The following is a 55,306-nucleotide window of genomic DNA, read 5'->3' as shown; positions in this document are numbered from 1 at the left end:
TTTTCCGGGCAGGCACGACAAAATAAGAGGGGGGATGATGAAAGAGCTTCTGCTTTTGCGCCACGCGAAATCGAGCTGGGATGATCCGTCTCTGGCCGATGTCGAGCGTCCGCTCGCACCGCGCGGTCGTCGGGCCGCTCCGCGCATGGGGCGCGAGCTTGCGCGCCGTGGCTGGCTGCCCGATCGGGTTCTGGTTTCTCCGGCCCGGCGCGCGCAGCAGACCTGGCGGCTTGTCGCCGTCGAAATCGGTCGGATGGAGCTTGCGCCCGGCAGCGGGGAGGGGCTCTACATGGCCGCGCCTGAGCAATTGCTTGCCGCCTTGCGGAAGATTCCGGAGAAGGCCGCGCGTGTCCTCCTTGTCGGCCACAATCCGGGCATGGAGGACTTCGCCAGCCGTCTGGCCGGCGATGGGTCCGAGGAGGACGCGCTGGAGCGCATGCGCGAAAAATTCCCCACCGCCGCCGTCGCCCGCTTCGCGTTTGACGGGCGCTGGGATGCGCTCTCCTTCGGCCAGGCCCGGCTGCTCGACTTTCTGAAGCCGAGGGATTTCAACTGATGGAAGGTGCGATCGAGAACCGATAGGTCGTTTCTTCCGGGCCGGAGCTTACCTCGAAGCGCGCTGCGCCGGCGGCGCTGATCGCCTTGGGCCAGAAGGCGAGCGCTCCGCCGTTGCCGGCCATTGCGCTGATCTCCCATGTGCCGGGGTGACGGTGCATGGCGCTCACGGCCATCGCCCGCCCAAGCCCGTTGCGTCGGACTGCCGGTAAAACCGCGAACTCCGCCATGGAAAATATGACGCCGTTCTGCCCAAGCATCCGCACCATTGCAAAGCCGCCGACCGTTTCGCCATCGGAGAAGATGTAGGGCCAGCGCTGGTTCGTTTCCTGCCAATAGAGGTCGAAATAGGGATAGTCGTTATCGATGCTGCCATAGGCTGAGAGTTCTTCGAGGTAGTCTCGAAGCATTCGCCTGATCAGTGCTTTGTCGGTCTCTCCAGCGAGGATCAGTTTCATGGGGTGGCTTGTCCGGTTGTTTGTGGGGAGCACTACATATCAGTGGTGACGCGTTCGCACACGACTCTTCGAAACTTGCTTTTTCCGCTGTCCCGCGCTAGCACCCGGTCAACTGTCTGGAGGTTTTATGTCCCGGTGAAGCGGGGGCGGCTGCGCCCCTGAAATGGATGATGGCTGGTGGCCTACGCGGCCCGCGCATCCGTTTCGCATCCTGAACCGATTTTTCGCAGCGGCGTGCCTTTGCCGGCGCGCGTGATGCTGCGCAACTGGACATGACCAAATGATCAAGACCTATGAACCGGGCGTCGATGACGACGCCATCGTCGCCATCTGGCTCGCCGCCAGCCGGCTCGCCCACGCCTTTCTCGGCGAAGATTTCATCGCCGGCGAGGCGGAGAATATCCGCAGTGTCTATCTGCCCATGGCCGATACCCGCACCGTCTGGGTGGATGGCCGGCTTGTCGGCTTCCTGTCCCTGCTCGGCAATCAGGTCGGCGGCCTGTTTCTCGATCCGCAATTTCATGGCCGCGGTCTGGGGCGGGCGCTGATGGACGATGCCGTGGCCCGCATGGGCACGCTCGAACTCGATGTGTTCGTCAAGAACGATATCGGCCGCCGCTTCTATGAACGCTACGGCTTCACCGTGGTGGACGAGCGCATCGACGAGCCCACGGGCGAGCCGCTTCTGCATCTTCGCTACCGGGCCTGACACAATCGCGCATGATGGTTCCTGACAGCCTTCTGTCAGGAGCCGAGCGGGGTGGTGCATTCCCTGTGCGCCACCCCTTTCCATTTTGTTCCTGCGGTTCCATATTCGCCCCATGGCCAGATCACCCGACAAGAAGAATGGCGGCTTCGCCGAAGCCCCCCAGCCCGCGCTTTCGGGCACACCGCTCTCCGGTTCCATTGCGGACTGGGCGGATGAAATCGCGCAGGAAGCCGAGAAAGCTGCAAAACCGAAAAAGCCCAAAAAGCCTGCCGAACGTTCTGCCTCCGCTTCGAAGACCGCGCGCGGAACCTCCATGGGCGGCGCGGCCTCGGCCAGGGATCGCGCCGCTGCCGGTCTCATGCCGGTCGCCGGGCTCGACGTCACGCTGGAAGAGGCCGAGGGGCTCTCCTCTTCGGGTGTCACCGCCACGGTTGCAGCGCTCTCCAGGCTGATCGAAGGCGGCGATCCGAACCTCCAGTCCAGCTGGACGCCGCACCGCCCGGCGCGGCCGGAAAAGTCCGAGGGCGGCATTCCGCTCAGAATGGCGACGGAGTTCAAACCGTCGGGCGATCAGCCCACGGCCATTGCCGATCTCGTCGCCGGCCTCAGAGGTTCCCCCTCCGTGGCAGGGCAAGCGAGCCTTGCGAGCGCCAGCCCGCGAACGGACGCAGCGCCGGATGGCGGTGCGGAACAGGAGATACAACCCGAAAGAACACAGGTTCTTTTGGGCGTCACAGGTTCCGGCAAGACCTTCACCATGGCCAAGGTGATCGAGGAAACGCAGCGCCCGGCCATCATCCTCGCGCCAAACAAGACGCTGGCCGCCCAGCTCTATGGTGAGTTCAGGTCTTTCTTCCCGGACAATGCGGTCGAGTATTTCGTCTCCTATTACGACTACTACCAGCCGGAAGCCTACGTCCCGCGTTCCGACACCTATATCGAGAAGGAATCCTCCATCAACGAGCAGATCGACCGCATGCGCCACTCTGCCACGCGCGCCCTGCTCGAACGCGATGACGTGATCATCGTCGCCTCGGTCTCCTGCATCTACGGTATCGGCTCCGTCGAGACCTACACGGCCATGACCTTCCAGATGCAGATCGGCGACCGGCTCGACCAGCGCCAGCTTCTGGCTGATCTCGTCGCCCAGCAATACAAGCGTCAGGACATCAATTTCGTCCGCGGTTCCTTCCGCGTGCGCGGCGACACGATCGAAATCTTCCCCGCCCACCTGGAAGACCGCGCCTGGCGCATCTCGCTCTTCGGCGACGAGATCGAGACCATCACCGAGTTCGACCCGCTCACCGGCAAGAAGACGGGCGACCTGCAGTCGGTCAAGATCTACGCCAATTCGCATTATGTCACCCCGCGCCCCACGCTCAACCAGGCCATCAAGGGCATCAATGCCGAATTGAAACAGCGCCTTGCCGAGCTTGAGCGCGCCGGTCGCCTGCTGGAGGCCCAGCGCCTCGAACAGCGCACCCGCTTCGATCTCGAAATGCTGGAAGCCACCGGCTCCTGCGCCGGCATCGAGAACTATTCGCGCTATTTGACCGGCCGCGCGCCCGGCGAGCCGCCGCCCACCCTGTTCGAATATATTCCCGACAATGCACTCGTCTTTGTCGATGAGAGCCACGTCACCATCCCGCAGATCGGCGGCATGTATCGCGGCGACTTCCGCCGCAAGGCGACGCTCGCCGAATACGGATTCCGCCTGCCGTCCTGCATGGACAACCGCCCGCTCCGCTTCGAGGAATGGGACGCCATGCGTCCGTCCACAATCGCCGTCTCCGCCACGCCCGGCAACTGGGAGATGGAGGCTGCCGGCGGCGTTTTCGCCGAGCAGGTCATTCGCCCCACCGGCCTCATCGACCCGCCTGTCGAGGTGCGTCCCGCCAAGACCCAGGTCGACGATGTGCTGGGAGAAATCCGCGAGACCGCCGCCAAGGGCTATCGCACGCTCGTCACCGTGCTCACCAAGCGCATGGCGGAGGACCTCACCGAGTACCTGCACGAGCAGGGCGTGCGCGTGCGCTACATGCACTCCGACATCGACACGCTGGAGCGCATCGAGATCATCCGCGACCTGCGCCTCGGCGCCTTCGACGTGCTCGTCGGCATCAACCTTCTGCGCGAGGGCCTCGACATTCCCGAATGCGGCCTTGTCGCCATTCTCGATGCCGACAAGGAAGGCTTTCTGCGCTCCGAAACCTCGCTCATCCAGACCATCGGTCGCGCCGCGCGCAATGTCGATGGCCGCGTCATGCTCTATGCCGACCGCATCACCGGCTCCATGGAACGCGCCATGGAAGAGACCAACCGCCGCCGCGAAAAGCAGCTTGCCTATAATGAGGAGCACGGCATCACGCCGGCTTCCATCAAGAAGAACATCGCCGACATTCTCGATTCCGTTTATGAGCGCGACCATGTCCGCGCCGACATTGGCGGTGCCGGCGGCAGGGGCGACGACCTCAACAATCTCGTCGGTAACAACCTCGCTGCCCATCTCGAACACCTCGAGAAGTCGATGCGCGACGCCGCCGCCGATCTCGACTTCGAGGAGGCCGCGCGCCTGCGCGACGAGATCAAGCGTCTGAAGGAAACCGAGCTCGCCATCATGGACGACCCGCTCGCCCGCGACGCCGGCGTCGAAAATACGCAAAAATCCCGCCGCGACAGGGCGCGCAGCCGCAAGGGGCCCCTTCGTCAGGATGAGGGTGGCGGTGGACACAAAGCCCCTCATGGTGAGCCCGTCGAACCACGGGGGGCGGGCAGCAAAGCTCCGGCCTCATCACTCTTCCACAAGCCCGATCTGGACGAAATGGGCACCTCCGGCGGTCATTCGGTCCCGGCAGGCAAAACGCTCTTCCGCAAGAACGATCTGGACGAGATGACGGTCGGCCGCACCGAAAAGCCGGTGCGCAAGCCGGTTCAGCAGAAGCCGGAAGACGACACCAGACCGGTCAAACGCCACCGGCCCGGGATCGGCTCCTACGAAGACCCCGCCGAGGAACGCCGCAGCAAACGCCGCCCGGGGAAAACGGGCAGGCCGGGGCGGTAATCCTCCCTCCGTCATCCCGAAAGCCGCGAGGCTATCCGGGACCCATTGGCAGAACGCCCTGGGGCACGGCCCGGTTTTCGCAGGCACGCCCTTAAGCTTCCTCGCCGTTGCGGCGGGATTCTCTCACTCCCGATCCCGCTCAAACCGCGCTGTCACCGGAAACGCGGGCAGCCACTTCTCGCGGCGTGACACCCACAGCTCATAATCCGGCACAAGCTGGTCCGGCGCGTCCAGCGTGCCGAGATGCACTTCGATCTCGTCGCCGGTGCGGGCAAAGACCGAAGAGCCGCAGCGTGGGCAGAAGTGGCGACCTTCAAAGGCGTGAGTCTCGCCGGTGATACGCACCGCCTCCGCCGCAAAGACGGCTGCCGCATAAAACAGCGCGCCATGGTGCTTGCGGCAGTCGAGGCAATGACAGATGCCCACGCGGTCGGGCTCTCCCGAAACCTCGATCCGCACCGCGCCGCACAGGCATCCGCCGCTCAACCGCTTCATTGCCTGTTTCCTTTCCCGTCTTTGCTTTGGCGCACTCTGCCGCCGGAAAGATGCAGCTGCAAGGGACAGGCGCAAGGGGAGGCGGCTTGAAAGAGTTTTGAGAACATCCGTCGCTTCTTCTCCCCGCAAACGCGGAGAAGGAGGCCGTCAATACCCACTGCTTCGTCATCCTCGGACCTGATCCGAGGATCCATGCCGCAACACCGGGGATAAACCGCAGCCCTTCAAGGCGACACGCAATTTTTCTCACTCCTACCCCATCACCAGCGCAACGGCATGGATCCCATGGTCAAGCCATAGGATGACGACGTTGGCGAAATGCGTTCCCTACTCGCTATTCGCTACTCCCTATTCGCTCTTTTCTCCCCCACCCCCAGAACCTCCACTACACTCCCACCCATCGCCCCTGTCGGGAACCGGGTCCGGAGCCGGGGATCAGGAGGGGCGACGGCAGCCTCCCCCTCGGGTTCGGTGACCCGAGGCCTGTGAGGGCCCGCGAAAGGCCGGCGGCCGGCATCATGTCGGTTGCGGAAAAGCCGCTAGGGCACAGATCGCCCGAGTGACCGGTCGGCAGTCGGGACAGCGGCCGGCGGGGCGCGCTTTTCGCGCCACTTAATTCACAACAGAGAGGCACGAAAAACGCGCCCCGTTTCCCGAACGATGCAAACCCCGGCGGCAACCCCGCGCGGCAACGAAGGAGCCTGTCTTGAAATGCCCGCGCCACACCCCTCTGTCCTGCCGGACATCTCCCCCTCAAGGGGGGAGAATGGCTGGCGGGCAGGCTGCACACTCCTCATTCCGGTGGCGATTGGCAGAAACCCATCCACCGCCTGATCTCCCTCCTTGAGGGGGAGATGTCCGGCAGGACAGAGGGGGTAACTGCGCAAACGGTCGAAACCAGCCCCACCCCCTCTGCAGAATGCCCGCCAGCACCAAACGCCCCCTTCTCCCCGCAGGCGGGGAGAAGGTGAGGATGAGGGGCAGGCGCCATCACCTGCAAGGATAACGACAGAGGTGAAGCAGACCGCAAGGCACCGCCTGCCCCTCATCCCCTGCCGGGACCTTCTCCCCGCCCGCGGGGAGAAGGGGGCCGTCATCCCGAAAACCGCGATCCATTGGAAAACGCGCAGGAACGCGGCCGGTCGGCAGGAACCCGCAGTGCCCGCTCGCTGAAGTCATCAACGCAAAAAATCAGGGAGACCCCACATGTCACGCAAAACCAGAAAGCCGCAGGCGCAGACCGAGGCCAACGCGAAACTTTTCGAGATCGTTGGCGGCCTTGCGAGGATCCGCGACACGCTATTGGATGAGAAGGGCATCAAGCCACCTTTTCCCATTAGCCCGCCCGAATGGCCGTGTGAGGAAATGCAGGTGGCGTTTCGGTATCTCGCCGGACAGGCCGACAGGCCGCAGCACTGTTCAAACCGGCGGTGCCGGCGCGCGGGTATGTGTCAGGCAGGGGTGGATGCGCCGCTGGACGCGGACTGTTTTTCGAACTGGAACGATAGCGATGTCTCGCGGCTCCATGCTGCCTGGCTGGGTGTCGTTCTGTGCTGGATGTACGATGCCGAGCGGTATGAGCATTTCATGGCGATGTGGCAGCACAAAACGCAGGAATGCACCTTGCCCGAACTGAAGAAAGCCCTTGAGGAGACCAGGAAAAAACTCGCATGGGTGACAACCTGAGCGCCGTGTTCCCGCGGCGTTTGGTGCCCCTGGAGGGTTTTGCCCCGGGTGGTCCCCCGAGTGCTCCCCTGGGGCGCTCCCCGGGGCGCTCTATTGCCATTTTCGTGTGCCTTAGGCTTCGAGCCGCGCCACGCTGTCCAGCCCGGCCTGAACCAGGTTCAGTGGCAGGCGGCGTCCGCTTGCCCAGGAACGCATCACGTGTCCGGCAACCCGTTCGCGGGACTTGCTGTCGCTCTGTCCTATGCCAAGCTCGGCGCAGACGGCTTCGATGGCGTTTTCCATCGCTGCCATTTCCTCTGCATCGTAGATGCCGGCGCTCTTGTGCGGTACTCCAGACTTGGCCATGGTCCGGCCCTCCTCAGCCGTGCGAAGTTGCAGTCGGCGCGCGTTACCTCCAGTGCCGCCGTCCACTGTCACTCCACCATAAACGGTAACAGGTTTATTTCCCGTGTCTATTATGGCGAATCTATGTTGCGTGTATGCGACGGGCCCGGCGAAAAAAAACGCGGGGGCCGTGAACCTTTCTTTTTCCTCCTGCGACAGACGGGCATCGATCGCAAAGGAGGATGATGAAATGTCCCTGAAACGCACCATCGCAACCGGCCTGATGGCCGTCACCCTTGCCGCCACGGCGCTTTCGGCCGCCAGTGTCGAAAGCCGCGCGGGGAGCCTGTCTCCGGGTGAGGCTGCGGCCATCGCCGGGCTCGGCGGTTTTATTGCAGGCGGCCTGATCGCGGATTCCCGCGCCCGGTATTATGGCCCCGCGCCGGTTTATGGCCGCGCTTCCGCCTGGGACCGGCATGTGGCCCGCTGCTACGCGCGCTACCGCTCCTATGACGAGTACAGCGATACCTTTCTCGGCTATGACGGCTATCGCCATCGCTGCCGGCTCTAGAGCATCGGACCGAAAAGTGGAATCCGGTTTTCGGATTATTCCGATGCTCCATCAATGGTTTGGATCGTCCTTTGTGCGTCCGGATGGACGCACGGCGATCCAGAGCATCGGACCGAAAAGTGGAAACCGGTTTTCGGTTTATTCCGATGCTCGATCTGGTTGTTCACGCAAAGGCCATGCGCGGTTACCCGATTTGACCGCGCCGCCACGGCGTGTCGGGAAAATCCGGGCGGGTCGTGAACGCGGGCCGTTCGGATCTTGTCCGCTTTGCAGCGAGGGCGGCGTGAACCAAAGCCGGTATCGCGCGTTGTTCAGCACGCAACCGCCGGCGAAGCGGGAGATTGCGGCAAAGCTTTGGCGGGAGGCGTGTTTGCGGCGGTCATCCTGTTTGATTTGAGATTGCCGGTGTCTGGCGTCACCTTTTTCCCGTCGGCCTGGTTCCCGGCTCCCCCAAAGCTGTCGACGGGGACTGGGCCGACATGAAAACAGAAAGGGAGTTCTCTCCATGAAGAAAATCCTCGCAGCCCTTGCCACCACCGGCTTCCTCACGCTCTCGGCCTATGCCGCGGACGTGCAGGGAACCGTGCAGTCCGTCGATCCTGCCACCAGAACCATCGCCCTCGACGACGGCACGGTTTACACAGCCGGCGAGGGCGTCGATCTCGCCGGCATATCGGCTGGCGCTTCGGTCACGCTGACCATAGATGACACAACAAACGAGGTGACTTCCGTAGAAGCGCAAATGTAACCCTGCCCGTCCTGTCCTTCCCCTGGGACGGGAAGCCGGTCTCCAAAGGAGGCCGGCTTCTTCGCGTATGTTTGTCCTTTCGGAACAAACTGTCATAAAACAATGTTAAGGGGGCTTTCGAGAAGGGAATCAATCTGTTTTCCCTTGGCTTGATGCATTGATGACCGGAGGCGGAATTTCATGAAGATTGCAGTTCTTGGCGGCGATGGATTCGTCGGCTGGCCGACCTCGCTTCACCTGTCGGCTCGCGGGCACGAGGTCCACATCGTTGACAATCTGTCCCGGCGCTGGATCGACACAGAGCTCGGCGTTCAGTCGCTGACGCCCATGGACTCCATTCAGGAGCGCACCCGCATCTGGCATCAGGAAACGGGCCGGCGCATCCATTTCCACCTGATCGACCTGGCGCGCGATTATGATGTGCTGAAGGCGTGGCTTGCCGAGCACAGGCCCGATGCCATCGTGCATTTTGCCGAGCAGCGCGCTGCGCCCTATTCGATGAAGACCGACCGTCACAAGAACTACACGGTCAACAACAACGTCAACGCCACGCATAATCTGCTCAATGCGATGACGGAGATCGGTCTCGACGCGCATCTGGTCCATCTGGGCACGATGGGCGTTTATGGATATTCCTCCGTCGGTGCGGCAATCCCGGAAGGCTATCTCCCGGTCGGGGTCGAGACGCTCTCGGGCGAGACGGCGTCGCAGGAAATCCTTTACCCTACCAATCCGGGCTCCATCTACCACATGACGAAGTCGCTGGATCAGCTTCTGTTCCAGTTCTATGCCAAAAATGACGGCGTGCGCATCACCGACCTGCATCAGGGCATTGTGTGGGGCACGCACACGGAAGAAACGAAGCTCCACGCGCAGCTCATCAACCGCTTCGACTATGATGGTGACTACGGAACAGTGCTCAACCGCTTCCTGATCCAGGCGGCGATCGGCTACCCGCTGACCGTGCATGGCACGGGCGGCCAGACGCGGGCGTTCATCCACATTCAGGATTCGGTGCGCTGCGTCGAGATCGCATTGAACAATCCACCGAAGCGGGGCGACCGCGTGGAAATCTTCAACCAGATGACCGAAACGCACCGCGTGCGGGACCTGGCGGAACTCATCGCGCGCATGACGGGCGCGAAGGTCGCTTACCTGCCGAACCCGCGCAAGGAAGCGGCGGAAAACGATCTGGTCGTGAGAAACGACAAGTTCCTGTCGCTCGGCCTCAACCCGATCACGCTGGAAGAAGGGCTTCTGGCCGAGGTCGTCGATGTGGCGAAGAAGTTCGATTATCGCGTCGACCGCTCGCGCATTCCGGCCGTGTCCGCCTGGACCAAGGACATTGCGCCGACCATCGAGCGCGATCCGGAAGGCAAGCGGCTCAAGAGCGTGGGCTAAGCGACGGCTTTCATGTCGAAACACGCCTATGTGACGCTTGTCACCAATGAAGATTATGCGATGGGCGCGCTGGCTCTGGTGCGCTCGCTGCGGCTGACGGAAACGGATGCCGATCTTGTGGTGATGCACACCGGTGGAGCTCCCGCCCAGGCGCTGAAGCCGCTGGCTGCGCTCGGCGCACGGCTTGTGCCGGCGGAGCTTCTGCCCACCTCAGATGCCTTCAACGAGCGGCATCAGCGGGCACGGCTTCACGCGGATGCACCCTTCACCAAGGGCAACAAGCCGAGTTTTCACACCCCGCTCGACAATTTCGCCAAGCTCCGGCTGTGGCAGTTGACCGAGTATGAACGGGTCGTGTTCATCGACGCCGACGCGGTGGTGGTGCGCAATATCGACCGGCTGTTCGGTTACCCGGAATTCTCCGCCGCGCCCAATGTCTATGAGAGCCTTGCGGATTTTCACCGGCTGAATTCAGGCGTGTTTGTAGCAACGCCTTCCGAAGCGACATTTGCCGCCATGCTTGCGCGACTGGATCAGCCCGAAGCGTTCTGGCGGCGGACCGACCAGACTTTTCTGCAGGCGTATTTTCCGCACTGGCATGGTTTGCCGGTGTTTTTCAACATGCTGCAATATGTGTGGTTCAACCTGCCGGAGCTCTGGGACTGGACGTCGATTTCAATAGTCCACTATCAGTATGAAAAGCCCTGGGAGCGGGATCACCCCAAAGCAGCCGAATTGCAGCCGTTGATCGACCTCTGGAATGCGTATCACTCGGGTGAGGGCATTCCCGACATCGATGCGCTGGCGAACCCGGTGTCATGAGCACGCCCCACAGCATCGTGTCCGGCGGGACCGGGCTTGTCGGGCGCTTCATTGTCGAGGGGTTGCTGGCAGCGGGGCACCGCGTGACGGTGCTGGGGCGCAACGCGCCGCCGGAAGGCCTTTTTTCAGGGGCGGTCGCATTTGCGCCCATGACGCTTGAGCCGACATCCATCTCGACGGCCCTGTTTGAGGGGGCGGATTTCTTCGTGCATGCGGCCTTCGACCACCTGCCGGGGCGGTACCGGGGCGGGGAAGGCGATGATGCGGCGGGGTTTCGCCGACGCAATCTCGACGGAAGCATTGCCATGTTCCGCGCCGCGCGGGCGGCGGGTGTGGCGCGAACGGTGTTTCTTTCCACGCGCGCAGTGTATGGGCCACGCGCACCGGGGTCGATGCTCGATGAGACCGATGCCTGCCGGCCCGACACACTTTACGGCCAGGTAAAGCTGGCCGGCGAGGAGGCGCTCTCACAGCTTTCCGGCGAGAGGTTTACCGGTGTGAGCCTGCGTGTGACGGGGGTCTATGGAGCGGCGGGCAGCGGACGATCGCACAAATGGGCAGGCCTTTTTGAGGATTACCTTTCCGGCCGTGAGATCGCACCGCGCGTGGCGACTGAAGTGCATGGTGAGGATGTTGGATCGGCTGTGCGCCTGATGCTGACATTGCCGGCGGCAAAGCTTGTGGGCGGTGTCTTCAACGTGTCGGATCTGCTGCTCGATCGTCACGATCTTCTGGCGCTCGTGGCACAGGAAACTGGGTGCAGGAATCCGTTGCCGCGTGCCGCAGACAGAAGCGCGGTCAATGTGATGAAAACGGATCACCTGCGCGCCCTCGGATGGACGCCTGCCGGCATGGCGCTTCTCAGGCGAACGGTGCCCGAATTGTTAGGCAGGCGTTAACCGCTGCGTGGTTTGTGAACCCCGGCAGCAACCGTAAACTTCACGTATCGATTCAAGTACCTGATGTGTCGATTCAGGTTTTTTGCGCGATGATTCATTTTGTCGCGGCAAGCTTCTGAAAATGAATCGGAAATCCGGCCTGCTATTTTGCCGAAATGGGTGCCTGCGTCGCCTGGAGATGCAGCTCGTCACCCTCATAGGGGTGAGCTTCGGCGACACTTTCGTCAAGTTCGACACCAAGCCCCGGTTCTCTCGATGGAATGACAAAACCATCCTCCCAGCGAATTTTCTGTTTCAGCAATCGAGCGTGAAAACCGTCGAAGGTGCGGATCGCTTCCAGGATCAGGAAGTTGGGAAGGGTGACGGCGAGCTGGATGTTCGCGGCAGCGACAATGGGGCCGCAATAGCAGTGCGGCGCGATCTGAACATGATGAGCTTCTGCCATGGCCGCGATCTTCTTCGTTTCAAGAAGGCCTCCTGACCGACCGAGATTGGGCTGGAAGATGCCGGCGGCGCCAAGGCTGAGAAGCTGGGCAAATTCATACTTCGTGGTGAGCCTTTCCCCCGTGGCGATGGGGATCGTGGTTCCACGTGCGACCTGCGCCATGGCTTCGGGACTGTCCGGAGGAACAGGCTCCTCGAACCAGAGCGGATCATAGGGTTCGAGCGCGCGGGCCATGCGGATTGCACCCGACGGTGTGAACTGGCCGTGGGTGCCGAACAGGATGTCGGCGCGCCTGCCGACCGCCTCGCGAACCGCAGCGACCATGCTTATGGAAAGCTCGATATCGCTCTGGCGCGGCTGATGGCCGCCGAAAGCGGTGTATGGGCCCGCCGGATCGAATTTGACCGCGTCAAAACCCTGCGCAAGGCAGGCCAATGCGGCTTCGGCGGCAAGGTCGGGATCGTTGTAGACATTGCGTTCGCTATCGGTCTCGCCCGGTGCGGCGCTGCCCGTGGCAGGGTAGAGATAGGTGTAGCTGCGCAGCCGCTCATGCACCTTTCCGCCGAGCAGCTTGTAGACCGGTTTGCCGGCCTCCTTGCCGATGATGTCCCAGCACGCCATTTCGAGGGCGGACACGCACCCCATCAGTGTTGGATCGGGCCGCTGGCTGAAGCCGGAGGAATAGGCGCGGCGAAAGAAGGTTTCGATGTCGTGCGGGTCGTGACCGATCAGGTGGCGTTCGGCCACGTCTTCGATCATGCGTGCGGTGAGGTGTGGGCCGAAGGCGGCGGAGTAGGCCTCGCCATATCCAGTCACACCGCCATCGGTGACGAGCTTCACGAAGATGAAATAGCGCCCGCCCACATGCGGTGGCGGGTTTGCAGTGACGAAGGTTCTGGCTTCGGCAATCTTCATTCGAAGATCACCACATTGCGCAGGGCCTGTCCGTTCTTCACGGCGGCAATCGCCTCGTTGATCTCCTCGAGCCTGTAACGGGCGGTGATGAGTTCATCGAGTTTCAGCCGGCCCTTCTGATAATGCTCGACTAGGATGGGTATGTCGTGGCGGATCCGCGTTTCGCCCATCTTGGAACCGATGATCTTCTGGTTGAGGGCAGCAAGCTTGCCCGGATCATACGGGATGCGCACGCCATTGGCGGGCATGCCGACAACGATGACAGAACCGTTGCGGGTTATATAGCGCGGGGCGCTGGCAAGCGCTGCCTCGACGCCCACGGTGACGAAGACGAAATCCACGCCACGCCCCTGTGTGAGCGTTTTGATCGCCTTCGCGTGATCGGGATCGGCGGGGCTGAACGCGTGGGTGGCGCCGAACTCGCGGGCTGCTGCCAGCTTGTCGTCGCTGAGATCAAGCGCGATGACCGGGCTCGCGCCGGCGAGTGCCGCACCCTGAATGGCATTGAGTCCGACGCCCCCGCAGCCAATAACAGCCACCGCATGGCCTGCAGACACACGGGCCGTGTTGGTGACCGCGCCGAAGCCGGTGATGACACCACAGGCTAGGAGCGAGGCGACGTCGAACGGCATGTCGGCCGGCACATGGGCGAGCTGGCTTTCATGAACGACCACTTTTTCGGCAAAAGCGCCAGTGCGCAGCCCCTGCTCGCAGGCGCCGCCATCGGCAAAGGCGAGGGGGCCTCGCTGATCGAGCGGGAAAACCTCCTCGCACATGACCAGGCTCTGGCGCGCGCAGTAGTGGCAATGGCCGCAGGAGCGGATGAGCGTGACGACGACATGATCGCCAGGCACAACGCCGGTGACGCCGGGGCCGACTGCGGAAACCACGCCGGCCGCCTCGTGGCCGTAGACAGCGGGGAGATCGCCGCCCCACGCGCCTTCGGCATAAGAGATGTCGGAGTGGCAGATGGCACAGGCTTTGAGGTCGACGAGAACTTCACCCCGCCGTGGCGGAGCAAGCTCGAGCGTTTCGATCGAGAGGGGGCTGCCGAACGCCCGGCATACGGCGGCCTTGATCTGCATGGAAACCTCGCTTGGATGCGTGCAACCCGGATTAAAGCCGCAAGTTTGTCATGGGTGCAACGCAGATACGACACCGAAGTGCAACCATGCGTCAATGGAAGAGGTGCCATGCGCCCGCGTTTGTTGACCCGGAGACCTGTCGGAGCTACGCCGGATGACGTTCAAAAAAAGGGGAATGACAGGTCATGAATGCACCGGAAACGCCCACAGGCGATCTGACGCTTCGCACGCAGGCGATGCCGGGTGATGCCAATGCCGCTGGCGATATTTTCGGCGGCTGGGTCATGGCGCAGATGGACCTTGCGAGCGGCATCCGTGCCGCCGAACGCGCCCATGGCCGCGTGGTGACGGCCGGTGTGAAGGAAATGGCCTTTGCCAAGCCGATGAAGGTTGGCGACACGCTGTGCATCTACACCCATATCGAGGGGGTGGGGCGCACGTCGATCCGGCTCAAGGTCGAAGCGTGGGCACAGCGCTACCTGTCGCCGACCATGGAAATGGTCACCCATGCAGATTTTGTGATGGTGGCGCTCGACGCCAATGGCAGGCCCACCCCTGTGCCACCCGAAGACTGAGGTCTACGCCTCTGCCACCTCGTCGAGTTTCGTTGCAAGCACGCGGTCGATCCGGCGATTGTCCAGATCCATGATCTCGAAACGCCATCCCATCGCGTCGGTGCTTTCGCCGGTCTTCGGCAGATGCGTGAACTCGTTGAGCAGGAAGCCTGCGAGCGTGGTGTAGGTGCGCTCTGCGGGAAGGGGGAAGCCCAGATGGTCGGCCATCTCGTCGGCGGGCATGGAGCCGGGCAGGAGCCAGGAGCCGTCGGCGCGCTCGACGATGTCCATCTCGCCTTCCTCGGCATCGGCACGAAAAAGGCCGGCAATGGCCTCCAGAATGTCGGAGGGCGTCACGATGCCTTCGAAATGGCCGTGCTCGTCGTGCACCAGCGCCATCGGCACTGCCGCTTCGCGCAGGACGGAAAGCACATCGAGCGCGTCGGCCATATCGTGAACGATCGGTGCTGGTAGAACATGCGTCCGGATATCCAGTGCTTCGCCCGATAGCTGGACGGCAAGCAGGTCGCGCAGCTTGACCACACCGGCGATCTCATCGATGGACCCTTCGCCGGCGGGAAGAAGGGAGTGACCGGACTCCCTGACATCATCCGCCAGTGCCGTTTCATCCGCTGTCAAGTCGAGCCAGTCGATCTCGCCGCGCGGCGTCATGATGGCACGGGCCTTGCGGTCGGCAAGGCGCATGACACCTGCAATCATGCGACGCTCGTCGGATGCGATGGTGCCGCTGGTTTCGGCCTCGGCGATGAGTGTGCGGATTTCTTCGTCGGTCACGCGCTGGCTCGATTCCGCGCCCTGGCCGAGCAGTGCCAGGACCAGCCGGCCCGACACATCGAGCAGCCACACGAGCGGCAGGGTGATGCGCGACAGGAGGCCCATGATCGGCGCTACCCTGATGGCGATGCCTTCGGCATTCTTCAGCGCGATCTGCTTTGGAACGAGCTCGCCGACGATCAGCGATACATAGGTGATGAGAGCCACGACCAGGCCGACGCCGAGCGGGTTTGCCACGCCTTCCGAAACGCCCTGCATGACGAGCCAGTCGGACAGGCGTGTGCCGAGCGTTGCGCCGGAGAAGGCGCCGGAGAGCACGCCGACCAGGGTGATGCCGATCTGGACCGTGGAAAGGAAACGGCCGGGATCAGCCGACAGTGCAAGGGCGCGGGCGGCGCCGCGCTGGCCCTGTTCGGCCCGGGACTTCAACCGGGCGGGTCTGGCCGACACAACGGCCAGCTCCGACATGGCCATGAAGCCGTTGAAGAGGATAAGGACGAAGAGAATGACGATTTCGACGATGAGCATGGCTGCTCTTTAGCACTCCGGGGTGAACGGCGCGAGACTGCATTGTGTCCAGAAAGGGCGCTATTTGCAGGCGCGATAGCCGTTGCGGCGGCCTTTCAGGTCGAAGTGGAAGTGATCGCGGTGGTCGTAGTTGTAGCCGGGACCGAGAACCGTCGTGAAATAGTCGCAGCCCTCGGCACGCACCGTGTTGAGCAGTCCGCGCTGGCGGAAGGCGAAGAAGCCCGGCTTGCGCACATCGATCTCGCGGCCATTCTTCAATTGGATGCTCATTACGTCGAGTGCGTTGCCCTTGGAGTGCTCGGAGGCAACACTGGTGCCGGCGATGCGCCGGCAGGAATAACTTGAGCCCTGACGGATCTTGCCGATACCGGTGAGGTAGCGCTTGCGTGCGGCCGGTGCGAGCTCGTTTTTTGTCCAGCGGGCAAAGGTCTCGGCCATCTGACAGTTGAGCGTGGCGGCGGGCGCCATTTCAATGTTGCCGGACAGGCCGCTGACCTTGACGGGCCAGTCGATGCGGCAGGCGCCGCCATCGTTGATGGGTTCGAGGTCCTGATATTTGACCCCAAGCCGCTTGAGGCGGCGGCGACAGGCGACCTCTTCCGGCGGCATGACGCGGGCCGAACTTTCGCTGCGCGGCAGGGTGAAGCGCGGGTAGGAAACCATCATCGGGTTTGAGGGAACGAGCGCCTGCAGGCCTTTCGTGCTGTCGGGCGTGGGTGTGGAAGTGGAGACGGATGGTGTCGCCGCTTCGGGCACCGGCGCAGCGGGAGCCGGGGCGAGACGGGCGACAGGCACTGCAGCGGTCTGCACGCCGATATCCACGGAGGGACGCGGCGACATGACATCGCTGACCGAGCAGGCGGAGAGGGCAACAAGCGTCGCACCGGCCGCCGCGAGCAGCATACGCGCGCGCAGCGGCCCTCCAATCGACTTGCCAATACGAATACCCACCATGAACACGCCCCGCCAGCCTCATACGCTCTTTCACGGAAGCAAGCCTAGCCAGACAAGGTAAAGGAAAGGTCAGCGGGGGTGTTCAGACCTGTGACCCGATTGTGGCGTGTGGGTCACCAGCTACTTGCAGTACAGATAGTCGTTCCGGCGCTTTTGCAGATCCAGATGAAAATGATTGGCGTGGTCGGCGTTGGAACCCGGGCCGAGAACGGTCTTGAAGGGACCGCAGGCGGCGGTGCGGAAGGCCTTGAGAAACCGCGCTCTTCCGCTTTTCGGGCTGGGCTGTCGGGCGACGTCGAGTTGCGTGCCGTCTGCCAGGGTGAAGGCGGCGATGTCGAAGGCGTTGCCGAAGGCATGCTCGGAAAGCTTCTGCAATCCGCGCCGCGACCGGCAGACATAGGCCGAGGCATGGCGAACGGTCGTGACCGGCTGCTTCAGATGACTTCGGGCGAGCGGTGGAACCTCCTCCGTGAAGAAGCGCGCGAGTGCCAGGGCCGTCGCACAGTTGAGCGTGGCCTCCGGTTGCAGCGCGATCTTTCTGGAAAGACGCGTGATGACAAGCGGATGAGGAATGGCGCAGCCGGCTGCCTCGGAGATTGATGGCCGGTCGGAAAACGAGACGCCAAGCTTCGTCAGGGCGCGGCGGCAGGCGGTTTCTTCCGCGGGCATGGGACCGGGTTTGTGAGGTGCTGGTGGTTTTCGAGGGGGCGCTTTCTCCTGAGGGCGGGGAGAGGGAATGGGAACGACCACCGACATCTCTGATCGTCGCACCTCTCCGCGAGCCTGCGGAATGGGGCCTTCTGCCGGCAGGGGCACGGATGCGGCCATCTCAGCGCCATCTGCGCTGCTTGAGGACAGGACGGGAAACAGTGCGCACAGGAGCATGGCCGTCAGCGCACCTCGAACGGCTGAGAGAGCGATCATGCCGGATGTTTGCCCCACGGATGGCTGATCGGGAAATAACGGTGTGAATCGCAGCGTTTACGACACGCCGAGCGCATCCAGGCCGTCGATCAGCCAGTCGCACAGCATCGGCATTCCCAGAAGATAGGTGGCGACGTGCTTTGCACCATGCTGTCTTGCGTCGGCGACGGCATTCGCCCATTCGCTCACGTCGTAGTCACCGCGGCCGATCCATGCCAGCGCGACCAGGTCGGCAAGCTCGTCCACGTTGAGGTCTGCCACGAGCTCGCGGAATTCCTCTTCTGTGAGGTCTTCTTCCTCTTCCTCGATGAGCCCGTCATGCTGGTGTCGGTCGCGTGCATCGCCATCAATCTCGACTTCATGCTCATGCCCGCCATCGTAGTCGGTGTTGAGCGCGGCGCTGATGGTCCGCGCCTTGCCTGCCAGCAAGCGCACGGTTTCCGGGTCTATCGAAAGCTCCCATTCGCGTTCAACCGGTCTCTGCACGGGCCTATCCTCCGGGCAATCAGAGGCATGATAGCGCAGAACGCGTTGAATGCGCGACGTTTTGTTGATGATGCCGCTCAGGCGATGCTGCGCTGCCTGTTGCGCAGGGCCGGCACGATCTCGACTGCGAGGATCGCAGCGAAAATCAGACCGCAGCCCGCCAGACCGAGCGCGGGCAGGCGTTCGCCGAGGAAGACTGCGCCGAAGAGTGCGGCGAAGACGGCTTCTGTGGACAGGAAGATCGCGGCCTGCGGGGCTGTCGTGTAGCGCTGGCCGATGACCTGAAGCGTGAAGGCGATGCCGCCGGAAAAGATGCCTGCATAGAGGATTTCCGGCAGGGCGGTGCGCACCGCGGACAGATCGATGGGCTCGACAAGACCGGCAATGGCGAGCGCGATGACCGCGGTGATGCCGAACTGGCTGACCGACAGTGTGACCGGGCGGCCGGTGTGGCTGGCGCTTCTGCCGATCATGATGACCTGCAGCGCCCAGAAGAGGGCACACATGATGGTCAACCAGTCGCCGGTTGTCAGCGCGACGCTGCCTGCGCCCGAAAGCAGCCAGATGCCGGCAAGCGCGGAAAGGACCGCCGGCCAAACCACGCGGTGCGGCCATTGGCGGAAGAGAAGAACCGTGAGAAACGGCACCATGACCACGTAAAGACCGGTCAGGAAGCCGGAATTGGTGACACTCGTGGTCAAAAGACCAACCTGCTGCGCCGCCATGCCTGCGAACAGAAGCAGGCCGATGACCAGGAAGTTCCGCTTGTCGATGAAGGTTAGCGTTCCCGTGCTGCGCCGGGCTTCCCACATGGCGAAGGGCAGCATGGAAAGACAGGCGATGGCAAAGCGCAGGCCGATGAACAGGAACGGACCAATGGCATCCATAGCGGTCGACTGGGCGACGAAGCCCATGCCCCACATGGCGCCAGCAAGAAGCAACAGAAGATTGGCCTGAACCCGTGTCATGCGCATATCCGGACAGGAGGAAACGCGTTTGTCTTACGGAGCACGTGCGCAGCGCGCAAGGGCCGCGGCCCCTGCCTCCTATGGACCAGATCCGTGCAGGCTATTCCCCGGCGCGGAATATGCGAATGATCTCGCCCCGGCGCTCGTCGGTCAAAAGCCAGAGCGAGCCATCGGGTGCGACATTGACATCGCGTATGCGCCCGAAAGCCCCCTTGAAGAGGCGCTCCTCGCCGGTGATGCCGCCATTTTCGTCCCGATCCAGGCGCGCGACGAGATGGTACTTCAACGCTGCGACGAGGAAGTCTCCCTGCCATTCGGGAAACATTTCACCCTGATAGACCGCTGTGCCCGATGGCGCGATGGACGGGTCCCAGTAATATTCAGGCTGCTCGTAACCGGGTGCGTCGCTGCCCACGCCGATCTTCGTGCCGCTGTAGTTGACGCCGTAGGAGATGACCGGCCAGCCGTAGTTCCTGCCGGCTTCGGGGCGATTGACCTCGTCGCCGCCGCGCGCACCGTGCTCGACCGTCCAGACCGAGCGGGTCACGGGGTCGAAGACGGCACCCTGCGGATTTCGATGGCCCATGGACCAGATTTCCGGTGCGGTGTCCTTGCTGTCGGCGAAGGGATTGTCTTCGGGTACCGTGCCGTCGCGATTGATCCTGAGCACCGAGCCGGCGTGGTCGGCGGGGTCCTGCGCCCGGTCGCCTTCGCCGCGGTCGCCGATGGTGAAGAAGAGCGTGCCGTCGGGGTGCAGCACGATGCGCGAACCGAAATGCTGGCCGGCCGCGCTTTTGCGGTTCATGGAGAAGATGGTGGTGACGTTCTCAAGGCGGGCTGCCCCTCCATTCCTTACCAGTCTGGCGCGGGCGATTGCCGTGCCTGCGCCGCCCTGGCCGGGTTCCGAGAAGGAAAGGAAGATCACTCCCGTTTCGGCGAAGTCGGGCGAGACGGCGACGTCCAGCAATCCACCCTGTCCGACCACGGCAACCTCGGGCACGCCGGGGATCGGCGCCGAGAGGGTGCCATTGGCGAAGAGGCGCAACTGGCCGGAACGTTCGGTAACGAGCGCGCTTCCATCAGGCAGGAAGTCAAGACCCCAGGGATTTGAGAGACCGCGGGCAAGTGTTTCTGCCTCCACGGTGACCGCCTGTGTGACGAAGGTTTTGGCAGCGGCCGCTCCTGGTAACGCCAGGAGGCCGGCAGCGAGGGCGGTGCGGAGGAACTGATCCTGCATCAAGGTGTCTCCCATTTCCGGTTTTATCAAGAGATAGGTTTTGAGCGCCGCCGGACAAGGCAACGCACATGTGCGCAATCGGCTGCTGGAAGGCGGTTACGCAAAAATTTGCGTGAAAATCGTCTTGAGCTTGTTATATTGGGAAAGGTCATACGAAACGGTTCCGTAGGCAGACGCTTTCGGACCGTTTCTTTTTATGTCTGCACCGGCGGCAGGACGGCACTTCGCGTGATGCGTGTGGGGTCTTCCTGCCTTCATGTCTGGAAGGTGAATGAAATGAACAAGGTCCCAATGACGCTTGCCGGAGCTGCGGCGTTGAAGGAAGAGCTGCGCTGGCGCCAGCAGGAAGAGCGGCCACGCATCATTGAGGCGATCGCCGAGGCGCGCGCCCATGGCGACCTTTCGGAGAATGCGGAATACCACGCCGCCAAGGAGGCACAGAGCCTCAACGAGGGCCGCATCGGAGAACTGGAAGACTTTATCGCACGTGCCGAAGTCATCGACGTGACAAAGCTTTCCGGCGACACGATCAAGTTCGGCGCCACGGTGATGCTCGTCGACGAGGACACTGAAGAGGAAAAGACCTATCAGATCGTCGGCGACCAGGAAGCCGATGTGAAGTCGGGCCGCATTTCCATCTCCTCGCCTATCGCGCGGGCGCTGATCGGCAAGGCGGTGGGCGATTCCATCGAGGTGAATGCTCCGGGCGGTGCGCGGGGCTATGAGGTGGTGGAAGTCCGCTACGGCTGACCATGTCCGGCAAGATGCCCGCAAGCGGCCATCGGGTCCGCGTCCGTGACGTGGATGTGGTGGCCCCCAATTTCAAGAAGCGGCTTTCGGGCGTGACCAGCACGATCGTGCAGCTTGTGCCGGAGCAGGCAAAATCACTCTCGATTGCCACTCTGGGGCCGGGGCTTCCCGATACGCTGCCCAGACTGCGCTGGTGGCAGGTGCCGGGCCTGTTGCGCAGGCCCGCGAACAGGCCGTTTCGCATCTGGCATGCGCGGCGCAATCCGGAAATGCTGGCCGGTGTGGTTTTGCGGGATATCTTTCGTGCACCGGTGAAACTTGTTTTCACATCCGCCTCGCAGCGCGAACACACGGGCTGGACCCGGTTTTTGATCCGCCGCATGGACCGGGTGGTGGCCACAAGCCGCAAGACGGCGGGTTATCTTCAGGTTTCCAGCCGCGTGGTGATGCATGGCATCGACACTGGCCGTTTTTCGCCGCCTTCGAACCCCGGCGAGGGGGCCGTAGCGGTGGGGATGGCGAGCGATCAGCGCTATGTCGGCTGTTTTGGCCGCGTGCGGCGCCAGAAGGGCACGGATCTTTTCGTCGATGCGATGATTGCACTCCTGCCGGAACGCCCCGGCTGGTCGGCGATCATTGCCGGCCAGGCGACCGGACCGCACGCCGATTTCGAGGCGGAACTGAAAGAGCGCGTGCGGGCAGCGGGGCTCGCCGAGCGCATTCTATTCGTCGGTACGCGTTCGGATATTCCAGACTGGTATCGAGCGCTTTCGCTTTTTATCGCGCCGCAGCGCTGGGAGGGGTTCGGACTGACGCCACTTGAGGCGATGGCGACGGGCGTTCCCGTTGTCGCAACGGATGTGGGGGCTTTTTCCGAGCAGCTTGAGGGCAGTGGTGCGGGGACGCTTGTGCCGGTTGACGACCCGGATGCGATGATTGCTGCCGCAGGGCGCTATATGGATGACGAGGCGCTGCGGAGCACCGCGGCGCGCGCAGCACTTGCGCATGCGCGCGGGCATTTTCCCCTTGAGGGGGAAGCGCAGGCGCTGAATGCGCTTTATGAGGAATTGTGGCGAGAGGCCTCCAGATGAAGATCGAAGGTTTCATCGTTCATTTGAGGCGTGCGACGGCGCGTCGCCCGCAGGTGGAGCATCTGCTCGCGACCCTGCCTGTCGAAACCCATGTTGTGGACGCTGTGGACGGTCAGGCGCTTGGCGATGACGAGATCGGCCGGCACTATGTGAAGGGGCTGCACCAGCCGGCCTATCCATTTGCGTTGCGGCCATCTGAAGTCGCCTGTTTTCTCTCACACCGGAAGGTGTGGCGGATGATCGTGGAACGGGGGCTTGATGCGGGGCTGATCGTTGAGGACGATGTGGCGCTCGACATGCCGCTTTTCGGGCGCTGTCTGGAGGTGGCAAAGCAGGCCTGTGTGGGGAAAGCGTATGTGCAGTTTCGCATAAGCCCGGTTCGCGGCAGGGTGCGGGAAATGGCGCGAGACGGTGATATTCGGCTTTTGGCTCCGCAGGTTTCGCAGCTTGGCACGGTGGCGCAGCTTGTGACGCGCGAAGCGGCACAGCATCTTCTCGCCCTGACGGAGCGCTTCGACCGGCCGGTCGATACGTTTCTGCAAATGCGCTGGGTGACGGGCATCGCGCCTTTCTGCGTCGTGCCATCAGGCATTGGCGACCAGTCGGCCGAGATCGGCGGCAGTACGGTCAGCGCGTCAGGGAAGGCGCGACGCAGCCCTGGCGAGCGCCTTTGGCGAGAGTGGAGCCGTTTCGTTTATCGGCGCCGGGTGCAGAAATACTCGCGAGGCTGGTTCGAGACAGAGGTGGAGCGGCGATGAAGACGCTTGTCATCAATCTGGAACGGGAGACGGCGCGCCTGGCGCATATGCGCCGGGTCTTCGGCGAGCAGGGGCTCGACTTCGAGGTGGTGAAGGCGGTGGATGCAAGACTGCTTTCGCCAGAGCAACTCAAGGCGGGACGTACGGGGAAACCGCGTTTTTACGAATTGGGAGCGGGTGAGATCGCCTGTTTTCTTTCGCACCGCAAATGCTGGGAAATCGCGGCGCAGAGCGAGGACGCTTATACGATCGTCTGTGAGGACGATATTTTCCTCGGCGAGAATGCAGCGGCGATTTTCGGCGACGATGGGTGGATTCCCGAGGGCGCCGGCGTTGTGAGGCTGGAGGCGTGCAAGCCCAAGACGCTGATTGGAAAGACTGCGGTCTCTACGGTTGCCGGTCGAAAGGTGCATCCGCTGCGCGTTGCGCGTGCGGGAGCCGGCGCATATCTCATATCTCGGAGCTGTGCACAAGTATTGCACGCCCATTCTCGTGTCTTCTGCGATCCAGTCGACCAGTTCCTCTACAGTTCCGGATTGTTCCATAAAAAGAGTTTTGGAATTTACCAGATCGACCCGTCTCCGGCGATACAGGAAGTTTTTTTAAAGAATGACCGTGTCCTTGGGAGTTCTCTTTTTAAAGAGCGTCTGTATAAAGAAATGGATAGAAATAATTTAACAATCATTCGAATTTCAATTAGAAAAATTTATAGGTTTTTTGGAAAAATAATGAAGAAATTAAAAGAGAAATTTGAAAGTGTTTTCACAAATAATCGGTGGGTTCGTATTGGATTTAGGTAGAATTATTGTTTTTACTTTCAATTTACACATTGAAGCGTCTAAAAAGGGTTGCCAGTGGTGAAGCATTTGGCGGACGCTGGGACTTCAGGCCTACGCTCCTGAGGACCTCATTCCATAGATGTATGGTTTTGGTTCGTTCTGTACAGAATTCATCCAAACTTCTAGAAGCATCATATAGAATTGGCGCATCTCGGAAGTTGATGGGGTAGAAGACGTCGCTGGGTGCTGCGAGGTTGAATGCACCGTGCTTCTTTGCGAGATAGGTTATGGCTTTCGGACCGAATGTTCCCCAGGGAAGGGTCGCTGGGCTGATGCTTTTGCCGAGCAGGTGATGTGCCAGGCGGAGGCGTACAGCATCACGGGTCCGGGTCCAGGGCGGGATGCCTTGTTGATAGAAAAAGGCTAAGGCCTCTTCCACGATGGGGTGTCCCTGCCTCGCATAAAGAAGCGCCCCGTTTATGTGTGTATTGCTCTCCTTTCCGAACAAGATGTCTTCGAGGAGTGTGATTGGCCTCAAGCATATCATGTCGAGATCAGCCCAAACACCAAGGCCTTGCTGTTGCAGCTTAAACCGGAAATAATCCGAGGCTAGAGCGAACGATCCTGTTTTGTGATGGCGTAGCTCTGATACCCTCTGTCTATGTGCGACTTTTTCTGCGTTCGACTCCTCGACACCGCAGGGGGCGTTCTTGACATGGTCATATGAATGCAGAACGACCTTGTGCCCGGCTTCGAGAAAGCTCAGCATTGACATGATCTCTATCGGACCAAGGGCACCACCAATCCAGAGCATGTTTACCGGCGGTAGGGTTTGATTGTGGTGTGATGCTTCGAGTGTCATATTATGGGTGCCTACACCTTGGGGGGCTTCGCTCTTTTTCAGACTGGCTGGTGAGAGCAAATGATTGTCTATCTGATAAATCTATGGCGCTCTAGCGATCGTTTGGAGCGTATGCAGGAACTATGCGTTGATGCCGGCCTTGAGTTCACGCGTATGGAAGGGGTTGACGGACGAGAATTGAGCAGTGCCGATATCGCTCAAGTGGTCGTCGGTGAAAGCCGCTGGGGCAAACTAACTGCTGGAGAAGTCGGCTGTTTTTTGAGCCATCGCAAGTGTTGGCAAGCACTTGTTCAGGAAGGGTCCCAATATGCAGTTGTTCTGGAGGATGATCTCGTTCTCGGAGAGAATGCCGTTTCCGTGATGACGGATAGTAGTTGGCTCCCCGAGGACGCCGATATAGTGAAGCTTGAGGCGGCCGATGAACGTGTGTACCTGGATACCTGGGCAAGTGGAGTCATAATGGCGCGCGAAATTCGGCGACTTCGTTCGTCACATTTCTGCTCAGGTGGGTATGTCATTTCCCGATCTTGTGCTCAACATTTGCTTTCTTCGAGTGAAACATTCTCCGAACCTGTTGATGACTTTCTCTTTAACGTTTCATCTCCTCTGTTTGACAGTTTGGTTGTCTATCAACTCGCGCCAGCAATTTGTATACAACAGGCAGCGTTGTTGGCTCCAAATTCGCCTGAAAGGCTCGCATCGTGCATTGAAGGCCGAGAGAAAAAAGTTCGGAGGCGGCTTGGTACCTTCGAACGGTTTACTCTATCCCTTTCCAAAAAGCGCCGTTCGACGGTCAACCGAACTTTGTCTTTGATCGGGAGACGCGAGCGCGTGAAGGTCGGGTTTCGCTGATCATGCGTTCATCGATGCGAAGTGATCTTTCTGGCAATTGGGTAGGCCGCATATTTGCGTTCTGGTTTGGCCGGGCGGAAATGTCGGAGCGTAGGCGCGCCTGCCTTGATACATTCTGCAATTCAGAATGTCGTACGCACCTTGTTACAGCGGAAACGCTTGATAGTTTTGCGGTCTCCACGAAGCCTTTTCACCCTGCATTTCAGTTTTTGTCTCCGATCCATCAATCCGATTACCTGCGCGCCTACTTCATGCATCATTTCGGCGGTGGTTACGCAGATATCAAAGCCATTTCTCACTCCTGGATACCCGCATTTGCTGCGGTCGAAAAAGGTCACGTTCTTGGCGCTGGCTATGCCGAGGTTGCCGGCGGTGTCGCCAGGATTCATCAGTCCAAGGCATTGGAGAAGCACTACTTTCTTGATCGACGAGTTTCCAATGTCGAGATAAATATTCGCTATCGGCACCTGAAACTACGGCGTGGTGTTCTCATCGGTAATGGCGCATTCATCTTCCGGCCGGGGACCGAATTCACGCGGCGTTGGCTTTCAATTGTCGAAAGGAGGCTTGATCTTCTTCTTCCGCATCTTGAAGCCAACCCGGCACGATATCCGAAGGAGGTTCCGGGCGTGGACTATGGAGATGGGCCTTCGCGCTATCCGGTGCCGTGGAGCTTTCTTCTCGGCGATGTGCTCGCGCCGCTCACGCTGCAATATCACACGCGCATTCTGCAGGTGGTGCCTGCTCCGGATTTTCAGAACTACGAATAGCCGGTTGAGGCAAGCGCGCCTATTCGATCGCCACCAGTCCTTCGTCCTTGACCTGGCGGATGGTGAGTGCGGTGCGGACGGTGTCCACATTGGGCGCGGAGGTTAACTGCTCGATCACGAAGGTCTGGAAGGTGGTGAGGTCGGTTGCCACGCAGTGCAGCATGAAATCGGAATCGCCGGAGACCATCCATGCTCGCCGCACGATGGGCCACTGCAGGGTCCGCTGAGCGAAGGTCTTGAGCTCGGTCTCGGACTGGTAATGCAGGCCGATCAGGCAGAAGGCGACCACATCATAGCCAAGGGCGGGCGAATTCAGAAGGGCGCGATAGCCCTTGATGATGCCGCCTTCCTCCAGCCGCTTGACGCGCCGAAGGCAGGGCGGAGCGGAGATGCCGACCCGGCGGGAAAGTTCCACATTGGTCATTTTGCCGTCGGCCTGAAGCTCGCGCAGAATTTTCCAGTCGATTGCGTCAAGATCGGCCTGTAGCGGCATGATGTTTCCCAATTCTGTTGCAAACGCGCGAGAATCTTTCACGCGCGCTGTCCGAAATTAGGGCAAGGGCTGTGCCAAGCCAAGCAATCCATTCACCGGTAAGGTGGACTATCCACCGCGTTTGGGCGCGTCTCATGCGCGGAAATGGGGGGGAGCGGCATTCGGTAGCTGTTGGAAACCTGTTCCTCGCCTTGCACTTTGGGTCTGTGAATACTTAGATCATGTCACCGTATTGTTCTGGATGGCAGCCTAGGGATGAGCCCCTGGAGGCCGCTGTCCGGTTTTGCGTTTCCGCCGGAGGGCGCAGACGCGCCTTGAGGTTGATAGTGGCGGCAGGAAGGCGAGAGACCACCCCTGCGGTCCAGCGAGGAAGAAAGGAATTCATCCATGTCACGTCGTCACGCGCCCGTTCTCATTGTCGGTTCGGGGCCTGCCGGATACACGGCAGCGATCTATGCGGCGCGCGCCATGCTGAAGCCGCTTCTCGTCGCCGGACTGGAGCAGGGCGGGCAGCTCATGATCACCACCGAGGTGGAGAACTATCCGGGCTTTGCCGACCCGATCCAGGGGCCGTGGCTGATGGAACAGATGCGTGGCCAGGCGGAGAATGTCGGCGCGGAGATCGCCAATGATCTGATTGTCGATGTGGACCTGTCGTCACGCCCCTTCGTGCTCAGGGGGGATTCGGGCACGGAATACACCTGCGATGCACTGATCATTGCCACCGGAGCCAAGGCGAAGTGGCTCGGCCTGCCCTCCGAGCAGACCTTCATGGGCTTTGGCGTATCGGCCTGCGCCACCTGCGACGGGTTCTTCTATCGCGGCAAGGATGTTGCCGTTGTCGGCGGCGGCAACACGGCTGTCGAGGAAGCGCTCTATCTCTCGAACCTCGCCAAATCGGTGACGCTGATCCACCGCCGCGACGAATTGCGGTCCGAGCGCATCCTGCAGGAGCGCCTGATGGCGAAGGAGAATGTAACGATCATGTGGGACACGGTGGTCGAGGAGATCACCGGCACGCCGGCCAAGCCGCCCATGCCGGCATCGGCATCGGGCGTGCGCCTGAAGAATGTGCATTCGGGCGCGGTTTCCGACCTTGCCGTTGACGGTGTCTTCGTGGCGATCGGCCATGCGCCCGCTGTCGAGTTATTTGAAGGAAAGCTCAAGCAGAAGCCCAATGGCTATCTTTGGACGCAGCCTGGTACGACGCAGACGGATGTGCCGGGCGTCTTTGCCGCGGGCGATGTGGCCGATGACATCTATCGCCAGGCCGTGACGGCGGCGGGGCTTGGCTGCATGGCGGCGCTGGAAGCGGAGAAGTATCTGGCAGCCATGGAAACGAAAAAAGAAGCTGCCGAATAAACCGGGAACGATGCAGCGACAGGAATGGGCGGAAACGCCCATGACGGTAAAAGCGCCTGACAGAGGAGAACGAGGCGTTGGACTGGGACAAGCTCAGGGTTTTTCACGCCGCCGCAGAGGCCGGCTCGTTTACGCACGCCGCTGAAACGCTGCATCTCTCGCAGTCGGCGATCTCGCGCCAGGTGAGCGCGCTGGAACTGGAAGTGGGGGTGCCTCTCTTCCATCGGCATGCGCGCGGGCTGGTGCTGACCGAGCAGGGCGAGATGCTCTATCGTACGGCCCACGATGTGCTGATGCAGCTTGAGAGCGTGCGCGTGCGCCTGACCGAGGCGAAGGATAGGCCGTCCGGTCTGTTGAAGGTTTCCACCACGGTGGGCCTCGGCACGGGCTGGCTGACGGAGCGGCTGCCCGAATTCATCGAACTCTATCCGGACATCGAGCTGCAGCTCATTCTGGACAATGAGGAACTGGACCTGACCATGCGGCAGGCCGACTGCGCGATCCGCATGCGCCAGCCGCAGCAGCCCGACCTCATCCAGCGCAAGCTCTTCACGGTGCATTTCCATCTCTTCGCGTCGCCCTCCTACGTGAACAAGCATGGAAAGCCTTCGTCGATCGCCGATCTGGACAACCACCGGATCGTGACTTTCGGCGAGGCGGTGCCGCCGCATCTGAGCGACATGAACTGGCTGGAAACGGCTGGGCGACCGGAGGGGCAGAAGCGTCAGACAGCCCTGCAGATCAACAACATCCTGTCGATCAAGCTGGCGGTTCAGCGCGGTGCGGGCATCGCCATGCTGCCCGATTATGTGGTGGGCAAGAGCAACGATCTGGTTCAGCTCCTGCCGGAAACCGCCGTGCCGTCCTTCGATACCTATTTTTGCTACCCGAACGTGATGAAAAACCAGGCAAAGCTTCACGCGTTCCGCGATTTCCTTATTTCCAAATCACGGCATTGGGCATTTTGACGCAGTATTTCTCAAGAAATACCGGGCGTTATGCAAAATTGCATGGGTGAATTGCAAAAACATGTGGTTGTTATTTAGGCGGCGATTGCCCATATGAGAAGCACTCCCGGGGGCGTTCTCCTCCCATTTGCCCCCGCGAGTGTTCCCCTCTGGAGGTTTCGCCTATATGGCACTTCCAATGACTAAAGCCGGATCTCCGTGATCCGGCTCTTTTTTTTATCTGCCATGCCCTTTCCTGTGAGAGCAGGATTACCGCCGGTGCCCTGTCTCATCGTTTCAGCTGAACTCAGCGATAAAGTGGTTCGCCTTCGAGCCCGCTGTACAGACCGGCGACCTCTTCGGCGTAGCCGTTGAAGAGCTGTGTCGGCACGCGCTCGCCCGTGTGCAGAACACGTTCTTCCGCCTGGCTCCAGCGGGGATGCGGCACATCCGGGTTCACATTCGCCCAGAAGCCATATTCGCTGGCCGCGATCTCTTCCCAGAAGCTGACCGGCCGCTTTTCGGTGAAGGAAATGCGGCGGATCGACTTGATGGATTTGAAGCCGTATTTCCAGGGCAGGGCGAGCCGCAGCGGTGCGCCGAACTGTCTGGCCAGCGGTTTGCCGTAGGCGCCCGTGACCATGAAGGCGAGGTCGTTTGCGGCCTCTTCCATTGTCACACCCTCCACATAGGGCCAGGGATACCAGACCTGCTTCTGCCCGCCGGCAATGCCGGGATCGTTGAAGGTTTCGAAGCGGATGTAACGGGCGGACGAAAGCGGTTTCGCCATGGCAACGAGTGCTGAAAGCGGAAAGCCGGTCCACGGCACCGTCATCGACCAGGCCTCGACACAGCGATGCCGGTAGAGGCGCTCTTCGAGCGGCATGCGCTTTGCCAAATCCTCAAACGCGATAGTGGTGGGCTCCTCCACCAGACCATCGATCTCGATGTCCCAGGGGTGGGTGACGAGCGCCTGAGCGGCGCGGGCGATCTGCTTGTGGGAGCCGAACTCATAGAAATTGTTGTAGGTGCTGCTCACGTCTTCAGGCGTGAGCGGACGTTCGATCCTGTAGGCTTCATTGCGTTCCGCGGGATAAAGGGATGCCGTGCGTGCGGCGGCGTCCTCTGTCTCAGCTCTTGCCGTCCCCGGCAGGAAGCCCGCGCCGGCAATCGCACCCAGGCCAAACCCGGCAAGCACTGCGCGGCGACTGGCAAAAACGTTTTCGGGCGTAGCCATGCTTTCGGCGACGGCCCAGCGCGGACGGCGGTGAATGGCGGGCATGGCGTTCTCCGACTGGTTTCTGATTTCAGGTCAGGACCTGACCCCAAGGCCAGTGGTAGAACTGCCCGCCCGCGTTTCAAAATCACGGTGCTTCACGATTGCGTGGAAGCCTCCCAGCTTGACGTTTCCCTCACGCGGCCTTGCCCTGCGCGTTCATTGCGGCGTCCGCCAAACGCCCGGTCAACTCCGCCATGTGATCAAAAGTGGCGCGGTAGCTGGCGACTCCGGCGGTGGCGGAGCGCAGTTCGATGATCAGGTCGCCCGTTTCGGATGCGGGGATTGTCGCCTGCACCACATCCCAGCCACTCCACCCCGGGCGCGCGTCGAAGCCGAGAATCTGGCCGCGCCGCTGCGACAGGATGGCGGTGATACGGGCCGTGGCATCAGATGGTGTGTAGACCTCGATCCTGAGGACGGGCTCCAGTAGGACGGGCGCGCATTCGCCGAGCCCCTCCTTCATTGCGAGACGCCCGGCAAGCTGGAAGGCCATGTCGGAGGAGTCGACGGAGTGGTAGGAACCGTCTGCGAGATTGACGGCAAGATCGATGACCGGGAATCCGAGCGGCCCGGATTTCAGAAAGTCCCGAACGCCGGTTTCCACAGACGGAATGTACTGTTTGGGCACAACGCCGCCAGTGATTGTGTCGGTGAACTCGAAGCCGGACCCGCGGGGCAGGGGGCGTATGTCGAGAACGACATCGCCGAACTGGCCGTGACCGCCCGATTGCTTCTTGTGCCGGCCGCGTCTGGTGGTGCCCTTACGGATCGTTTCGCGGTAGGCAACGCTTGGCACGGCCGTGTCCACGGGGATCTGGTATTTGCCTTCGAGGCGTTCGCGGGTGACGCGCAGATGCATCTCGCCCTGACCGCACAAGACGGTCTCGCCGGTCTCCTGCCTCTGCTCGAGACCGAGCGAGGGGTCTTCCTCGATGAGTTTCTGCAGGGCGAGCGAGAGCTTTGCCTCGTCCTTGCGTTCGCTCGGGTGTACCGCGACCGAATAGACTGCCTGCGGGCTCTCCAGTGCGATGAGGGGCGCAAGCGGCGCTTTGGCGGTTGTCAGCGTATCACCTGTCCTCACACCTTCGAGCTTGCCGAGAGCGACGGTCTCGCCGGCCTCCGCCTTCGCCACCTTGGTTTGTTCGCGCCCGAGAAGAGTGTAGAGACCGGAGACCTTGTCGACTGTGTTGCCGCTGCGCAGTTCCGTGCCGTCCCCGACCGAGCCGCAAAGAACCCGGGAGACGGACAGCTTGCCACCGTGTGGTGTGTGGATCGTCTTCATGACCTGGAGAACGGCTTCCCCGGCATCTTTCAGGCCGAGCCGGTCGCGCGTGGCTTCAACATCCGGCGAATCGTGCCGGATCGCCTTCAAAAGCCTCAGTATGCCGTTGCCTTTCTCCGCCGATCCGATCAGCACCGGTGTTACCGTGCCTTCGCGCAGATCCGCTGCCAGATCGTCGAATATCGCGTCGCGTGGCGGTTCGATCTCCTCGAGCAGTTGCTCCATCAGCCTGTCATCATGGTCGGCAAGCGTCTCCAGCATGGAAAACCGGGCCTCGACCTCGCGCGCCCTGTCGTCGTCGGAAATGGGCGCAATCTCGCTGCTCGCATGCTCGCGGTATATGTAGGCCCGTTCGAGCGCGAGATCGATGGAGCCGATCACAATGCCGTCCTTGCGCAGGGGGATCTGGCGTAGAAGCAGCGGCGTGTCGCTGGTGGGCTGCAGCATCTTCAGCATGTCGCGCACACCCATGGTGGCGTGCTCGATCTTGTTGAGAAAGATCATGCGTGGGATGCCAAGTTCGTCGAGCCTGTGCAAAGTGAGCTGCAGGGCGGCGATCTTTTTCTCGTCGGGTTCGGTGACGACGATGGCCATGTCGGCTGCTGCCAGAACCGGATCCGCCTCATGGGCGAATTCGATTGAGCCCGGGCAATCCACGAAGGTGATGCTTTCATCGAGAAAGCCGGTGGTGGCGATGTTCGCCTCGACGCTCATCTGATGCGCCCTGGCTTCGGCCGAATGATCGCCGACCGTGCCGGAGCCAGTGCTGGCCTGCTTCATTATGGCGCCGGTGCGCTCCAGAATGGCTTCGAGCAGGGTTGTCTTGCCACTTGCAAACGGACCGACAATGGCGATGCATTTCGGTCCGCGGCTTCTCTCTCCCGAGCGTTTTCCCATGGCTGGCGGCCTCCTCTCACGCGTTTACCTGCACACGTTTCATGAGCGGCGGCCGGCCTGTGCGGCCGTCGCGCGGTCGTGGCGCGTAGACGGATGATCAGGAGCATTCTCCGCCCTTGAGAGACCCGTTTGCGGCACTCACATGCCGGTGCGCCGACGTTCCCCGTCAAATATCGTCACACGGCTTTGGGATTTGGGCAAGGGCTCTCAGGCGGTCAATGCCAGGCGTTCGACATTGTCGCTCTTGCGACGGATCGCGGGCGCGGCCTCAGGCCGCCCGAGGAAATAGCCCTGGAAGCGGTTGCAGCCGGCGGCGCGTGCAAGATCGAACTCTTCTTCAGTCTCGATCCCCTCGGCGACGATTGTGAGGCCCTGAATGCGCGCGATCTGGGTGAGGGCTGAGACGAACACCTGGGCGATGCGGTCATGGCCAAGGTTGCGGATGTAGCTGCGGTCGATCTTGATCGCATCAATGGGCAGCGTCTTGATGTAGTTGAAACCGCAATGGCCGGTGCCGAAATCGTCCAGCGCGATGTGGAAACCCATCTCGCGCAGCCGTTCGATGCGGGCGATGATTTCAGGCGTCGCCGCGGTGGCGACGGTCTCGGTGATTTCGAGCACGAAGCGGTTTGCTGCAGCTCCTGTCTCACGCAGCACGCGATCGAGCATGTGCACGAGGCCGTCGCGCTTGAGCTGTTCGCCCGAGACGTTGATGCTAATGCGGTTGCAGGCGAAACGGTCGAGGTCGAGACAGGCGCGGCGGAACACCCATTCGCCGACCATGTCAATCAGGTTCGACCTCTCGGCAACGGGGATGAACTCGGCTGGCGAGACCATGCCGCGCACGGGATGCCGCCAGCGCACCAGACCTTCCAGCTCGATGCAGTTGCGCTCGGAGTCGGTCAGGGGCTGGTAGTGAAGCTCCAGCTCGTTGAGATAGATCGCGGCACGCAATTCGCGCTCCATGAAGCGGCGCTGGCGTTTTTCCGACAGCATGTCGGGATCGAAGACGGTGATACGGCCGCGACCGGCGCCCTTGCTCTCATAGAGTGCAAGATCGGCGAGCAGGGGAAGCTCCTTGTGGCTGCTCGCATGCTGGGGCGCCACGGCGATACCGATCGATGCGCCGAGTGGTATCTGATGCCCCTCGCAGGCCCGGCCTCTCTGCAGCATGGCGAGCAGTTTCTCGGCACGGGAGCGGCAGCGCGCGAGATCGTTGCCATACATCAGAATGGCGAATTCGTCGCCGCCGAGCCGGCCGATGGTGCAATCGGGGAAACAGTGTTTCGCGCAGGCGACCAGATGTGCCAGCGCTTCGTCTCCGAACTGGTGGCCGAACCCGTCGTTGAGCTGTTTGAAATGGTCGAGGTCGACAAGCAGGAGCATGATGCGGCGCGGCTTCGAAAGCGTGCCGATGCTGGTGTTGAGCTCGTCGAGAAACCGCCCGCGGGTGAGGGCGCCGGTGAGAAGATCGTTTTCGGTGAGCCGTGTGCGCTCGGCCTCGATGCGCACGGCATCCCTCAGCTGATCGGTGACGGTGCGTTTGAGGTACTCAAGCAGACCCAGGCCGGCGATGCTGAGCGCGAGGCAGGTGAAAAGCAGCCAGTCCGATACACTGCTTTCGCCAGGCGCGAGAAAATAAGCGGCGGCGGCGAGCGCGGTCGCAGTGATCAGCAGCGTCTGAACGCCGATATAAACACGCTTGCCGTTGCGGCGCACGGTGGAGAGGATGCTCATGACCCCCGATGTCTCCCCAAAACCCTTGGAAAGGAGAGAACAATACGAAACTTAAAGAGGGCGTTAATACTATTGCGCCGCAGAAAGAAAATTTTGCGGCGCAATAGCCGGATATCGAAGCCGCTTCTACTTCAGTGAAGCCGTGAAGCGCTGGATTCTGTTGCATGCCTCTTCGAGAAGGGCCTCGGAAGTGGCGTAGGAGATGCGGAAATTGGGGCCGAGACCAAAGGCAGAGCCGTGCACGACGGCCACGCCTTCCGCTTCGAGCAGTTCAGATACGAAATCTTCGTCGGTCTCGATCGTCCTGCCGGACGGTGCCGACTTGCCGATCAGTTCAGCGCAGGACGGGTAGACGTAGAACGCGCCTTCGGGAACCGGGCATTTAATGCCCCTTGCCTGATTGAGCATGGACACCACCAGGTCACGGCGCCCCTGGAAGATTCCCTTGTTCCTGGCGACGAAATCCTGCGGGCCGTTGAGTGCCTCGACAGCCGCCCACTGGGCGATGCTGCATGCGCCGGAGGTCTGCTGCCCCTGGATCATGTCCATGGCCTTGATGAGCTCGACGGGACCTCCGGCATAGCCGATACGCCAGCCTGTCATTGCGTAGGCCTTGGAGACGCCGTTCATGGTCAGTGTGCGCTCGTAGAGCTTCGGCTCCACCTCGGCGATGGTGTGAAACCTGAAATCTCCGTAGGTCAGGTGCTCGTACATGTCATCGGTCAGCACCCATACATTCGGGTGGGCGAGCAGCACGTCGGCAAGAGCCTTGAGCTCTTCTGCCGTATAGGCCGCTCCCGAAGGATTGGATGGCGAATTCATGATCAGCCATTTGGTCTTCGGCGTGATGGCCTTCTCGAGCGCCTCGGCGGTGAGCTTGAAGCCGTTCTCGATGCTGGTCTCAGCCGCGACCGGCGTACCGCCGCAAATGGAAACCATCTCCGGGTAGCTGACCCAGTAGGGGCTGGGGATGACCACCTCATCGCCGGCATTGAGCGTTGCCATCATGGCGTTGAACAGAACCTGCTTGCCGCCGGTGGCGACAATGGTCTGTTTCCAGTCATAGTCGAGATTGTTCTCGCGCTTGAATTTGGCTGCGATCGCCTCGCGCAGGGGCTGGATGCCGGAGACGGGCGTGTATTTCGTCTCGCCGCGATTGATCGCTTCGATTGCCGCTTTCTTCACATTGTCCGGCGTGTCGAAATCCGGCTCTCCTGCGCCAAGGCCGATCACGTCGCGGCCCTGAGATTTCAGCTCGCGCGCTTTCTGGGAAACCGCAATGGTTGCGGATGGTTTTACGCGTGAAAGGGCATCGGCAAGGAAAGCCATATTGGAGGACTCCGGTTCCTGTGAGATTTACACTGAGCTTCAGCGTGGTCCTTCATGTCCGATCGCGGAAAGAATCGCAAGCGGCCAGCCGTTTTGTGGCGTTAAACCAGTCGTTAACGGCGAATAAAGGCGTTTGCTGGCATTTTAAGCCCCATGAATGACGAGACTTGAGGAAGCGCAGTATGCCGCGCAGCATCGGCCTCGCCCACATCGCCCGCCAGGATGACGGGACGGCTGTGGGCATCTGGGGCGGTTACACATTGAAATCCGCCTTTCAGCCGATTTTCTCCTTTCGTGAAGGCCGTCTTCTCGTGACCGCCTATGAGGGGTTGATCCGCCCCTTTCGGGATGAGCGGCCGGTAGGCCCTGGAACGTTTTTTTCCAGCATTCCCGAGGTCGACCGCTTTCAGGTCGAAGCGCTTGCAAGAACGCTGCATCTTCTCAACGCCGGTGTCAGTCTCAGTGAAACCGCATCGCTTTTCGTCAATTTCGACCCATCGCATTTCGTCGATGCCGCGTCTGCGGCAAGTGCCCTGCGCGATGTTCAGGTTGTTCTGAAAGATTCCGGCATCACGGCCGAGCGCGTTGTGTGTGAAATCACCGAACAGGAAACGGGATCGGACGAGACACTTCTCGGCTTTGTGCAGGCGCTTAAGGGATATGGGCACCGGGTCGCAGTTGATGACTACGGAGCAGACAGTTCCGACCTCAAGCGCATCGAGGCTCTGGGACCTGACATCGTCAAGTTCGATGGCGCGTGGACGGGCCATCTTCTGGCATCCGCCCCCGGCGTTGCCATGTTGACCGAAATGGTCCGCGCCTTCTCCGAGAAGGGCATTCGCACCGTTTTCGAGGGAATTGAAACCGGCCAGCAGCTTGAGCTCGCCGAAAGCTGCGGTGTCTCCATGGTTCAGGGGTTCGCGCTTGCCCGACCGCAACTGGCTCCAGGTGCGTTCGAAGAGTTCGAGGCTGCGCGCGAGAGCGAGCGTCGACGGGCACTCGCCGGCACGGCGGAGCGCCTGGAGCAGGGCAAGGCCGAAACGACCATGCGCGATGTTTCGCCGAACAGAAGCGGACGCACCTTCGGTCGCCGTGGAACCTAGAAAGATGCCAGGACGATCTGCATCCCCGGTCTGCGGTGCGCTTATCGCCGATGAAATCGGTCTGGAGACGGGTGTGTACGGGGTCTACCGGCTCCGTTCCCTCTATCAGCCTGTTTTCCGGATATCGTCCGGCAGGCTGATGCCGGAGGGCCTTGAGGCGTCGGTATTGCCGCTGGTCGACTTCAGACCAGTGAAACCGGAAGTGCTTTTCTCCTCCGCCGACAGCGTCGCAGAGGGAGAACTACAGTCCCTTTGCAATCTGATGCATATCGGAAATCATCTTCATACCGGGCAGGAGAGCCTCTCGCTTCATCTTCCGTTCGGGCCGGCTCTGCTTCGCGGGCCCAAAGCGCTGGATCATCTGGCACTTGCATTCGCCCGGCTTGCGGAGACGGCCCTTTCTCCGCGGTCACTGGTGTTCTGCGTGTCGGGCACGGGGCCGGATGATCAGGGGATTTCCAGCCGGTTTCTCGAGACGATACGGTCGGCGGGCGTTCGCATAGCGGTGGACGGTTTTGGGGGGCAGCCTGACGTTCTTGAAACTGTCGACCGGGTTCAGCCCGACATCGTGAACGTCGACGGTTCATGGTTTCGCCGTGTGGCAAAAACTACGTCCGCGGTGCGATTGATGCGCCAGATGGCGGAAAACCTCCAGCGCGCTGGCATCAGGGTTTCGATCAAGGGGCTCGAGGACCCGGTCCATCTTCTGGCGGCGATGTCGGTCGGTGCCGATCTCGTGCAGGGTAACCTGCTTGCCAGGCCAAAGGAGGCAGGCTCTGTTATGGATCTGCGCCCGCTAAATGCTGCGCGGGTGCTCCGCGATCCCCGGAAGGTCGTTGTCTCGTTGAGGCAGGGATGGCGGTGAGGCTGGCCTGCTTCTCTCTCGCGGACGAAGCCCTGAAAAAGCAGAAGCCCGACAAGGCCGGGCTTCTGTCCTGTCGTCAGTTTTCGGAGCTGCCGTGTGTAGCCGACGGGTGATCCTGGTTTTCGCGATAGGCGGCGGCCACGGAGGAAAGATCTGTACCATTCTCGGGATCATTGTGGAGAAGGGCGATCCGGGCGGCGGATTCCGGGCTGGAAATGCGCTGCAGCATGGACGCGAATTGTTCGTTTTTCTGAACCTCAAGCGCTGCGCGTCTCGCCCAGGCTTCGCTCCTGACGCCGTCTTCGGGCTCTTCGGGCAACCTGTTCATCGAGGAGACACGGTATCTGCTTTCCACGGCGGCAGAGCCGCTTGAAGATGTGTGGGACTGGCCCTCGCCGGATGTGTTCGCGGGGGGCTGCGCCTGACCCGAAGAACCGCTGGAGCCCGTGGTTTCCCCATCGGCCGGTTGGGGCTGCGTCGTCCCATTCGACGGAGAAGCAGGGTCCTGGGTGTCCGGCTGTCTGACCGGTGGCGTATACCTGTCGATCTGTGGAAGGTTCAATATATTTCCGAGCAACACGAAGCGTCCTCTCCTGATTCTGGTGCAAATTTGTGCAACGGGTTGTGTCTGTTCTTCCGTTGCTACCAGAGAGGGATTTTGAAACGGTGTTCGGTGTCGGGAAAATTCGACACAAATTGCACGAATATTGTGTCGGATTTGTTCAGGCCGCGGCTTTGTCGCTGATGCCGGTCGGGGGTTGAGCTTTGCCGTTTTCGTCCATCTTTCCGGCAGCCATCTTCTTGCGCATCGCGCGCAACACCGCATTGAGAAGGTCGATGTCGATATAGAACTGCTTCGACAGTTCTGGAGCGATCTGGTCCATCGCAACGCCTTTCGTGAGCAGGCGCTTGACCTCTGCGATCATCGCCGACGGTTCAGTCAGGCGATTTTTGATTCCATTGTCGGTAGATTGGAGCATGGTATTCTCGCCGATTGAAAATCACGGACGCAACGAACCCAACGCTGGACAGAAATACCGCCGATAAATCGACCGATTGGCGGCAAGATTGTGGCTGTCCCCATTAATCACCGGGGCCACCCGAATCGCATTTATTATGCGCGCTCCGCGCTCGCGTGCAAGGTGCGGGATTCAACCCCAGCTAGAATGAAAAGACCCCCTGCGCAGGAACCGCGTTCGGCGAGCGAGCGTTTTCCAGTGCGAGCATTTTCTGCTTTGTGGTGATGCCGCCATGGGCGGAAAATCCGCCGATCCTGCCGCCGGCGGCAAGCACGCGGTGGCAGGGGATAATGAGGGGGATGGGATTCTGGCCCATGGCTGCGCCCGTTTCCCGGGTGGCTTTCGGAAATCCGACGCTTTCGCAAAGCGCGCCATAGGTTGTTGTTTCGCCATAGGCGAGGCGCCGCATGGCGGTGTAGAGCGCACGGTGAAACGGGCTGACGCCTGAAAGATCGAGAGGCACGCTGGAAAAGTCTTCCTGACCGCCGTCGAAATAGCGCCGTGCGGCTGCCACAAGATCGGCCATTGCGCCGGCCGGCTGAGTGGCTCTGGAATCCGGCAGGCGCTGTTTCAGCAATCGTTCGACAGGTTCTGCCTCGGGCGTGGGAAGAATGAAGCGCGCAAGCCCCGCTTCGCTCCAGCCTGCACCGCAAAAGCCAAAGGCCGTTTCGAACACGTGATAAGCACTGGAGGTCATGGCGCACCCAACCACACTGTTTTCAATGCTGCTTCTAGCATGGAAATACTATGGTACAAAGAGTGAACGGGCATTGTCCTGACATGAGATTGCCACGCTTTGCGTAGCACGATAGAAGGCGCGCGGGTGGGGATGATCTTATCGAAGGAATGCGCCTTGCCATTGTTTTCCCGAATGTTCGTTATCGGTCTCGTGATCGTCCTGCCATCCATGGCCGGTTGCACAACGACCGGGAGCGATGGTCAGGCCAAAGCCGATGCCACCGAAAGCAGCGCCGATGCGGCGGTTGTTGCGAACAGCCTGGTCGCAGAGCAGGATGCCGCGATCTCCGATGAAGACGTAAGCCCTGAAGCGTTTGCCGGCCAGCGTCCGCCTTCCGCCGCGCTGACGGCACTGGAAGCCGGCGCAAGTGTGGACCCCGTTGCTCCGCGCAGCGCCGAGCTCGATGCGCTGATCGCTCGGTATGCCGGCATCTATGAAGTGCCTGAGCGGCTGGTGCGCAGGGTCGTGAAGCGGGAGAGCAATTTTAATCCGACGGCCCGCAACCGCATCTATTGGGGGCTGATGCAGATTCGTCATGATACGGCGCAGACCATGGGCTATCGCGGCCCTGCTTCCGGTTTGCTGGATGCCGAGACCAATCTGAAATATGCGGTCAAATACCTCCGTGGCGCGTATATCACCGCCGGTGGAAACGAAGATCGCGCGGTGCGTTTTTATGCCAGCGGCTATTACTACGATGCCAAGCGCAAGGGACTGCTCCGGGAAACCGGGCTGCGCAACTGAAATGTTGCCTCGGCGGTAGTTGTCAGCAGCGTTCGAGCGCGCTCGATAATCCGGTTCTGACGAACTCTGGATTGGTGTATGTCTCCGCGCTGTCGGATACTGCCTGGCGGATCCGTCTTGCAGTGATCTGTCTTGCAGTGATGGGAAACGGCTGCCCGGAGGATTACGCATGAACGATTTGAACCCGGTGGGCACCATGCCGGTCGCCCACGACACATTGCCTCTTGCGATTTCCGTGCGCGGATTGGCCAAGCGCTATGGAGACGTCATGGCGCTGGACGGCATCGATCTGGATGTCCCGCGGGGCATGATCTTCGGCATTCTGGGGCCAAATGGTGCGGGCAAGACCACGCTGATCCGCCTGCTCGCCACACTCGCGCGTCCGGATAGCGGTTCCGCAACTGTCATGGGGCACGATGTTGTTTCAGACCCGCAGGCGGTGAGAGGCGTTATTGCGCTGACGGGGCAGTTTGCCTCGCTCGACGAAGACCTGACGGGTCGTGAAAACCTTGTCATGCTCGCCCGGCTCTGGGGCTTTTCAGGCAGTCTTGCCAAGGCGAGAGCGGATGAGCTGCTTGCAGCTTTCGAGCTCTCGGATGCAGCCAGAAAACAGGTCAAGTCCTATTCCGGCGGGATGCGGAGGCGGCTCGATATTGCCGCTTCGCTGATCGTCACACCGGGCGTCCTGTTCCTCGACGAACCCACGACGGGGCTCGATCCGAAAGCGCGGCAGGGCGTCTGGAAAATGATCCGCGCGCTCGCTCAGTCGGGCGTAACGATCCTTCTGACGACGCAGTATCTTGAGGAGGCCGATCAGCTGGCCGCGCGTATCGCCGTTATTGATCGTGGCCGCAAAATCGCTGAAGGCACGAGCCGGGAGCTCAAATCGGCCATCGGCTCCGGCTTCCTCCATGTTGCGCTTGCCGACAACGGACGGCTGGACGAGGCGGAGGCCATTCTGGAGCGGACATTGAGCGCGACCGTGCAGCGCAGCGCCGAAGGCGCCCAGCTTTCCGTAGTCGCCGGCTCGACCAGAGCCGCCAACGAAGCGCTTGCGTCGCTGATTTCAGCGGGGATAGAACTTTCCGACTTTTCTATGGGCTCACCGAGCCTGGATGAGGTGTTTTTCGCACTCACCGGCCAGCCCATGGAGGAAGAGACCGGGGGAGAGGCATCATGAGTTCCTTGGAAAACGGCCCGGCAATGCTGTCCAACCTTGCGCGGCCACCCCGGCCGTCCGCAATTTCCAATGCACTGACCTTTGGCTGGCGGGCGGTGCTGAAATTCAAGCACGTGCCTGAACAACTTTTCGACCTGATCATGACGCCCCTCATGTTCACGCTGCTGTTCACATTCGTTTTCGGTGGCGCGCTGGCCGGGTCCACGAGCGACTATCTGCAATTCTTCCTGCCCGGCATTCTGGTGCAGACCGTGGTCTTCAACTCTGTCTATTCCGGCATGGGTCTGTCGACGGACCTCTCCAAGGGCCTGTTTGAGCGCTTTCGCTCACTGCCCATCTGGTCCCTTTCGCCCTTTGCGGGGCTTATGGTGGGCGATGTTCTGCGTCACACCATTGCGGGGCTGATCATTCTCACCGTGGGACTTGTGCTGGGCTATCGCCCGGAAGCGGGGATCGCGGGGGTTGTCGCGTCCTTTGTGCTTCTGATCGCCATCGGGTTTGGTGTCGGCTGGATTTTCATCGTGCTCGGATTGCTGATCCGCACACCGATGACCGTGATGACCATCGGTTTCACATTCATCTTTCCGCTGGTGTTCGCCTCCAACATCATGGTGCGTCCGGAAACCATGCCGGGCTGGCTGGAGGCGTTTGTGGTGCGGAACCCCGTGTCGCACATGACGACGGCCCTGCGGGGGCTGATGAGCGGAACGGCCACAGGGGGCGATGTGGTGCTTGCGCTTGTTGCGCCGGCACTTTTGACAATCGTGCTGTCGCCACTCGTTTTGTGGCTTTACCGGCGCAGTTAGCTGTCGCGTTTTCGAGAGTGGAAATTGAGCGCGCCCCCGCGGGGGCGCGCTCGGACTTCATTAAATGAGCCTCGTTCTCTTCCCGCTGCGGGACAAGGTCAAACCCCCTGTCCTGATACTGGAAAAGGAGGCAGTCGACGCCATCAGCGCAACCGCTGAAGTGCTTCAGGTGCCCCGGCAGATCGTAGAACGAACCTGCCGGATACTCCGTCCGCTGACCGTCGATCACGACGTAAAATGTGCCCTTTAACACCACCGTCGGGATGGACCGGGTGTGATAGTGATACGGGTTGTCCTTGCCGGCGGGGAACAGGACGAAAGCCTCATAGGGGCCGTCGCCCGCCAGGTCGCCGCGGACATTGGCATATCTGATGCCGCCCGAATCCGGGATCTCGATCCACACGAGTTCCGATGCGGTGAAGGAAACGATCTTCTTCTTGAGCGATGCCAGATCCGAGCAGGCCGCAACCACAGCCGACAACGCGAAAAGAGGCAGGGCAATTCTCAAAAATGGCTTCATTGCAAAAGTCCTTGGTGCTCAAAATATGCACGGGGCGCTGCAATACCGGCCCCGATCTCGTGCTCCGACAGTCTGGCAGGCGCTCTGGTTTCGTGAATGCCGTGCCAACGCTGTTGACGATTAGCCGGGATGTTCGGATTTGATGTTTTTGTTTACTACGTAAACATCTGTTCTCATGGGTGTGCGTTAGAGAGTTTTTTTTATATTAAAAACAATATTATCCTGAGATTCATGCAGTCACGTTGTTTATGATGAAGTGGTATTATTGTTTATCTGCTCATACCAGTCGAATTGTATCAATTCGGCAATGGGTCCCTATCGCGCTCGCCCTGTCGCCGCGCGTGAGGTTATCGAAGGGTATGGGAGAACCGCGAATGGAAGGCGCGTCAGGCGTACACGGCGCGGCATCGGCGCCGTTCGCACCTGGTATGAGGTGCGGGATTTCAAGGCGAGGCGCAGCCGCCGGGCCCAGACCGCTTCAGCGTTTCACGGAATCGATGAAGCGGTCTAACCGTTTGTTTTCACGTAACTCCAGATGGAAGGCCGGTTTCCACTTTTCCTGGAATCGCTCTCAGCGGGGCGGCTGCGCTCGTGCTGCTCTGCCTTTCAGATGAAGTAGCTCTGCAGCGGGCGCACTTCGAGGCTGCCGGCCTTCAATGCGACAATGGCTTCGGCGGCAGCTTCCGCACCTGCCATGGTTGTGTAATAGGGCACTTTCTGCATCAGCGTCGCGCGGCGCAGCGATTTGGAGTCCGACATGGCCTTCTGGCCGTCTGTGGAGTTGAAGACGAGTTGAACCTGACGGTTGCGGATGGCGTCCTCGATGTGCGGGCGGCCTTCCAGAACCTTGTTGATCTTCTCGGCTTCGATGCCGTTTTCGCGCAGGAAACGGGCCGTGCCACCGGTGGCCAGCACATGCCAGCCGGCATCGGCGAGCCGCTTGACGGCCGGCAGGACGCGGGCCTTGTCGTCGTCTCGCACCGACACGAACAGGGTTCCTTCGCGCGGCAGGTCGACGCCGGCACCGAGCTGCGCCTTGGCAAAGGCGAGCGCATAATCGGTGTCGAGACCCATCACCTCGCCGGTGGATTTCATCTCCGGCCCGAGCAGCGTGTCGACGCCGGGGAAACGGGCGAAGGGGAAGACGGCTTCCTTGACCGCGATATGACCGAGGTCGCGCGCGTTCGGCATCGTACCGTAGTGGGCGAAGGCGTTTTCCAGTGTTTCACCTGCCATGATGCGGGCGGCGATCTTGGCGATGGGGCGGCCGATGGTCTTGGCGACGAAGGGAACCGTGCGCGAGGCGCGGGGGTTGACCTCGAGCACGTAGATCTCGCCGTTTTTGACGGCGTACTGTACGTTCATCAGGCCGCCGACCTTCAGCGCGCGGGCGAGGGCCGCGGTCTGCTGTTCCAGTTCTGCGACAAGGCCCTCGTCGAGAGAGTGAACGGGCAGGGAGCAGGCGGAATCGCCGGAGTGAATGCCCGCTTCCTCAATGTGCTCCATAATGCCCGAAACATAGGTCTGGCCGCCGTCCGAAAGGCAGTCCACATCCACTTCGACCGCTTCGGTGAGGTAGGTGTCGAAGAGGAGCGGGTTCTTGGACAGAAGCGTGTTGATCTGGCCCGTCTTGTCGGCCGGATACTTCTGGCGGATTTCCTCGGGTACGAGGCCCGGCACCGTATCGAGCAGATAGGTCTGCAGCATGGTCTCGTTGTGGATGATCTGCATGGCGCGGCCACCCAGAACGTAGGACGGGCGCACGACCAGCGGGAAGCCGAGTTCGGACGCCACGACGCGCGCCTGTTCCACCGAATAGGCGATGCCGTTCTTCGGCTGCTTGAGGCCCAGCTTGATGAGAAGCTTCTGGAAGCGGTCGCGGTCTTCGGCCAGATCGATCATGTCGGGCGCGGTGCCGAGAATCGGGATGCCGGCTTTTTCAAGCGCGTCGGCAAGTTTGAGCGGCGTCTGGCCGCCGAATTGCACGATCACGCCGTGCAGCGTGCCCGCGGCCTGTTCGGCGCGCAGGATTTCGAGCACGTCCTCAGGCGTCAGCGGTTCGAAATAGAGGCGGTCGGAGGTGTCGTAGTCGGTGGAAACCGTCTCCGGGTTGCAGTTGACCATGATCGATTCATAGCCGGCGTCGGCCAGCGCGAAGGTGGCATGACAGCAGCAATAGTCGAACTCGATGCCCTGGCCGATACGGTTGGGGCCGCCGCCGAGGATCACCACCTTCTTGCGGTCGGAGACGCGGGCTTCGTCTGCGACTGCGCCGGCGAAGGGCAGCTCATAGGTCGAGTACATATAGGCGGTGGGGGCCGCGAACTCCGCTGCGCAGGTGTCGATGCGCTTGTAGACCGGGTGCACGCCAAGGGAATGGCGTTTCTTTTGAATCTCTTCCGTCTCTTTCTTCGTGAGCGACGCGAGGCGCGCATCCGAGAAGCCCATGGACTTCAGCAGACGCAGGTTTTCCGCATCCTCCGGCAGGCCATGCTCGCGCACCCGCTCTTCCATGGCGAGAATCGCTGCAATCTGCTCCAGGAACCACGGGTCGATGCGGCACATGGCGTGGACGTCTTCGAGGCTGGTGCCGAGGCGGATGGCCTCGGCCACCATGCGCAGGCGGTCGGGCGTGGGCGTGCCGAGGGCCGCGCGAATGGCGTTCTTGTTTTCCGACGGATCGCCTTCCGGATCGTAGCCGGGGATCTCGATCTCATCGAGGCCGGTCAAGCCCGTCTCAAGACCGCGCAGCGCCTTCTGGAAGGATTCGGCAAAGGTGCGGCCGATGGCCATGACCTCACCCACCGACTTCATCGCGGTGGAGAGAACAGGCTTGGAGCCCGGGAACTTCTCAAAGGCGAAGCGCGGGATCTTGGTGACCACATAGTCGATGGACGGCTCGAAGGAGGCAGGCGTCGCTCCGCCGGTGATGTCGTTTTCCAGTTCGTCCAGCGTGTAGCCGACGGCGAGCTTGGCCGCGACCTTGGCGATGGGGAACCCGGTCGCCTTGGAGGCAAGCGCGGAGGAGCGCGACACGCGCGGATTCATCTCGATGACGACGAGACGGCCATTCTCCGGATTGACGGCGAACTGAACGTTCGAGCCACCGGTCTCCACACCGATCTCGCGCAGCACCGCAATCGATGCGTTGCGCATGATCTGATATTCCTTGTCCGTCAGTGTCAGGGCAGGGGCGACGGTGATGGAATCGCCCGTGTGCACGCCCATCGGATCGACGTTCTCGATGGAGCAGATGATGATGCAGTTGTCCGCGCGGTCGCGGACCACTTCCATCTCATATTCCTTCCAGCCGAGGACGGATTCCTCGATCAGAACTTCGGTGGTGGGAGAGGCATCGAGGCCCGACGAGACGATTTCGAAGAACTCTTCGCGGTTGTAGGCAATGCCGCCGCCCGTGCCGCCCAGCGTGAAGGAGGGGCGGATGATGGCAGGCAGACCGACAAAGTCGAGCGCCTGGGCGGCCACGCCCATGGCGTGGTTCATGTAGCGCTGCTTGCGGTCGCTCTCACCGAGGTTCCATTCGTTTTCAAGATCGTCCAGCGCCGTATCGAGCGCGTCGCCGGAGAATTTCTCCTTGAGCTCCCTGCGCTTTGCCTCATGTTTCTGGCGGTCGGCATTTTTGACGTCGGAGGCGTTGGCAAGCATCGAACGCGGCGTTTCGAGCCCGATCTTGGCCATCGCCTCGCGGAACAGCGAACGATCCTCCGCCTTGTCGATGGCTTCGGGCTGGGCGCCGATCATCTCGACATTGTAACGCTCCAGAACGCCCATGCGGCGCAGGCTGAGCGCGGTGTTGAGCGCGGTCTGGCCGCCCATGGTGGGGAGAAGCGCGTCGGGCCGTTCCTTGGCGATGATCTTGGCAACCACTTCCGGCGTGATCGGCTCGATATAGGTGGCGTCGGCAAGCTCCGGGTCGGTCATGATGGTGGCCGGGTTGGAGTTCACCAGAATGACTCGGTAGCCCTCTTCTCGCAGCGCTTTGACGGCCTGGGTGCCGGAATAGTCGAACTCGCAGGCCTGGCCGATGACGATGGGGCCGGCCCCGATGATCAGGATCGACTTGATGTCGGTGCGTTTTGGCATGAAAGATCACTCGCGCGTGTGAGCCGACGCCGCACGGGCGGGATGCCGCGCGCAGGCCGGGCAAAAATTGTCGGGCTAGGCGCGCCTTATAGGCAATGGGCGGCCCTGACGGAACCCCGAAAATGACGATTTCAACGCTACCAATGGACACGGGCGCCCATCATGGCCGGAAACTTGCGTTCGCTGTGGACGGGTGACACCGTAGTGCGACGTAAAATAGGGCTGAGCAGGCGCGATTCTCCGCGCGAAGCCCATACCTCGAGTATGTTTGAAATCGTTTGGGAGTTGTTATGGGAGCGCCCCGGGAGACGGCAACCTATCCGCCGCTCAACACACTGAAACCGGTGACGGAAGGTGTCTGGATCGTCGACGGACCTACGATTCCGTTCGGACCGCCCGGGCTCAAAATGCCGTTCCCCACACGCATGACGGTTTTCCGGCTTAACGATGGCGGACTGTTCGTGCACTCCCCGACGCATATGACGGAGGATTTGCGTGCCGGGATGGATGCGCTCGGACCCGTCCGGTACATCGTGGCGCCGAACCGCATCCACTACTGGTGGGTGCCATTCTGGCGGGGGGCATATCCAGAGGCGGAAATCTGGATGGCGCCACGCATCCGCGAACAGGCCGGAGGGCATATCGACTTCCCGACCCGCGAACTCACGGGAGACAGCGGTTATCCCTGGGATGCCGAGATTCGCACCCTGCCAATCTCTGGAAGCTTCATGACCGAGGTGGAGTTTTTCCATATTGGAAGCCGGACGCTCGTTCTGACGGATTTCATCGAGAATTTCGAAGCAGAGAAACTCAACTGGTGGCGGCGCATCATGGCGCGGCTGGGCGGTGTGCTGGCCCCGCATGGCGCGATGCCGCGCGATATGCGGCTGACTTTCGCAAAGCAGCGGCCGGCTTTGAAACAGGCGGTAGAAACCATGATTGGCTGGGCGCCTGAACGCGTGATCATCGCTCACGGGCGGTGGTTCGAGCGCGACGGCACGACGGCTTTGAAACGGTCTTTCGACTGGTTGCTCGACGGATAGCACCGCGCCGGCGCGGCACCGGGGTCAGACGGCCTGTTCGATCCGCTTTTCGGGTGGGGGCAGGGTGACCGCGGTGGCGAGAATGGAATCGAGAAGCCCCGGAAAACGCGCATTGAGATCGTCCTTGCGCAGCGAGATCAGCCTTTTCGTGCCGCACGGCTCGACACGGATGACGCCAGCCTCGCGCAGTTTCGCAAAATGATAGGACAGATTCGATTTCGAGCCCAACAGCTTGAACTCCGCGCAGGCGAGTGGTTCGTCACCACGTCTGGCGAGGTCGCCCAGGATGGCCAGTCGCGTCTGATCGCCAAGGACGGCAAGCACTTGGGGCAGTGATATCTGATCTACGGTTGGATGCTGTAACATGTCCTGAACACTAAGCTTTCGCAGGCAGGATGCAAGCCGTTCGCCGTGGCCCGGGCGCCATCCGCTGCGTTAACGCAAAGGCAGGAACCGACAGGATCGACGCGATCCGAGGTTGACATCGGGCAGGTTTAGTTCAAAAGTTCAATGGATTTTGAACTAAAGGATTTTCCCCATGGATAAGCGTCTCTTCCTGCTGGCGCTCGGTGCCTTTGCCGTCAGCACGGTCGCTTTCGTCTTCGCCGGCCTTTTGCCATTGATTGCCTCTGATACGGGGGCAACGGTCGCCGAGGCAGGCTATCTCGTTTCTGCCTACTCGCTTGCCTATGCGATCGGCACCCCCATTCTCTCGGCGCTGACCGGCGCGATGAACCGGCGCCGGGTCATTGCCATGGCCATGATGGCGTTCGTCGCGGGCAATCTGACGGCTGCCGCAAGTGGCGGCTTCGGGACGCTGTTTGCTGCGCAGATCGTGATTGGCATGGCGGGCGGACTGTTCGCGGCAACCGCACAGGCCGCGGCCGTCGCGCTTGCCGGCCCGGAACGCCGCGCTGCGGCGATTGCCGTCGTTGTGGGCGGAACCACCTTTGCGCTGGCTTTTGGAGCGCCCTCCGGCTCGCTGCTGGCGCATTACGTTGGCTGGCGTGGAACCTTTCTGGGGCTCTCCGGTGTGGGGTTTCTTTGCCTTCTAGCGCTCTGGTGGAAGTTGCCGCGCGATCTCGACGGTTCGCACACGCCGCTGGGAGAGAGACTTTTGGTGATCCGACGCCCGGGCGTCGCGCGGGCGATTGCGGTCACCCTGCTTTATCTGACCGGAGGGTTCACAATCATCGCCTATCTGGGCCCGATCGCCATCGATGGGGTGGGGCTGACACCGGGTTATCTGCCCGCAGTGCTTTTGGCTTACGGATGCGGCGCCATTCTCGGCAATTATGCGAGCGGGCGGCTGGCTGACCGGATCGGCGCGACCCGCGTCGTGGTCGGGTCCATGCTATTTGCTTCTCTCTTCGCCGTCGTTTTCAGCGCCATCATGCTGTTTGTGCCCGACACGGTCGCTGCACCGCTTCTCATCGCGCTTCTGGTGCCGTGGGGTTTTCTCGGCTGGACCTTTCCGCCCGCCCAGGCGAGCCGGCTGGTGGGGTATGCACCGGACGTGGCGGGGCTGACGCTGGCACTCAACGCATCAGCCATCTATTTCGGCATTGGACTGGGTACGCTCATTGGCGGGCGCGTGCTGGAATTCGGGCAGGTCTGGGAACTCGGTCTGGTCGCGGCCATCTTCCCGTTGCTTGCGCTTGCCTTTGTTCGACGCGGGCGCAGGACGCACGGCGCGGTGTCTGCTGCCTGAGACGCTCGACGTTCCTGCTGGCGATGCAAAAATCGCCGGCAGGACGTTGCCGCCTCCTCCGCGAGCCGGGAAACAACCTCTGGCCTTCTGGTGTATAAGCCGATAACTATCATCTATTGAAGGCAACTGGGAATTGCACGTATGCGCTGGAAGGGTCGTCGCCAAAGCAGCAATGTCGAGGACCGCAGGGGTCGTTCGGGAGGCGGAGGGTCGTTTCCTGGCGGATTTGGCCGGTCCGGCGGGCGTATAAGGCTGCCTATGGGAGGCGGCAGACGTGCCGGCGGCGGCCTCTCCGGTATCATCGTTCTGGTCGTGCTCTTCTTCGCCCTGCGCGCCTGCGGTATCGACCCGCTGGAGATGCTGGCCGGCGGGCCCGGTGGGAGCAACCAGACGACCACCACACAGCAGCAGGGCACCAGCGGTGCCAGCGATGAGATGAAGCAGTTCGTGAGCGTCGTGCTGGCCGAAACGGAAGACACCTGGAATGGCATTTTCGAATCCCAGGGGCTCGACTACAAGGAACCGGCCATGGTTCTTTTTACCGATTCCGTGCGCTCTGCCTGTGGCTTCGCCTCGGCAGCGACTGGCCCGTTTTATTGTCCGGGCGACCAGAAGGTTTATCTCGATCTCGGTTTCTTCGATCAGCTCGCGCGCCGCTTCGATGCTTCGGGCGATTTTGCACAGGCCTATGTGGTTGCGCATGAGGTGGGGCACCACGTGCAGAACGTGACCGGCATTTTGCCGCGCTTCAATCAGATGCGGCAGCGCATGAGCCAGGCCGAGGCCAACGCCATGTCGATCCGTGTCGAGCTGCAGGCCGACTGCTTCGCCGGTATCTGGGCACATTACACGGCCCAGAAAGGGCTGCTCGAAGATGGCGATATCGATGAAGCGCTGAATGCGGCCAACCAGATTGGCGACGATACGCTGCAACGCCGCACCCAGGGTTACGTGGTGCCGGAAAGCTTCAACCATGGCACGTCGCAGCAGCGGCGGACATGGTTTGCGCGGGGGCTCAAGAGCGGACGGCTGGCCGATTGCGATACGTTCAACGAGCCAATCTAGGCCTGGGCCAGTCGTTCCCCTACCACGCAAGAGGTGGATCGGAACATGTTTGGACTAGGACGAATACTCGGCCTTATTGTGGCTGTTGTCTGCGGGGCGGTCACGTCGCAGGCGCCTGAGTTTTCCCAGCAGTATAGACAACGGCTCAACGGCGCCCAGGACGAGTTGAGGCAGGTCATCGAAGCCTTCGATGCCGATGCGGCCAACAACAATCTGAGCCGCGAAAACGCTATTCGGGTCTACGAAAAGACGGGCAGCACCTTCCTGCAGAACCGCGCGGCCTCCGTTCGGACCGCCATCGGCCGCCTGGGCGATCTGGAGCGGCAGTCACAGGCCTTTGACGAAGCCATGCCCGTGCTCAGACCTCTGGTTGTAGCGCGTGCGCCCGACGGTCCTGTCCTGCAGGGAGCCTTTCGGGACTTTGAGCCGGCCATCCCCATCACGTTGCACGGATTTGTGTGGACCGGCGCGGGCCTGATCCTGGGCTTTTCCATCATGTGGCTGCTCGGCCTGCCTTTCAGGCGGAGGAAGCACTATCCGGCGCGCAATCTTCGCGTGTAGAATTGCAACTACCCGTTTAACGCGTTCTTAAAACCCGCAGACTAGGTTGCCGCCAACAAAAAATGCTTGGGTGGGCAACATGATTTCTCGGTTAGGATGCGTACTGCGCTCCGGCGCGCTTCTGTGTCGGCGTTTTGGGACCGACAGGTCTGGCAATTTCGCAATGATGACGGCCCTGTCGGCCATGGCGCTGGTCGGTGCTTCCGGCTTTGCCATGGATTACTCGAATATGAGCCGTGAGCACTCGCAGTTGCAGAATGCGCTCGATACAGCGGCGCTGGCCGTGGCGCAAAGGGGAAAGAAGATTTCCGATGCGGAGGCGGAGAGCATTGCGCGCTCCTTTCTCGACGGCAATCTCCCCAAAACATACTATGCGCTAAAGGTCGATCGCGATGGCCGCTCCGTGCGTGTTACGGCCAATGTCGATGTCGACCTGCTCTTTGGCGGGATATTCGGTAAGGATTCCATGCCGGTCAATGCAGCCTCTCAGGCCGATGTTGCCCTGGTCTCATATGAAATCGCACTGGTGCTTGACACCACCGGCTCCATGGGCGGGCGCAAGCTGCGCGACATGAAAAAAGCCGTCGAGGAAATGATCGACAATATTTCCGCGCAGGTGGACAACAAGGAGCGCCTGCGCTTTGCGCTTGTGCCATTCTCGACCTTTGTGAATGTGGGGCCGCAATATGGCCCGGAGTTTGACGACAAGGGGAAGATGAAGGAGGGGACAGGGGCGCCCTGGCTTGATCTTTACGGGGAGAGCGAGGTTCCCCAACTCGAGCTTCAGACCGGCATCAGCCGCTTCCAGGCCTACAACCGTCTCGGCGTCGAGTGGAAGGGCTGCGTCGAGACACGCATGCGCGATGGCACCACGCGGCACGACGTGGCGGCAACACCTGCGGACCGTCGGGACCCGGCCAGCCTTTTCGTTCCTGCGTTTGCGATCGATGAGCCGGAAACGGATCGCTCAGAGCGCTTCTATAACGATTATCTCGACTCGTCGGTCGATCCTCTGGACAACAGTGTCCTGGGCAAAGTGAAGAAGGTTGGTAAATACGGTTTCGATCTTCTGGGGAATGTGCTGGGTGGCAAGAAGCCCAAGCCAAAGCGTGATGCCCCGGGGCCAAACTACATGTGCAGTTCCGAGCCGCTGACGCCGCTCACCAACGACTATGCGATGCTGAAGTCGAAGGTGAGGCAGTTCGAGGCGGAGGGCAACACCAACATCATGGAAGGCGTTTCCTGGGGCGCACGCGTCCTCTCGCCGGACGAGCCATTCCCTGCGGGGAATTCGGAGGATGGCCTGGTCAAGGTCATGGTTGTCCTGACGGACGGTGCGAACACGTTTGGCGTTCTGCGCAACCGTCTTCGGTCTCGCTACACGAGCTTTGGCTATATGGTGGAGGGCCGCCTCGACGGGGAGGTCAACGCCAGCTCCAGCAAATCCACCAGGCTGATGAACGACAAGACGATCGAGGCCTGCGATTTTGCCAAGAAGAGCGGCATCGACATCTACACGATCCGGCTCGAGGTCCGCGATACCGGAACGGATGACATGATGCGCACCTGTGCGAGCCGGCCCGATCAGTATTTTGACACACCTTCGAGCCGTCAGCTCAAGGAAGTGTTCGACAAGATCGGCGAACAGATCGTGAAGCTGCGTCTTTCTTCCTGACCGAAGCAGGCAGACGCAAAAAATGAAGAGGGCGGCCCGAGGCCGCCCTTTGCTTATTCGGCAAGAGCCGGCTCGCCCCGCCGTTCACGGATCAGATTGGCGAAGCGGCGGAAGAGATAGTGAGAATCCTGGGGGCCGGGGGACGCCTCCGGGTGATGCTGGACCGAGAAGACGGGCCTGCCGACGATCGTCAGGCCGCAATTGCTGCCGTCGAACAGGGAAACATGGGTTTCCTCGACACCTTCCGGCAGCGTGTCGCCATCGACCGCGAAACCATGGTTCATGGAAACGATCTCGACCTTGCCGGTGGTGAAATCCTTCACCGGATGGTTCGCGCCGTGATGGCCCTGATGCATCTTGACGGTTTTGGCGCCGAGTGCGAGCGCCAACATCTGATGACCGAGGCAGATGCCGAAGACCGGGATTTCCGTTTCAAGCAGTTCGCGGATCATCGGTACGGCGTATTCGGCAGTGGCTGCCGGATCGCCCGGACCGTTGGAGAGGAACACGCCATCGGGCTGCATGGCGAGGATGTCGGCGGCGCTGGTCCTGGCGGGAACCACGGTCACTTTCGCGCCGAGGCCGGCCAGAAGGCGCAGGATGTTGCGCTTTGCGCCATAGTCGACCGCGACGATGTGGTGGGTCGGCGCATCCTGCGCGCCGAAGCCCTCGTCCCAGACCCAGGGCGTTTCCGTCCAGCCCTGCGTCTGGCCCGAGGTGACTTCCTTTGCGAGATCGAGGCCGACGAGCCCCGACCATTCGCGCGCCTTTGCCCTGAGCGCTTCGATATCGAACGTGCCGTCGGGACTGTGCGCGATGACGGCGTTGGCTGCACCCTTTTCGCGCAGGAGGGCGGTCAGGGCGCGCGTGTCGACGCCGCTGATGGCAACAAGGCCGCGCCGTTTCAGCCAGGCGTCGAGATGACCGTTGGAACGATAATTTGATGGGTTCGTGATATCGGCGCGGAAAACGGCGCCGACCGCGCCTGCACGGGCAGCCGGATTGAGGTCTTCAATGTCTTCGTCGTTGGCGCCGACATTGCCGATATGCGGGAAGGTGAAGGTGACGATCTGGCCGGCATAGGACGGATCGGTGAGAACTTCCTGATAACCGGTCAGGGCCGTGTTGAAGCACAGCTCGCCGATTGCCTCTCCGCCGGCGCCCATGCCCTTGCCCTCGATCACTGTGCCGTCGGCCAACACGATCAGGGCTGTCGGCCGGCTCGTGGTCCAGGGGGCGGTCTTGGTCGCCATTGGGGTCTCCATCATTCGTGTGCCTGAAGGCGGTCGCGGGCAGGAGGCCGGCGCGCGCTTCAGGTTTCCTTAACATGATCTGCGAGCAGACCGGTTCTCACTTTTTGCCGTCGAACGCAAGGGGGCAGAAGCATGGGGGGCTTGAAAGACGGTCTCGCATGGGCCATATGCCCCAGCGAAATGGATCCGCGACATGGCGCCCGCGATATGGCGAGAGCCGGTGGATTCAGGCCGAAAAGGAAATTGTCCATGCAGGGTGCGGACAATAGGCAAAGGCTGTAAAACGGTCAATCACTCGCAAATAATTATTTATGTCAATGTTTCCAATGGCTTATTGGAGCGTTGCCGCTTGCTTCGCGAGTTGGCCGGAGCTATGTTCGTCCCTAGCGACGGGAGACAGGTGTTATGATGCGCGAGAAACTCGCCAGGGCGTTGAACGACGCCGTCAAGCAGAAAGACAAACGCCGCATTTCAACGCTGCGTCTGGTTCAGACTGCAATCAAGGACCGGGATATTGCCAATCGCGGGGCGGGCAAGGATCCCGTGAGCGATGAGGAAATTCTGCAGATTCTGTGCAAGATGGCCAAGCAGCGGCAGGAATCCGCGAAAGCCTTCGAAGAGGGCAATCGTCTGGAGCTTGCCGAGCAGGAGCGCGAGGAAATCTCGGTGATTACCGAGTTCCTGCCCAAGCCGCTCGGCGAAGACGATCTGAAGCAGGCCTGCGCGCAGGTGGTTCATGAGGTTGGCGCAGACGGACTTCGTGACATGGGCCGGTGCATGAATGTGCTCAAGGAGAAGTTCCCCGGGCGCATGGATTTCGGCAAGGCCAGCGGCATCGTCAAAGGCATGCTGCGCTAGATCGCCGTGCGTCCATCCGGACGCACAAAGGGCGATCTAAGTTATTGATTGAGCATCGGAATAGCCCGAAAACCGGTTTCCACTTTTCGGTCCGATGCGCTACGCAGACGGACAAATTTTTCGAGAAATTTTCAGGGCGGCTCAACCGAGCCGCCCTCAGACTGCTGACAAACCCCTGGCATTTGCCGGGGGTTTTTGATTCACTGGGTCATGTTGAAGACACCGGCCCCCGAACAGACAGCGCTCGAGATG

General features: G+C 61.2%; 53 protein-coding genes and 1 pseudogene. 30 read left to right on the top strand and 24 right to left on the bottom strand.

The window, feature by feature from the left end; all coding sequences use genetic code 11:
* Positions 1-34: 34 nt before the first annotated feature.
* Positions 35-556: a SixA phosphatase family protein gene (locus AC07E3_RS10180; protein WP_336072265.1), complete on the top strand. Its 522-nt coding sequence runs from the start codon at positions 35-37 to the stop codon at positions 554-556.
* Here the strand turns inward: AC07E3_RS10180 and AC07E3_RS10175 are convergent.
* Positions 549-1,013, bottom strand: a complete 465-nt coding sequence (locus AC07E3_RS10175) for a GNAT family N-acetyltransferase (protein ID WP_065815421.1) — start codon at positions 1,011-1,013, stop codon at positions 549-551. The genes AC07E3_RS10180 and AC07E3_RS10175 overlap by 8 nt on opposite strands.
* Positions 1,014-1,293: 280 nt before the next feature.
* Between AC07E3_RS10175 and AC07E3_RS10170 the strand changes: the two genes are divergently transcribed.
* Together AC07E3_RS10170 and uvrB are read left to right on the top strand one after the other, a co-directional pair.
* Positions 1,294-1,722, top strand: a complete 429-nt coding sequence (locus AC07E3_RS10170) for a GNAT family N-acetyltransferase (RefSeq protein WP_336072269.1) — start codon at positions 1,294-1,296, stop codon at positions 1,720-1,722.
* A 112-nt stretch (positions 1,723-1,834) separates the two neighbouring features.
* Positions 1,835-4,783, top strand: coding sequence for an excinuclease ABC subunit UvrB (gene uvrB, locus AC07E3_RS10165; protein WP_478361652.1), 2,949 nt, complete (start codon positions 1,835-1,837; stop codon positions 4,781-4,783).
* A 123-nt stretch (positions 4,784-4,906) separates the two neighbouring features.
* Here the strand turns inward: uvrB and AC07E3_RS10160 are convergent, their stop codons facing one another.
* Positions 4,907-5,278, bottom strand: coding sequence for a GFA family protein (locus AC07E3_RS10160; protein ID WP_478361650.1), 372 nt, complete (start codon positions 5,276-5,278; stop codon positions 4,907-4,909).
* A 1,206-nt stretch (positions 5,279-6,484) separates the two neighbouring features.
* On the opposite strand from AC07E3_RS10160, the gene AC07E3_RS10155 reads away from it, so the two are divergent.
* Entirely contained in the window at positions 6,485-6,964 is a 480-nt protein-coding gene (locus tag AC07E3_RS10155; RefSeq protein WP_478361648.1) for a hypothetical protein, read from the top strand.
* A gap of 111 nt (positions 6,965-7,075) precedes the next feature.
* On the opposite strand, the gene AC07E3_RS10150 is transcribed toward AC07E3_RS10155, so the two are convergent.
* The gene (locus tag AC07E3_RS10150; RefSeq protein WP_007010466.1) at positions 7,076-7,309 is read right to left on the bottom strand and encodes a hypothetical protein; all 234 of its coding nucleotides are present in this window, start codon (positions 7,307-7,309) and stop codon (positions 7,076-7,078) included.
* A gap of 229 nt (positions 7,310-7,538) precedes the next feature.
* On the opposite strand from AC07E3_RS10150, the gene AC07E3_RS10145 reads away from it, so the two are divergent.
* The 5 genes from AC07E3_RS10145 (at position 7,539) to AC07E3_RS10125 (ending at position 11,729) form a co-directional block, all read left to right on the top strand.
* Positions 7,539-7,859, top strand: coding sequence for a BA14K family protein (locus tag AC07E3_RS10145; RefSeq protein WP_025031398.1), 321 nt, complete (start codon positions 7,539-7,541; stop codon positions 7,857-7,859).
* Between the two features lie 505 nt (positions 7,860-8,364).
* On the top strand, positions 8,365-8,607 hold the full coding sequence (locus AC07E3_RS10140) for a DUF1344 domain-containing protein (protein WP_336067665.1): 243 nt from the start codon (positions 8,365-8,367) through the stop codon (positions 8,605-8,607).
* A gap of 180 nt (positions 8,608-8,787) precedes the next feature.
* Positions 8,788-10,008, top strand: a complete 1,221-nt coding sequence (locus tag AC07E3_RS10135; protein ID WP_025031400.1) for an NAD-dependent epimerase/dehydratase family protein — start codon at positions 8,788-8,790, stop codon at positions 10,006-10,008.
* A gap of 12 nt (positions 10,009-10,020) precedes the next feature.
* Positions 10,021-10,830: a glycosyltransferase gene (locus AC07E3_RS10130; protein WP_478361645.1), complete on the top strand. Its 810-nt coding sequence runs from the start codon at positions 10,021-10,023 to the stop codon at positions 10,828-10,830.
* Entirely contained in the window at positions 10,827-11,729 is a 903-nt protein-coding gene (locus AC07E3_RS10125; protein ID WP_478361643.1) for an NAD-dependent epimerase/dehydratase family protein, read from the top strand. Before AC07E3_RS10130 ends, AC07E3_RS10125 begins: the two co-directional genes overlap by 4 nt.
* A 142-nt stretch (positions 11,730-11,871) precedes the next feature.
* On the opposite strand, the gene AC07E3_RS10120 is transcribed toward AC07E3_RS10125, so the two are convergent.
* Together AC07E3_RS10120 and AC07E3_RS10115 are read right to left on the bottom strand one after the other, a co-directional pair.
* A complete protein-coding gene (locus AC07E3_RS10120) occupies positions 11,872-13,089 on the bottom strand; it encodes a mandelate racemase/muconate lactonizing enzyme family protein (RefSeq protein WP_478361641.1) in 1,218 nt (405 codons plus the stop codon).
* On the bottom strand, positions 13,086-14,174 hold the full coding sequence (locus tag AC07E3_RS10115) for a Zn-dependent alcohol dehydrogenase (protein WP_336067676.1): 1,089 nt from the start codon (positions 14,172-14,174) through the stop codon (positions 13,086-13,088). The genes AC07E3_RS10120 and AC07E3_RS10115 overlap by 4 nt, the downstream gene beginning before the upstream one ends.
* Positions 14,175-14,359: 185 nt before the next feature.
* Here AC07E3_RS10115 and AC07E3_RS10110 point away from each other — a divergent pair, with 185 nt between their 5' ends.
* Complete coding sequence (locus AC07E3_RS10110; protein ID WP_007010475.1) at positions 14,360-14,749, top strand: acyl-CoA thioesterase; 390 nt, start codon at positions 14,360-14,362, stop codon at positions 14,747-14,749.
* Positions 14,750-14,752: 3 nt separating this feature from the next.
* Here the strand turns inward: AC07E3_RS10110 and AC07E3_RS10105 are convergent, their stop codons facing one another.
* The 6 genes from AC07E3_RS10105 to AC07E3_RS10080 form a co-directional block, all read right to left on the bottom strand.
* The gene (locus AC07E3_RS10105; protein WP_478361638.1) at positions 14,753-16,051 is read right to left on the bottom strand and encodes a hemolysin family protein; all 1,299 of its coding nucleotides are present in this window, start codon (positions 16,049-16,051) and stop codon (positions 14,753-14,755) included.
* 60 nt (positions 16,052-16,111) lie between these two features.
* Complete coding sequence (locus tag AC07E3_RS10100; protein WP_478361636.1) at positions 16,112-17,005, bottom strand: extensin-like domain-containing protein; 894 nt, start codon at positions 17,003-17,005, stop codon at positions 16,112-16,114.
* Positions 17,006-17,125: 120 nt separating this feature from the next.
* The gene (locus AC07E3_RS10095; RefSeq protein WP_478361634.1) at positions 17,126-17,929 is read right to left on the bottom strand and encodes an extensin-like domain-containing protein; all 804 of its coding nucleotides are present in this window, start codon (positions 17,927-17,929) and stop codon (positions 17,126-17,128) included.
* A 57-nt stretch (positions 17,930-17,986) separates the two neighbouring features.
* Positions 17,987-18,415 (bottom strand): DUF3775 domain-containing protein, encoded by a 429-nt coding sequence (locus tag AC07E3_RS10090; protein ID WP_478361632.1) that lies wholly within the window; start codon positions 18,413-18,415, stop codon positions 17,987-17,989.
* Positions 18,416-18,492: 77 nt separating this feature from the next.
* Positions 18,493-19,383 carry a DMT family transporter gene (locus tag AC07E3_RS10085; protein WP_478361630.1) on the bottom strand — a complete coding sequence of 297 codons (891 nt, stop codon included), beginning with the start codon at positions 19,381-19,383 and terminating at the stop codon, positions 18,493-18,495.
* Positions 19,384-19,483: 100 nt separating this feature from the next.
* The gene (locus AC07E3_RS10080) at positions 19,484-20,620 is read right to left on the bottom strand and encodes a PQQ-dependent sugar dehydrogenase (protein ID WP_478361628.1); all 1,137 of its coding nucleotides are present in this window, start codon (positions 20,618-20,620) and stop codon (positions 19,484-19,486) included.
* Positions 20,621-20,896: 276 nt separating this feature from the next.
* Here AC07E3_RS10080 and greA point away from each other — a divergent pair, with 276 nt between their 5' ends.
* The 4 genes from greA to AC07E3_RS10060 are packed head-to-tail and all read left to right on the top strand — an operon-like array spanning position 20,897 to position 24,019.
* The gene (greA, locus tag AC07E3_RS10075; protein WP_007010482.1) at positions 20,897-21,370 is read left to right on the top strand and encodes a transcription elongation factor GreA; all 474 of its coding nucleotides are present in this window, start codon (positions 20,897-20,899) and stop codon (positions 21,368-21,370) included.
* 2 nt (positions 21,371-21,372) lie between these two features.
* Positions 21,373-22,461, top strand: a complete 1,089-nt coding sequence (locus AC07E3_RS10070) for a glycosyltransferase family 4 protein (protein WP_478361626.1) — start codon at positions 21,373-21,375, stop codon at positions 22,459-22,461.
* Complete coding sequence (locus AC07E3_RS10065) at positions 22,458-23,219, top strand: glycosyltransferase family 25 protein (RefSeq protein WP_478361624.1); 762 nt, start codon at positions 22,458-22,460, stop codon at positions 23,217-23,219. The genes AC07E3_RS10070 and AC07E3_RS10065 overlap by 4 nt, the downstream gene beginning before the upstream one ends.
* Positions 23,216-24,019: a glycosyltransferase family 25 protein gene (locus AC07E3_RS10060; RefSeq protein ID WP_478361622.1), complete on the top strand. Its 804-nt coding sequence runs from the start codon at positions 23,216-23,218 to the stop codon at positions 24,017-24,019. Before AC07E3_RS10065 ends, AC07E3_RS10060 begins: the two co-directional genes overlap by 4 nt.
* 22 nt (positions 24,020-24,041) lie before the next feature.
* On the opposite strand, the gene AC07E3_RS10055 is transcribed toward AC07E3_RS10060, so the two are convergent.
* A complete protein-coding gene (locus AC07E3_RS10055) occupies positions 24,042-24,860 on the bottom strand; it encodes a hypothetical protein (protein ID WP_478361620.1) in 819 nt (272 codons plus the stop codon).
* A gap of 60 nt (positions 24,861-24,920) precedes the next feature.
* On the opposite strand from AC07E3_RS10055, the gene AC07E3_RS10050 reads away from it, so the two are divergent.
* Positions 24,921-25,712 carry a glycosyltransferase family 25 protein gene (locus tag AC07E3_RS10050; RefSeq protein ID WP_478361618.1) on the top strand — a complete coding sequence of 264 codons (792 nt, stop codon included), beginning with the start codon at positions 24,921-24,923 and terminating at the stop codon, positions 25,710-25,712.
* A gap of 2 nt (positions 25,713-25,714) precedes the next feature.
* Positions 25,715-26,482: a glycosyltransferase family 32 protein gene (locus AC07E3_RS10045; RefSeq protein WP_478361616.1), complete on the top strand. Its 768-nt coding sequence runs from the start codon at positions 25,715-25,717 to the stop codon at positions 26,480-26,482.
* 19 nt (positions 26,483-26,501) lie between these two features.
* On the opposite strand, the gene AC07E3_RS10040 is transcribed toward AC07E3_RS10045, so the two are convergent.
* Entirely contained in the window at positions 26,502-26,975 is a 474-nt protein-coding gene (locus tag AC07E3_RS10040) for an Lrp/AsnC family transcriptional regulator (protein ID WP_223005921.1), read from the bottom strand.
* 387 nt (positions 26,976-27,362) lie between these two features.
* Between AC07E3_RS10040 and trxB the strand changes: the two genes are divergently transcribed.
* Entirely contained in the window at positions 27,363-28,337 is a 975-nt protein-coding gene (gene trxB / locus AC07E3_RS10035; RefSeq protein WP_322338698.1) for a thioredoxin-disulfide reductase, read from the top strand.
* A gap of 77 nt (positions 28,338-28,414) precedes the next feature.
* Complete coding sequence (locus AC07E3_RS10030; RefSeq protein WP_025030692.1) at positions 28,415-29,305, top strand: LysR family transcriptional regulator; 891 nt, start codon at positions 28,415-28,417, stop codon at positions 29,303-29,305.
* Positions 29,306-29,591: 286 nt separating this feature from the next.
* Here AC07E3_RS10030 and msrP read toward each other — a convergent pair whose 3' ends face one another.
* The 4 genes from msrP to AC07E3_RS10010 all read right to left on the bottom strand — a co-directional run bounded on the left by msrP (position 29,592) and on the right by AC07E3_RS10010 (position 35,808).
* Positions 29,592-30,566, bottom strand: a complete 975-nt coding sequence (gene msrP / locus AC07E3_RS10025) for a protein-methionine-sulfoxide reductase catalytic subunit MsrP (RefSeq protein ID WP_478361612.1) — start codon at positions 30,564-30,566, stop codon at positions 29,592-29,594.
* A gap of 130 nt (positions 30,567-30,696) precedes the next feature.
* Positions 30,697-32,742: an elongation factor G gene (locus tag AC07E3_RS10020; protein WP_336067712.1), complete on the bottom strand. Its 2,046-nt coding sequence runs from the start codon at positions 32,740-32,742 to the stop codon at positions 30,697-30,699.
* 207 nt (positions 32,743-32,949) lie between these two features.
* Positions 32,950-34,479: a putative bifunctional diguanylate cyclase/phosphodiesterase gene (locus tag AC07E3_RS10015; RefSeq protein WP_336067715.1), complete on the bottom strand. Its 1,530-nt coding sequence runs from the start codon at positions 34,477-34,479 to the stop codon at positions 32,950-32,952.
* 126 nt (positions 34,480-34,605) lie between these two features.
* Complete coding sequence (locus AC07E3_RS10010) at positions 34,606-35,808, bottom strand: pyridoxal phosphate-dependent aminotransferase (protein WP_478361609.1); 1,203 nt, start codon at positions 35,806-35,808, stop codon at positions 34,606-34,608.
* A 182-nt stretch (positions 35,809-35,990) separates the two neighbouring features.
* On the opposite strand from AC07E3_RS10010, the gene AC07E3_RS10005 reads away from it, so the two are divergent.
* Both AC07E3_RS10005 and AC07E3_RS10000 read left to right on the top strand, forming a co-directional pair.
* Positions 35,991-36,911, top strand: coding sequence for an EAL domain-containing protein (locus AC07E3_RS10005; RefSeq protein ID WP_478361607.1), 921 nt, complete (start codon positions 35,991-35,993; stop codon positions 36,909-36,911).
* Between the two features lie 4 nt (positions 36,912-36,915).
* On the top strand, positions 36,916-37,776 hold the full coding sequence (locus AC07E3_RS10000) for an EAL domain-containing protein (RefSeq protein WP_478361605.1): 861 nt from the start codon (positions 36,916-36,918) through the stop codon (positions 37,774-37,776).
* A 76-nt stretch (positions 37,777-37,852) separates the two neighbouring features.
* Here the strand turns inward: AC07E3_RS10000 and AC07E3_RS09995 are convergent, their stop codons facing one another.
* The 3 genes from AC07E3_RS09995 to AC07E3_RS09985 all read right to left on the bottom strand — a co-directional run bounded on the left by AC07E3_RS09995 (position 37,853) and on the right by AC07E3_RS09985 (position 39,492).
* Complete coding sequence (locus AC07E3_RS09995; RefSeq protein WP_478361603.1) at positions 37,853-38,104, bottom strand: hypothetical protein; 252 nt, start codon at positions 38,102-38,104, stop codon at positions 37,853-37,855.
* Positions 38,105-38,498: 394 nt separating this feature from the next.
* On the bottom strand, positions 38,499-38,756 hold the full coding sequence (locus AC07E3_RS09990; RefSeq protein ID WP_478361601.1) for a hypothetical protein: 258 nt from the start codon (positions 38,754-38,756) through the stop codon (positions 38,499-38,501).
* Between the two features lie 181 nt (positions 38,757-38,937).
* A complete protein-coding gene (locus tag AC07E3_RS09985) occupies positions 38,938-39,492 on the bottom strand; it encodes a methylated-DNA--[protein]-cysteine S-methyltransferase (RefSeq protein ID WP_478361599.1) in 555 nt (184 codons plus the stop codon).
* Positions 39,493-39,648: 156 nt separating this feature from the next.
* Between AC07E3_RS09985 and AC07E3_RS09980 the strand changes: the two genes are divergently transcribed.
* From AC07E3_RS09980 to AC07E3_RS09970, 3 genes are all read left to right on the top strand, one after another.
* The gene (locus AC07E3_RS09980) at positions 39,649-40,278 is read left to right on the top strand and encodes a transglycosylase SLT domain-containing protein (RefSeq protein ID WP_478361597.1); all 630 of its coding nucleotides are present in this window, start codon (positions 39,649-39,651) and stop codon (positions 40,276-40,278) included.
* A gap of 169 nt (positions 40,279-40,447) precedes the next feature.
* Entirely contained in the window at positions 40,448-41,458 is a 1,011-nt protein-coding gene (locus AC07E3_RS09975) for an ATP-binding cassette domain-containing protein (protein ID WP_478361595.1), read from the top strand.
* Positions 41,455-42,264: an ABC transporter permease gene (locus AC07E3_RS09970; protein WP_478361593.1), complete on the top strand. Its 810-nt coding sequence runs from the start codon at positions 41,455-41,457 to the stop codon at positions 42,262-42,264. Before AC07E3_RS09975 ends, AC07E3_RS09970 begins: the two co-directional genes overlap by 4 nt.
* Before the next feature lie 172 nt (positions 42,265-42,436).
* Here AC07E3_RS09970 and AC07E3_RS09965 read toward each other — a convergent pair.
* A pseudogene (locus AC07E3_RS09965) lies at positions 42,437-42,667 on the bottom strand (cupin domain-containing protein); the annotation flags it as partial.
* Between AC07E3_RS09965 and AC07E3_RS09960 the strand changes: the two are divergent.
* Entirely contained in the window at positions 42,636-42,908 is a 273-nt protein-coding gene (locus tag AC07E3_RS09960; RefSeq protein WP_478361813.1) for a hypothetical protein, read from the top strand. The pseudogene AC07E3_RS09965 and the gene AC07E3_RS09960 overlap by 32 nt on opposite strands.
* A gap of 482 nt (positions 42,909-43,390) precedes the next feature.
* Here the strand turns inward: AC07E3_RS09960 and carB are convergent, their stop codons facing one another.
* A complete protein-coding gene (gene carB, locus AC07E3_RS09955) occupies positions 43,391-46,888 on the bottom strand; it encodes a carbamoyl-phosphate synthase large subunit (protein ID WP_478361591.1) in 3,498 nt (1,165 codons plus the stop codon).
* 290 nt (positions 46,889-47,178) lie between these two features.
* On the opposite strand from carB, the gene AC07E3_RS09950 reads away from it, so the two are divergent.
* On the top strand, positions 47,179-47,931 hold the full coding sequence (locus AC07E3_RS09950) for a DUF4336 domain-containing protein (RefSeq protein ID WP_223005901.1): 753 nt from the start codon (positions 47,179-47,181) through the stop codon (positions 47,929-47,931).
* Positions 47,932-47,955: 24 nt separating this feature from the next.
* On the opposite strand, the gene AC07E3_RS09945 is transcribed toward AC07E3_RS09950, so the two are convergent.
* Complete coding sequence (locus AC07E3_RS09945) at positions 47,956-48,297, bottom strand: ArsR/SmtB family transcription factor (RefSeq protein WP_336067750.1); 342 nt, start codon at positions 48,295-48,297, stop codon at positions 47,956-47,958.
* Positions 48,298-48,469: 172 nt separating this feature from the next.
* Between AC07E3_RS09945 and AC07E3_RS09940 the strand changes: the two genes are divergently transcribed.
* From AC07E3_RS09940 to AC07E3_RS09925, 4 genes are all read left to right on the top strand, one after another.
* On the top strand, positions 48,470-49,642 hold the full coding sequence (locus tag AC07E3_RS09940; RefSeq protein WP_478361588.1) for an MFS transporter: 1,173 nt from the start codon (positions 48,470-48,472) through the stop codon (positions 49,640-49,642).
* 141 nt (positions 49,643-49,783) lie between these two features.
* Entirely contained in the window at positions 49,784-50,707 is a 924-nt protein-coding gene (ypfJ, locus tag AC07E3_RS09935) for a KPN_02809 family neutral zinc metallopeptidase (RefSeq protein ID WP_223005898.1), read from the top strand.
* A gap of 45 nt (positions 50,708-50,752) precedes the next feature.
* Positions 50,753-51,268 carry a DUF2937 family protein gene (locus AC07E3_RS09930; RefSeq protein ID WP_478361586.1) on the top strand — a complete coding sequence of 172 codons (516 nt, stop codon included), beginning with the start codon at positions 50,753-50,755 and terminating at the stop codon, positions 51,266-51,268.
* A 163-nt stretch (positions 51,269-51,431) separates the two neighbouring features.
* Positions 51,432-52,943: a VWA domain-containing protein gene (locus tag AC07E3_RS09925; protein WP_478361584.1), complete on the top strand. Its 1,512-nt coding sequence runs from the start codon at positions 51,432-51,434 to the stop codon at positions 52,941-52,943.
* A gap of 53 nt (positions 52,944-52,996) precedes the next feature.
* On the opposite strand, the gene carA is transcribed toward AC07E3_RS09925, so the two are convergent.
* Positions 52,997-54,196: a glutamine-hydrolyzing carbamoyl-phosphate synthase small subunit gene (carA, locus tag AC07E3_RS09920; RefSeq protein ID WP_336067761.1), complete on the bottom strand. Its 1,200-nt coding sequence runs from the start codon at positions 54,194-54,196 to the stop codon at positions 52,997-52,999.
* A 408-nt stretch (positions 54,197-54,604) separates the two neighbouring features.
* On the opposite strand from carA, the gene AC07E3_RS09915 reads away from it, so the two are divergent.
* Positions 54,605-55,054 carry a GatB/YqeY domain-containing protein gene (locus AC07E3_RS09915; RefSeq protein WP_065815337.1) on the top strand — a complete coding sequence of 150 codons (450 nt, stop codon included), beginning with the start codon at positions 54,605-54,607 and terminating at the stop codon, positions 55,052-55,054.
* Positions 55,055-55,306: the final 252 nt, after the last annotated feature.

This window comes from Nitratireductor lacus (genome assembly GCF_056431025.1).
The sequence above is the reverse complement of the archived record's forward strand: the minus strand, read 5'-3'. Positions and strand labels throughout refer to the sequence as shown.

Bases quoted from the DNA above. Each gene is read 5' to 3' on its own strand.
- AC07E3_RS10160 (WP_478361650.1), bottom strand. From the start codon at position 5,278: ATGAAGCGGTTGAGCGGCGGATGCCTGTGCGGCGCGGTGCGGATCGAG.
- carB (WP_478361591.1), bottom strand. From the start codon at position 46,888: ATGCCAAAACGCACCGACATCAAGTCGATCCTGATCATCGGGGCCGGC.
- AC07E3_RS10105 (WP_478361638.1), bottom strand. From the start codon at position 16,051: ATGCTCATCGTCGAAATCGTCATTCTCTTCGTCCTTATCCTCTTCAAC.
- AC07E3_RS10150 (WP_007010466.1), bottom strand. From the start codon at position 7,309: ATGGCCAAGTCTGGAGTACCGCACAAGAGCGCCGGCATCTACGATGCA.
- AC07E3_RS10065 (WP_478361624.1), top strand. From the start codon at position 22,458: ATGAAGATCGAAGGTTTCATCGTTCATTTGAGGCGTGCGACGGCGCGT.
- AC07E3_RS09940 (WP_478361588.1), top strand. From the start codon at position 48,470: ATGGATAAGCGTCTCTTCCTGCTGGCGCTCGGTGCCTTTGCCGTCAGC.
- AC07E3_RS09990 (WP_478361601.1), bottom strand. From the start codon at position 38,756: ATGCTCCAATCTACCGACAATGGAATCAAAAATCGCCTGACTGAACCG.
- AC07E3_RS10085 (WP_478361630.1), bottom strand. From the start codon at position 19,383: ATGACACGGGTTCAGGCCAATCTTCTGTTGCTTCTTGCTGGCGCCATG.
- AC07E3_RS10115 (WP_336067676.1), bottom strand. From the start codon at position 14,174: ATGCAGATCAAGGCCGCCGTATGCCGGGCGTTCGGCAGCCCCCTCTCG.
- AC07E3_RS10005 (WP_478361607.1), top strand. From the start codon at position 35,991: ATGCCGCGCAGCATCGGCCTCGCCCACATCGCCCGCCAGGATGACGGG.
- AC07E3_RS10045 (WP_478361616.1), top strand. From the start codon at position 25,715: ATGCGTTCATCGATGCGAAGTGATCTTTCTGGCAATTGGGTAGGCCGC.
- AC07E3_RS10130 (WP_478361645.1), top strand. From the start codon at position 10,021: ATGTCGAAACACGCCTATGTGACGCTTGTCACCAATGAAGATTATGCG.
- AC07E3_RS10180 (WP_336072265.1), top strand. From the start codon at position 35: ATGATGAAAGAGCTTCTGCTTTTGCGCCACGCGAAATCGAGCTGGGAT.
- AC07E3_RS09950 (WP_223005901.1), top strand. From the start codon at position 47,179: ATGGGAGCGCCCCGGGAGACGGCAACCTATCCGCCGCTCAACACACTG.
- AC07E3_RS10120 (WP_478361641.1), bottom strand. From the start codon at position 13,089: ATGAAGATTGCCGAAGCCAGAACCTTCGTCACTGCAAACCCGCCACCG.
- AC07E3_RS09970 (WP_478361593.1), top strand. From the start codon at position 41,455: ATGAGTTCCTTGGAAAACGGCCCGGCAATGCTGTCCAACCTTGCGCGG.
- AC07E3_RS10155 (WP_478361648.1), top strand. From the start codon at position 6,485: ATGTCACGCAAAACCAGAAAGCCGCAGGCGCAGACCGAGGCCAACGCG.
- AC07E3_RS09930 (WP_478361586.1), top strand. From the start codon at position 50,753: ATGTTTGGACTAGGACGAATACTCGGCCTTATTGTGGCTGTTGTCTGC.
- msrP (WP_478361612.1), bottom strand. From the start codon at position 30,566: ATGCCCGCCATTCACCGCCGTCCGCGCTGGGCCGTCGCCGAAAGCATG.
- AC07E3_RS10070 (WP_478361626.1), top strand. From the start codon at position 21,373: ATGTCCGGCAAGATGCCCGCAAGCGGCCATCGGGTCCGCGTCCGTGAC.
- AC07E3_RS10020 (WP_336067712.1), bottom strand. From the start codon at position 32,742: ATGGGAAAACGCTCGGGAGAGAGAAGCCGCGGACCGAAATGCATCGCC.
- AC07E3_RS10055 (WP_478361620.1), bottom strand. From the start codon at position 24,860: ATGACACTCGAAGCATCACACCACAATCAAACCCTACCGCCGGTAAAC.
- AC07E3_RS10080 (WP_478361628.1), bottom strand. From the start codon at position 20,620: ATGCAGGATCAGTTCCTCCGCACCGCCCTCGCTGCCGGCCTCCTGGCG.
- AC07E3_RS09925 (WP_478361584.1), top strand. From the start codon at position 51,432: ATGATGACGGCCCTGTCGGCCATGGCGCTGGTCGGTGCTTCCGGCTTT.
- AC07E3_RS10100 (WP_478361636.1), bottom strand. From the start codon at position 17,005: ATGGTGGGTATTCGTATTGGCAAGTCGATTGGAGGGCCGCTGCGCGCG.
- uvrB (WP_478361652.1), top strand. From the start codon at position 1,835: ATGGCCAGATCACCCGACAAGAAGAATGGCGGCTTCGCCGAAGCCCCC.
- AC07E3_RS10170 (WP_336072269.1), top strand. From the start codon at position 1,294: ATGATCAAGACCTATGAACCGGGCGTCGATGACGACGCCATCGTCGCC.
- ypfJ (WP_223005898.1), top strand. From the start codon at position 49,784: ATGCGCTGGAAGGGTCGTCGCCAAAGCAGCAATGTCGAGGACCGCAGG.
- AC07E3_RS10140 (WP_336067665.1), top strand. From the start codon at position 8,365: ATGAAGAAAATCCTCGCAGCCCTTGCCACCACCGGCTTCCTCACGCTC.
- trxB (WP_322338698.1), top strand. From the start codon at position 27,363: ATGTCACGTCGTCACGCGCCCGTTCTCATTGTCGGTTCGGGGCCTGCC.
- AC07E3_RS09985 (WP_478361599.1), bottom strand. From the start codon at position 39,492: ATGACCTCCAGTGCTTATCACGTGTTCGAAACGGCCTTTGGCTTTTGC.
- greA (WP_007010482.1), top strand. From the start codon at position 20,897: ATGAACAAGGTCCCAATGACGCTTGCCGGAGCTGCGGCGTTGAAGGAA.
- AC07E3_RS10060 (WP_478361622.1), top strand. From the start codon at position 23,216: ATGAAGACGCTTGTCATCAATCTGGAACGGGAGACGGCGCGCCTGGCG.
- AC07E3_RS10175 (WP_065815421.1), bottom strand. From the start codon at position 1,013: ATGAAACTGATCCTCGCTGGAGAGACCGACAAAGCACTGATCAGGCGA.
- AC07E3_RS10050 (WP_478361618.1), top strand. From the start codon at position 24,921: ATGATTGTCTATCTGATAAATCTATGGCGCTCTAGCGATCGTTTGGAG.
- AC07E3_RS10000 (WP_478361605.1), top strand. From the start codon at position 36,916: ATGCCAGGACGATCTGCATCCCCGGTCTGCGGTGCGCTTATCGCCGAT.
- AC07E3_RS10010 (WP_478361609.1), bottom strand. From the start codon at position 35,808: ATGGCTTTCCTTGCCGATGCCCTTTCACGCGTAAAACCATCCGCAACC.
- AC07E3_RS10015 (WP_336067715.1), bottom strand. From the start codon at position 34,479: ATGAGCATCCTCTCCACCGTGCGCCGCAACGGCAAGCGTGTTTATATC.
- carA (WP_336067761.1), bottom strand. From the start codon at position 54,196: ATGGCGACCAAGACCGCCCCCTGGACCACGAGCCGGCCGACAGCCCTG.
- AC07E3_RS09915 (WP_065815337.1), top strand. From the start codon at position 54,605: ATGCGCGAGAAACTCGCCAGGGCGTTGAACGACGCCGTCAAGCAGAAA.
- AC07E3_RS10145 (WP_025031398.1), top strand. From the start codon at position 7,539: ATGTCCCTGAAACGCACCATCGCAACCGGCCTGATGGCCGTCACCCTT.
- AC07E3_RS09945 (WP_336067750.1), bottom strand. From the start codon at position 48,297: ATGTTACAGCATCCAACCGTAGATCAGATATCACTGCCCCAAGTGCTT.
- AC07E3_RS10095 (WP_478361634.1), bottom strand. From the start codon at position 17,929: ATGATCGCTCTCTCAGCCGTTCGAGGTGCGCTGACGGCCATGCTCCTG.
- AC07E3_RS10125 (WP_478361643.1), top strand. From the start codon at position 10,827: ATGAGCACGCCCCACAGCATCGTGTCCGGCGGGACCGGGCTTGTCGGG.
- AC07E3_RS09975 (WP_478361595.1), top strand. From the start codon at position 40,448: ATGAACGATTTGAACCCGGTGGGCACCATGCCGGTCGCCCACGACACA.
- AC07E3_RS10040 (WP_223005921.1), bottom strand. From the start codon at position 26,975: ATGCCGCTACAGGCCGATCTTGACGCAATCGACTGGAAAATTCTGCGC.
- AC07E3_RS09995 (WP_478361603.1), bottom strand. From the start codon at position 38,104: ATGAACAGGTTGCCCGAAGAGCCCGAAGACGGCGTCAGGAGCGAAGCC.
- AC07E3_RS10135 (WP_025031400.1), top strand. From the start codon at position 8,788: ATGAAGATTGCAGTTCTTGGCGGCGATGGATTCGTCGGCTGGCCGACC.
- AC07E3_RS10110 (WP_007010475.1), top strand. From the start codon at position 14,360: ATGAATGCACCGGAAACGCCCACAGGCGATCTGACGCTTCGCACGCAG.
- AC07E3_RS09960 (WP_478361813.1), top strand. From the start codon at position 42,636: ATGCCGCCCGAATCCGGGATCTCGATCCACACGAGTTCCGATGCGGTG.